Annotated in this window: 45 protein-coding genes and 1 riboswitch; of the genes, 18 read left to right on the plus strand and 27 right to left on the minus strand. The window is 46.2% G+C overall.

The window, feature by feature from the left end:
• Positions 1-664: 664 nt before the first annotated feature.
• Entirely contained in the window at positions 665-1,345 is a 681-nt protein-coding gene (locus GC102_RS25450; protein WP_171691997.1) for a hypothetical protein, read from the minus strand.
• A gap of 269 nt (positions 1,346-1,614) precedes the next feature.
• Here GC102_RS25450 and GC102_RS25455 point away from each other — a divergent pair, with 269 nt between their 5' ends.
• Positions 1,615-2,832 (plus strand): multidrug effflux MFS transporter, encoded by a 1,218-nt coding sequence (locus GC102_RS25455; protein ID WP_171691998.1) that lies wholly within the window; start codon positions 1,615-1,617, stop codon positions 2,830-2,832.
• A gap of 88 nt (positions 2,833-2,920) precedes the next feature.
• On the opposite strand, the gene GC102_RS25460 is transcribed toward GC102_RS25455, so the two are convergent.
• Positions 2,921-3,544, minus strand: a complete 624-nt coding sequence (locus GC102_RS25460) for a DedA family protein (RefSeq protein ID WP_171691999.1) — start codon at positions 3,542-3,544, stop codon at positions 2,921-2,923.
• A gap of 206 nt (positions 3,545-3,750) precedes the next feature.
• Positions 3,751-4,701 (minus strand): DNA-3-methyladenine glycosylase family protein, encoded by a 951-nt coding sequence (locus tag GC102_RS25465; RefSeq protein WP_171692000.1) that lies wholly within the window; start codon positions 4,699-4,701, stop codon positions 3,751-3,753.
• A gap of 155 nt (positions 4,702-4,856) precedes the next feature.
• On the opposite strand from GC102_RS25465, the gene GC102_RS25470 reads away from it, so the two are divergent.
• From GC102_RS25470 to GC102_RS25480, 3 genes are all read left to right on the plus strand, one after another.
• On the plus strand, positions 4,857-5,399 hold the full coding sequence (locus tag GC102_RS25470) for a bifunctional transcriptional activator/DNA repair enzyme AdaA (RefSeq protein ID WP_281367707.1): 543 nt from the start codon (positions 4,857-4,859) through the stop codon (positions 5,397-5,399).
• 23 nt (positions 5,400-5,422) lie between these two features.
• Positions 5,423-6,052, plus strand: a complete 630-nt coding sequence (locus GC102_RS25475) for a methylated-DNA--[protein]-cysteine S-methyltransferase (RefSeq protein WP_312883376.1) — start codon at positions 5,423-5,425, stop codon at positions 6,050-6,052.
• Between the two features lie 342 nt (positions 6,053-6,394).
• Positions 6,395-7,213, plus strand: a complete 819-nt coding sequence (locus GC102_RS25480) for an SPL family radical SAM protein (protein WP_171692002.1) — start codon at positions 6,395-6,397, stop codon at positions 7,211-7,213.
• Positions 7,214-7,259: 46 nt separating this feature from the next.
• On the opposite strand, the gene GC102_RS25485 is transcribed toward GC102_RS25480, so the two are convergent.
• Positions 7,260-8,201: a helix-turn-helix domain-containing protein gene (locus GC102_RS25485; RefSeq protein WP_171692003.1), complete on the minus strand. Its 942-nt coding sequence runs from the start codon at positions 8,199-8,201 to the stop codon at positions 7,260-7,262.
• Positions 8,202-8,410: 209 nt separating this feature from the next.
• Here GC102_RS25485 and GC102_RS25490 point away from each other — a divergent pair, with 209 nt between their 5' ends.
• On the plus strand, positions 8,411-9,148 hold the full coding sequence (locus GC102_RS25490) for a ThuA domain-containing protein (protein ID WP_171692004.1): 738 nt from the start codon (positions 8,411-8,413) through the stop codon (positions 9,146-9,148).
• 468 nt (positions 9,149-9,616) lie between these two features.
• Here the strand turns inward: GC102_RS25490 and GC102_RS25495 are convergent, their stop codons facing one another.
• The 5 genes from GC102_RS25495 to GC102_RS25515 form a co-directional block, all read right to left on the minus strand.
• On the minus strand, positions 9,617-9,775 hold the full coding sequence (locus tag GC102_RS25495) for a hypothetical protein (protein WP_171645050.1): 159 nt from the start codon (positions 9,773-9,775) through the stop codon (positions 9,617-9,619).
• Between the two features lie 53 nt (positions 9,776-9,828).
• Positions 9,829-10,161 (minus strand): winged helix-turn-helix transcriptional regulator, encoded by a 333-nt coding sequence (locus GC102_RS25500; RefSeq protein ID WP_171692005.1) that lies wholly within the window; start codon positions 10,159-10,161, stop codon positions 9,829-9,831.
• A gap of 306 nt (positions 10,162-10,467) precedes the next feature.
• Complete coding sequence (locus GC102_RS25505; protein WP_246321121.1) at positions 10,468-12,036, minus strand: sensor histidine kinase; 1,569 nt, start codon at positions 12,034-12,036, stop codon at positions 10,468-10,470.
• The gene (locus tag GC102_RS25510) at positions 12,033-12,728 is read right to left on the minus strand and encodes a response regulator transcription factor (RefSeq protein WP_171692006.1); all 696 of its coding nucleotides are present in this window, start codon (positions 12,726-12,728) and stop codon (positions 12,033-12,035) included. The genes GC102_RS25505 and GC102_RS25510 overlap by 4 nt, the downstream gene beginning before the upstream one ends.
• A gap of 100 nt (positions 12,729-12,828) precedes the next feature.
• Positions 12,829-13,587: a hypothetical protein gene (locus tag GC102_RS25515; protein WP_171692007.1), complete on the minus strand. Its 759-nt coding sequence runs from the start codon at positions 13,585-13,587 to the stop codon at positions 12,829-12,831.
• A 182-nt stretch (positions 13,588-13,769) separates the two neighbouring features.
• Between GC102_RS25515 and GC102_RS25520 the strand changes: the two genes are divergently transcribed.
• Positions 13,770-14,066, plus strand: a complete 297-nt coding sequence (locus GC102_RS25520; RefSeq protein ID WP_171692008.1) for a Rieske (2Fe-2S) protein — start codon at positions 13,770-13,772, stop codon at positions 14,064-14,066.
• A gap of 6 nt (positions 14,067-14,072) precedes the next feature.
• Here GC102_RS25520 and GC102_RS25525 read toward each other — a convergent pair whose 3' ends face one another.
• The 3 genes from GC102_RS25525 to GC102_RS25535 form a co-directional block, all read right to left on the minus strand.
• A complete protein-coding gene (locus GC102_RS25525; RefSeq protein ID WP_246321122.1) occupies positions 14,073-14,414 on the minus strand; it encodes a YrdB family protein in 342 nt (113 codons plus the stop codon).
• A gap of 234 nt (positions 14,415-14,648) precedes the next feature.
• Positions 14,649-15,491 carry an SDR family oxidoreductase gene (locus tag GC102_RS25530; protein WP_171692009.1) on the minus strand — a complete coding sequence of 281 codons (843 nt, stop codon included), beginning with the start codon at positions 15,489-15,491 and terminating at the stop codon, positions 14,649-14,651.
• A gap of 112 nt (positions 15,492-15,603) precedes the next feature.
• A complete protein-coding gene (locus GC102_RS25535; RefSeq protein WP_171692010.1) occupies positions 15,604-16,017 on the minus strand; it encodes a MarR family winged helix-turn-helix transcriptional regulator in 414 nt (137 codons plus the stop codon).
• 244 nt (positions 16,018-16,261) lie between these two features.
• Here GC102_RS25535 and GC102_RS25540 point away from each other — a divergent pair, with 244 nt between their 5' ends.
• On the plus strand, positions 16,262-18,478 hold the full coding sequence (locus GC102_RS25540) for an ATP-binding protein (RefSeq protein ID WP_171692011.1): 2,217 nt from the start codon (positions 16,262-16,264) through the stop codon (positions 18,476-18,478).
• Positions 18,479-18,480: 2 nt separating this feature from the next.
• Positions 18,481-19,185 (plus strand): response regulator transcription factor, encoded by a 705-nt coding sequence (locus GC102_RS25545; RefSeq protein ID WP_312883377.1) that lies wholly within the window; start codon positions 18,481-18,483, stop codon positions 19,183-19,185.
• A 437-nt stretch (positions 19,186-19,622) separates the two neighbouring features.
• Here the strand turns inward: GC102_RS25545 and GC102_RS25550 are convergent, their stop codons facing one another.
• The 5 genes from GC102_RS25550 to GC102_RS25570 form a co-directional block, all read right to left on the minus strand.
• Entirely contained in the window at positions 19,623-20,795 is a 1,173-nt protein-coding gene (locus GC102_RS25550; RefSeq protein WP_171692012.1) for a YncE family protein, read from the minus strand.
• Between the two features lie 91 nt (positions 20,796-20,886).
• Positions 20,887-22,362 (minus strand): S-layer homology domain-containing protein, encoded by a 1,476-nt coding sequence (locus tag GC102_RS25555; RefSeq protein WP_171692013.1) that lies wholly within the window; start codon positions 22,360-22,362, stop codon positions 20,887-20,889.
• A gap of 226 nt (positions 22,363-22,588) precedes the next feature.
• Entirely contained in the window at positions 22,589-23,920 is a 1,332-nt protein-coding gene (locus tag GC102_RS25560) for a DUF4179 domain-containing protein (protein ID WP_171692014.1), read from the minus strand.
• Positions 23,910-24,446: an RNA polymerase sigma factor gene (locus GC102_RS25565; protein WP_171692015.1), complete on the minus strand. Its 537-nt coding sequence runs from the start codon at positions 24,444-24,446 to the stop codon at positions 23,910-23,912. Before GC102_RS25565 ends, GC102_RS25560 begins: the two co-directional genes overlap by 11 nt.
• A 200-nt stretch (positions 24,447-24,646) precedes the next feature.
• Positions 24,647-25,258, minus strand: a complete 612-nt coding sequence (locus tag GC102_RS25570; RefSeq protein ID WP_171692016.1) for a biotin transporter BioY — start codon at positions 25,256-25,258, stop codon at positions 24,647-24,649.
• 159 nt (positions 25,259-25,417) lie between these two features.
• On the opposite strand from GC102_RS25570, the gene GC102_RS25575 reads away from it, so the two are divergent.
• From GC102_RS25575 to GC102_RS25590, 4 genes are all read left to right on the plus strand, one after another.
• On the plus strand, positions 25,418-26,215 hold the full coding sequence (locus tag GC102_RS25575; RefSeq protein ID WP_312883379.1) for an ATP-binding cassette domain-containing protein: 798 nt from the start codon (positions 25,418-25,420) through the stop codon (positions 26,213-26,215).
• Positions 26,206-27,879, plus strand: a complete 1,674-nt coding sequence (locus tag GC102_RS25580; protein WP_171692018.1) for an ATP-binding cassette domain-containing protein — start codon at positions 26,206-26,208, stop codon at positions 27,877-27,879. The genes GC102_RS25575 and GC102_RS25580 overlap by 10 nt, the downstream gene beginning before the upstream one ends.
• A 451-nt stretch (positions 27,880-28,330) precedes the next feature.
• A complete protein-coding gene (locus GC102_RS25585; protein ID WP_171692019.1) occupies positions 28,331-29,104 on the plus strand; it encodes an EcsC family protein in 774 nt (257 codons plus the stop codon).
• Positions 29,105-29,264: 160 nt separating this feature from the next.
• Positions 29,265-30,494: an NAD(P)/FAD-dependent oxidoreductase gene (locus GC102_RS25590; protein WP_171692020.1), complete on the plus strand. Its 1,230-nt coding sequence runs from the start codon at positions 29,265-29,267 to the stop codon at positions 30,492-30,494.
• Positions 30,495-30,922: 428 nt separating this feature from the next.
• On the opposite strand, the gene GC102_RS25595 is transcribed toward GC102_RS25590, so the two are convergent.
• Entirely contained in the window at positions 30,923-32,443 is a 1,521-nt protein-coding gene (locus GC102_RS25595) for an MDR family MFS transporter (RefSeq protein ID WP_171692021.1), read from the minus strand.
• A 170-nt stretch (positions 32,444-32,613) separates the two neighbouring features.
• Positions 32,614-33,642, minus strand: coding sequence for an AraC family transcriptional regulator (locus tag GC102_RS25600; RefSeq protein ID WP_246321123.1), 1,029 nt, complete (start codon positions 33,640-33,642; stop codon positions 32,614-32,616).
• 145 nt (positions 33,643-33,787) lie between these two features.
• Here GC102_RS25600 and GC102_RS25605 point away from each other — a divergent pair, with 145 nt between their 5' ends.
• On the plus strand, positions 33,788-34,369 hold the full coding sequence (locus tag GC102_RS25605; protein ID WP_171692023.1) for an NAD(P)H-dependent oxidoreductase: 582 nt from the start codon (positions 33,788-33,790) through the stop codon (positions 34,367-34,369).
• A gap of 65 nt (positions 34,370-34,434) precedes the next feature.
• Here GC102_RS25605 and GC102_RS25610 read toward each other — a convergent pair whose 3' ends face one another.
• The 3 genes from GC102_RS25610 to GC102_RS25620 are packed head-to-tail and all read right to left on the minus strand — an operon-like array spanning position 34,435 to position 37,917.
• Positions 34,435-35,511: a Ger(x)C family spore germination protein gene (locus GC102_RS25610; protein ID WP_171692024.1), complete on the minus strand. Its 1,077-nt coding sequence runs from the start codon at positions 35,509-35,511 to the stop codon at positions 34,435-34,437.
• Positions 35,508-36,587: a GerAB/ArcD/ProY family transporter gene (locus GC102_RS25615; RefSeq protein WP_171692025.1), complete on the minus strand. Its 1,080-nt coding sequence runs from the start codon at positions 36,585-36,587 to the stop codon at positions 35,508-35,510. The genes GC102_RS25610 and GC102_RS25615 overlap by 4 nt, the downstream gene beginning before the upstream one ends.
• The gene (locus GC102_RS25620; protein ID WP_171692026.1) at positions 36,580-37,917 is read right to left on the minus strand and encodes a spore germination protein; all 1,338 of its coding nucleotides are present in this window, start codon (positions 37,915-37,917) and stop codon (positions 36,580-36,582) included. Before GC102_RS25620 ends, GC102_RS25615 begins: the two co-directional genes overlap by 8 nt.
• Before the next feature lie 158 nt (positions 37,918-38,075).
• Here GC102_RS25620 and GC102_RS25625 point away from each other — a divergent pair, with 158 nt between their 5' ends.
• Positions 38,076-38,786 carry a FadR/GntR family transcriptional regulator gene (locus tag GC102_RS25625; RefSeq protein ID WP_171692027.1) on the plus strand — a complete coding sequence of 237 codons (711 nt, stop codon included), beginning with the start codon at positions 38,076-38,078 and terminating at the stop codon, positions 38,784-38,786.
• 161 nt (positions 38,787-38,947) lie between these two features.
• On the opposite strand, the gene GC102_RS25630 is transcribed toward GC102_RS25625, so the two are convergent.
• The 4 genes from GC102_RS25630 to GC102_RS25645 form a co-directional block, all read right to left on the minus strand.
• The gene (locus tag GC102_RS25630; RefSeq protein WP_171692028.1) at positions 38,948-40,120 is read right to left on the minus strand and encodes a trans-sulfuration enzyme family protein; all 1,173 of its coding nucleotides are present in this window, start codon (positions 40,118-40,120) and stop codon (positions 38,948-38,950) included.
• 47 nt (positions 40,121-40,167) lie between these two features.
• On the minus strand, positions 40,168-41,004 hold the full coding sequence (locus GC102_RS25635) for a carbohydrate ABC transporter permease (RefSeq protein WP_171692029.1): 837 nt from the start codon (positions 41,002-41,004) through the stop codon (positions 40,168-40,170).
• Entirely contained in the window at positions 41,004-41,888 is an 885-nt protein-coding gene (locus GC102_RS25640; RefSeq protein WP_171692030.1) for a carbohydrate ABC transporter permease, read from the minus strand. Before GC102_RS25640 ends, GC102_RS25635 begins: the two co-directional genes overlap by 1 nt.
• A gap of 82 nt (positions 41,889-41,970) precedes the next feature.
• Complete coding sequence (locus tag GC102_RS25645) at positions 41,971-43,299, minus strand: ABC transporter substrate-binding protein (RefSeq protein ID WP_171692031.1); 1,329 nt, start codon at positions 43,297-43,299, stop codon at positions 41,971-41,973.
• Between the two features lie 333 nt (positions 43,300-43,632).
• Positions 43,633-43,783: riboswitch (cyclic di-AMP (ydaO/yuaA leader) on the plus strand.
• 97 nt (positions 43,784-43,880) lie between these two features.
• On the opposite strand from GC102_RS25645, the gene kimA reads away from it, so the two are divergent.
• Genes kimA through GC102_RS25660 form a run of 3 tightly spaced genes read left to right on the plus strand, consistent with a single transcriptional unit; the run spans position 43,881 to position 46,974 of the window.
• A complete protein-coding gene (kimA, locus tag GC102_RS25650) occupies positions 43,881-45,716 on the plus strand; it encodes a potassium transporter KimA (protein WP_171692032.1) in 1,836 nt (611 codons plus the stop codon).
• A gap of 44 nt (positions 45,717-45,760) precedes the next feature.
• A complete protein-coding gene (locus GC102_RS25655) occupies positions 45,761-46,021 on the plus strand; it encodes a YqkE family protein (protein ID WP_057304082.1) in 261 nt (86 codons plus the stop codon).
• Positions 46,003-46,974: a polysaccharide deacetylase family protein gene (locus GC102_RS25660; RefSeq protein WP_171692033.1), complete on the plus strand. Its 972-nt coding sequence runs from the start codon at positions 46,003-46,005 to the stop codon at positions 46,972-46,974. Before GC102_RS25655 ends, GC102_RS25660 begins: the two co-directional genes overlap by 19 nt.
• 16 nt (positions 46,975-46,990) lie before the next feature.
• On the opposite strand, the gene GC102_RS25665 is transcribed toward GC102_RS25660, so the two are convergent.
• A complete protein-coding gene (locus GC102_RS25665; protein WP_171692034.1) occupies positions 46,991-47,206 on the minus strand; it encodes a hypothetical protein in 216 nt (71 codons plus the stop codon).
• Between the two features lie 146 nt (positions 47,207-47,352).
• Between GC102_RS25665 and GC102_RS25670 the strand changes: the two genes are divergently transcribed.
• Positions 47,353-48,765: a hypothetical protein gene (locus GC102_RS25670; protein ID WP_171692035.1), complete on the plus strand. Its 1,413-nt coding sequence runs from the start codon at positions 47,353-47,355 to the stop codon at positions 48,763-48,765.
• Positions 48,766-49,161: the final 396 nt, after the last annotated feature.

The following is a 49,161-nucleotide window of genomic DNA, read 5'->3' on the forward strand; positions in this document are numbered from 1 at the left end:
TAAGAGATGACGTTTTGGAAAAAGGGCCTTTAACGACTCCGGCTGGAGTTGTTGGAGGCTCTTTTTCGTCTGGGTTGGGGGGACGGGAGCACCAGTAACCAACCCCAACCCCGTAATTCAGCCACATAATGCCTCTAGTTGTCAGAGACCAGTCGAGTGTACAGCAACAGATGCAGAAAGTGCAGCAAATTATGAGTTATTTGCCGATTTGAGTAGAAAAGATGCATTTAGTACATCAAATATCAGCATTTTAACCGGAAGTGGCTTTTATTCGTTGAATTAACTGCACTTTTTGCATGTTTTCTCATGAATATGTCGATAGGGATGAAATTAGCTGCACTTTTTGCATCAAAGGTTGTTATCATTGTCGCCCAAGTCTGGATTTCCAACTCATCCCATCCCCATGCTCAGCCTTAACGCCATTGCCATCTCCATTTTTCATCTTCACCCGCACCCACAGCCACAGCCACAGCCACACATCCATCTCTCGACTACAGGTACAGAGCGAGCTGCTCCAAGTAATTTAATAAGTCTGCACACGAGCTAATATTGAGCGGGGTACCTCGTAGTTTCACCGCGCACGACTTTAAATTAGATTAATAACGAGTAGCACTTCCGCAAAAGAGAGTTTGTTTGAGAGGTTTGCCTTCCATTAAATTGCCATCTAGTCTATAAAATCCAAGACCCCACGCGCAAGCTCGTATTGGACGACTCTGCCTCCTGCAGTTCGGCTTATTGGAGTTAGCCATCCTTTGGTGCGTAAGGATTGTAGAAGCCGCACGGCTGTTCGATGGTTTATTGCGAAATGTTCTTTAACATCTACAGGGCGTATGGGTCTAGCTAGCTGGTGGAGCAGTCGGATGACTTCTTTTTCTGCTAGGATGGCTCGGTTCGTAGGGGAGGGGGCAGACTGATAGCGACTCAAGAGCATGCGGAGTAGGGTGATACATAGCTCAGGGCGATGAGCAACATCGTCGTAAGCGAACGAGACAACTCGAAAGCCAAGGGCTTGTAGGAATATTTCTCGGTTTAACTCCTCGCAATATCTTTTACGATCCATGTCCTGTACATGGGGGCCGAATCCTTTGATTTCCCAAATGAACTTCACCTCACCAGGTAAATAGGCGAAATCCCCGAAGTACGAGCGTCCTCTCCAATCTATAACTTCGTATTTAGGGTGCAAATGCTCAAAATGCCCGATTAGCGGAAACCAGACTTGTTCCAAAAAAAGAGACTCCGCATGCTGATGCCCGCGTTCAAGTCTTCCTTTCCGTTCTCCGGATCTGCGGGAGATATGGGAGTCTATAAAGGCCTGGTGCTTCTCATGAAAATGTAAACTACTCATAGGTTCAGCTCCTCTTCGTATAAATAAAAAACGCCCCTGATTCATCAAAGATGAATAGGGACGTTCTTCGTCGCTTTAGCAATCATTATAGTCGAAAGGCGAATAGTTGGCTACACCGACTCTGCATAGAGTTACGACGTGCTGGTATATCATCTTTTAGGTAAATATTTTATATCTCCCTTGCACACCTTTGTAAAAGTTACCTACTAGACAAAATCACATCTCGATGGTAGCGTAAATTTACTACGAATGAAAGTTTGTGATACGTGATGTCTAGTCCTATTGCTTCCCAAACAAGACTATCTGTAAGTCGTTCAAACCGTTTATGGATTGTGCTCGTTCTCGGCTCGCTGGCCTCTTTCGGCCCGCTCTCACTCGATATGTACTTACCCGCGCTGCCTGTGCTCGCGAATGATCTTCATACGACTACCTCGCTGGCACAAATGAGTTTAACCGCCTGCATGCTCGGCCTATCGATCGGTCAGCTCATCGCCGGTTCGGTGAGTGATGTGCGCGGAAGGCGAATGCCACTGGTGATTGGACTCGTTGTTTATGCGATTTCCTCGGTCCTATGCATGTTCTCGCCAACGATATGGGTTTTTCTGGGTCTGCGTTTCGTTCAAGGCATGGCTGGCGCAGCTGGTATCGTCATCTCCCGTGCGATTGTTCGTGATATGTATGAAGGTGTAGAGCTGACGAAATTTTTTGCCCTTCTAATGTTGGTCAATGGGGCCGCGCCTATACTTGCTCCCATCGTAGGTGGACAAATTTTGCAATTCACCTCATGGCGTGGCGTATTCCTTGTTTTGAGTCTGATCGGTGTGGTTATGCTCTTTGCTACGGTGTTAGGCTTGAAGGAGACACATCCGCCAGAGCGTCGTTCCAAAGGTGGACTCACCAACACGCTCCGAACGTTCGGAGGACTGCTCACAGACCGTATGTTCATGGGCTATGCGTTAACGCAGGGACTCGTTTTTGCCGGCATGTTCGCCTACATTTCGGGTTCCCCGTTCGTACTGCAGGATATTTTCGGTGTTTCCCCGCAAATTTTCAGTCTTTGCTTCGCGATTAATGGTATGGGTGTTATCATAGCAGGTCAAATCACTGGAAAGCTAGCAGGGAAAGTTAGCAACCATCGATTGCTAGCTGGTGGGCTTGCTATTGCCGCTTTCGGCGGTTTGTTACTGTTCATTTCTACTCTTATCGGGGCAGGGTTATATGCGATTTTGGCGGCTTTTTTCTTCATCGTTTCTAGTGTAGGACCTGTCTCAGTAGCAACTTCCTCCCTAGCTCTTCAAAATCAAGGGAAAACAGCAGGCAGCGCGGCAGCATTGTTAGGTTTGCTTTCTTTTATCATAGGAGGCCTAGTTGCTCCGTTGGTCGGTATTGGCGGCAGCCAAACCGCGGTTCCGTTAGGTATCATCATAGCCGTGATGGAAATAGGAGCGATCCTAAGTTTTATTTTACTCACCCGTAAAAAGGCATAATAAAAAATCAAATAAAGGTTGCCTTATTCGATCTTATTAAGACCGAAGGGGCAACCTTTTTCGTATACAAAGGATTTAGGTAACTACTTCATTGAGGTTTGTGCAGCCCCGTTTTCAAACGACTACGCCATTTGAAGAGGAGAAAGACAGCCACCGCAATACACAACCCAATCAAAGTGTAAATCAAAAACTTTTCAACCCACATAAAAATGATAAGCCACTGATCACCGAAAAGGTAACCGATTCCGAAAAATACAACCACCCATAAAGCGGATCCCGTGAAGGCGAATAAAGCAAAAATTCGGTATGGAACGCGGATGATGCCTACAAAATAAAAGATAAATTGTCTAATTCCCGGTATGAAATAACTGAAAAGCAGCAATTTGTTTCCGTACTTCGCGTAATATTCTCTAGATTTTTGCAGATGCGCGGGCTTCAAAAACAGAAGTTTTCCATAACGTTCAATCAGAGGCGTGCCCAGTTTATATCCGATCCAATAGGTAATCGTCATTCCTATCAAACTTCCGACCCAGGCCGCAATCATGGCTAAAAACCAATTAAGCACCCCTTTATAAGCTAAAAAACCCGTATACGTCATCGTCGTATTTCCCGGAGGAATCGGAAGCGCAATAGCGTCCAATGGCAAACCGATCAACAATACCCAATAGCCAAATTGTGCAAATAATTGTTCAATTAGTCCCATAAACTTCATGACTTACTCGCTCCTTGTAACAAAAAACCGTATATTTTTTGTGGAAATTTGCATGAATATCTCTAATTTTCGCAGCAGAAATGAACCATCTTACATAAATTATACCTGTTTCAAGTAAAGCTATGAACCGTCAGAAAGTCAAGTTTTGGTCAGGACCTTAGTCTAGTTATCTGTAGGGTAGTCTCACGTAATCGCATCATTTTCGGCTAGTATAATACACGCCATAAATAAAATGTCGCATAAGCTTCCCACCCATTCCATCCTTCAGCAAGCTGTCGAATATGAGGAATAGTCGGTTTCTGCTCTAAGCCAAGCACATGCTTAAGAGCATTGTGCAAACCAACATCGGCAAGAGGGAAAGCAGCGGGGTTCCGTAAGCAGCGCATCAGCACATAATTGGCCGTCCACGGGCCGATGCCGCGAATACTTAACAGCTCTTTCTCCATTTCGGCAAAATCGTTCCGCCTCAGCAGCTCCTCTTTAACAAGCAACCCCTCAGTCATCAACTTGGCAACGCCGATTAAGTATTCTGCTTTTTTGCCCGTGAACTGTAAGGCGGTCAAAGCATCAGGCGTAAGCTCAGCGATTCGCTCTGGTGTAGGAAATGCCCAGTACGTCTGTCCTTCCCAGTCTAGCTGCGTGCCGAAAGCTTCAACAAGACGTCTTTTGAGTGTATAGGCAAAAGTCAGGTTGATTTGCTGTCCGATAATGCCCCAGCTCATCGCCTCGAATAGATCTGGAATCCCCATCAGACGCAGCCCATAAAAGTCCTGAGTGACTTGCTTCAGCAGATGATCACCCTTGGCCAATTCGTAGAAAGGCGTAAGGTCGGTGCCAAGGTCAAACCACTCCCACACATAGCGAGCCACGTCTTCACGAGTGGAGGAGGTGAGGGTACCGTAGGTAATATGGAATAGTTGAATACGCAGCCGAAAATTATCCTCACTGTTGACAGCGATTAGGACATGGTTATCCCCAATCGGAAGCAGCTTGTAAATAGCCAAGTTATCCACATGGAATAAGCATTCATTGGTTGATCGGGATAGATAACCGAGATTTTGCTCATATCGAAAAGGATCAGGAAGCGGCAGTGTAAGGGAGCTCGTCTGCTCGCACCATTTTAGGATAGAAGGGTTGAAGGGTTGAAGATGTGGCATGTTAAGTTCTCCTCGTATCTGATAAAGTTTCTTCCTCTATTATCGCTGAAGGCGGCTTTCGTAATCTTGCTTTCTCATCCGCCATCCCTTACAAGAGCAGCATGGTTTGGGTATACTGAGCTAGTAGGGAAATGGAGCTGAGAGGAGCGGTAGTCATGCAAGAACGGTTTTGGAAAGCGATTGTTGCGAATGATGCGGCTTATGATGGTACGTTTTATTATGCGGTGACGACAACTGGGATCTTCTGCAGGCCATCTTGCAAATCAAGGGTGCCTAAAAGGGAGAATGTCCGGATTTTTGGGAACCGACAAGCAGCTTTCTCGGAAAATTATCGTCCCTGCAAAAGGTGCAGGCCAGACGGCGTGAGGCTGCCTGATGAAGAATGGGTGTCGCTCATGACAGCTCACATCGATGAACATTATGCCGAGCCGCTGACGCTGACGATCCTGGCAGATCACTTTTATGCGAGTGTCTATCATCTGCAAAGGACTTTCAAACGCCTGCAGGGAATCACACCTCTAACGTATCTTCAACAAGTACGCATCGAAGCGGCCAAACGGCTGCTTCTAGAGACGAATGCTCCTGTGAATGCGATTGGTGTTCAAGTGGGGATCCCGAATGCGGCACATTTTGCCACGATGTTTCAGAAAAAGACCGGTTTTTCGCCAACGGAATTCCGTCAAATAAAATCAATCTAAACATAACCGAGGAGGGATCGAAGATGCAAACTATGCGGGTGAAAACCGGGGAGCAAACCATGCAAGAGAAGTCAGAGATGCAAACCAAACGAGCGAAGTCTGAAATGCAAAACGAATCGATCAAGTCGATCTACTGGGGAGTCGTTCGTTTGTTGGAGAATGACTTTTTGATGGCGGCAACGGATGAGGGGCTTTGCTATTTACAATTTCATGAGGCAGATCCTGCGGGTGGTGTAGATGAGGGGGCGTGGTTGGAATTAGCGAAATGGGCTCGTTCGCAGCTGCCTGAGCCTAACTGGGTAGAGGATGCTGAGAAGCTGCAGCCCTATATTCTTCAATTAGAGGAGTATTTGAAAGGATTACGTACGACATTTACATTGCCGTTGGATCTGCGTGGTACTGCTTTTCAGCAGTCGGTGTGGCGTGTGCTTCATGAGATTCCACATGGAGAAACGTTTAGTTATTCACAGGTAGCACAAGAACTGGATAAAATAAGTGCAGTTAGGGCCGTGGGCACTGCCATTGGGGCTAATCCCGTGCTCATCGTGGTGCCGTGTCATCGTGTTGTGGGGAAGGATGGGTCGCTAACTGGTTACCGCGGTGGACTTCGGAACAAGGAGAAGCTGCTGTTGTTGGAGCGAGCAGGATTATGATTGGATATGGGTGCACTTAACTCTAATCCATTGGAGTTTTTACAGTGCTTTTAAATTTAAGCCTATGGATAACCGATTCTATTGGAGTTTATCCAATTAAAACTCCAAGAAGCGACAATTTTCATAGAAAATAAAAAATTCCATTGGATTATTCCAATGAAAGTACAAAAGCTAAACTCAAAATTGAGATTACATTGGATTCTCACCAACGCCGATACATTCATGATGCCTCCTCACTACGGGTAGGCCATGACACCAAAATTTTTGTAATAGATGAAATTAGATGATATTTAACTAGGTTATCGAGGAGATGATCTCGAAAGGGAAAGTGGAGGCGAGTCTATGAAGGTTGACGTAAACCGGAAGACGGCGAAGCAGCTGCTCACGAAAGCGAGCGGCTTTCTTAAGGGGTATACGCACACGCTAAACCCCTACACCGGCTGCTCCTTCGCCTGTTCCTACTGCTATGTGAGGCAGATGCCTGTCGCATTATTCCGCAGCGACGCATGGGGCGATTGGGTCGATGTAAAAGAAAATGCGGCCGCTCTTCTAGAGAAGGAGCTGGCTAAAGCGAAGAGCAAAGGGCCGGTTACGATCTTCATGTCATCGGCCACGGATCCCTACCAGCCGATCGAACATAAGGAGCGAGTCACCCGTTCGCTCCTTGAGGTGATGTCCGCGAATCCGCCGGACTTCTTGTTCGTTCAGACCCGCAGCCCGCTCGTGACACGGGATGCGGATCTATTAAAGCTGCTCGGCGAACGCGTAAGAGTCAGCATGACGGTCGAGACCGACCGCGAGGATATACGCCGAGCGTTCACGCCGTCCGCGCCGCCGATTCCGGCGCGGCTAAATGCCCTCCGCGAGCTCGCAGCTCGCGGCATTCCGGTGCAGGCCACGATAGCGCCAGCGCTGCCGAGCTCGGAGCATTTCGCCGAGCTGCTTGCGGGCATCGTGGATCGGGTGTGCATCGACGATTACTTCATGGGCGATGGCAGTGGGGGCAAGCGCACGGAACGCATCGGCGTGCGCGCAATCTATGACGCGCTGGAGCTGCCAGACTGGTACAGTCGGGATGCGTACGAGCGCGTGCGCGAACAGCTCCTGCGGCATTTCCCGCAGGAGCGTGTGTTTGTCAGCCAACAAGGCTTCCTGCCTTGATGGATATAACAAAGCCTCCTACGGGATTTCCGTGGAGGCTATTATGCTAGTCCGCTTGCGCAAGCAGAGGCGTCAACCCTGATTGACTGCGCATGCGTTGTTTGAATTCCTTGGGCGAGCATTGGTTATGACGCTTAAACAGCTTGTAGAACTGCGCCATATTCAGTATGCCTACTTCAAAGCTTACTTCCATAATGCTGAGGTCGCCTGTGAGAAGGAGACGCTCGGCTTTTTTGATCCGCTTGTAATTAACGTAATCGACGAAGGATATCCCCATGACCTTTTTGAAATACTTAATAAAGTAATGATAGCTCAAATTGAGCACACTGCACATGTCTTCGACCGAAATCCGTTCGCTCAGATGCTCGTCGATATAGTCTAGTGCCGGACGCACGCGAGAAATGCCAGAGTCCTCGGCAAGAGCCGAGAAATCTCGGTTGTCATTGCGCAGCATCAAGAGTAAGAGATTTTTGATCGCTGAACTGATCGCCAACTCGTACCCAATCTTGCGGGATTGCGATTCTTCGTAAATCTGCATGATGAGGTTGTAAGCAGCTTGTTTGACGGCTGCATTGCCTTGAAACAGCTCATTAAATTGCTCAAGTGGATGAGTTAGCTCCGAGAAACAATGCAGGTAGGGCATGGTGCTAAGGTCAAAATGCTGCTTTAGATCAATCTGAAAAACGATCTGTCGCAAGGCATCCGCAGAATGCTTATACGTACGATGCGGCTGGGAAGAGCCCAAGACCATGACATCTCCAGGGGCCATCACCGTAAATTCGTGCTTCGTTTGGATGCCGAGTTGACCTTCTATGACCACAAGAAATTCAACTTGCATATGTGAATGCCAACGCCAAGGAGTTGGAGGCCCGAACTGCGGGGTATCAGAACTCATTTCCCATATTTTCAAGAAGAGCAAGGGGTTCTGGTAAATGACTTCTTCATTAACAATCTCGGTGAAGGTGCTAGAGCTATGTATAGGGTCCATGGATATGTATACCTCACTACTGTGAAAGACATTTTTGAATACGTAAAAAGTGGCGGAACGTAAGGTTTATCAGTAATGAGTATATCATTGTTTGAAGAGGAAGGACACTATTGAATAAGAATTAGGCAGGATCTTGCCTTTATTTTCGGCGAGGGAGTGACTATACTCAAAAGTATGAATGAATACGCTACCCTGGAGGGAATAAGAAGATGAGTCAGAAGCTTAGAGTAACGGTTTGGAACGAGTTCCGTCATGAAAAAGAAAACGAAGTCGTACGCGCAGCGTATCCAGACGGTATCCATACGGCGATTGGTGAAGGTTTGAGCGGAGCCGTTGATGTCACGTATGCGACATTAGATGATGCTGAACACGGCTTGACCGAAGAAGTTTTGAATAACACAGATGTCCTCATCTGGTGGGGACATAAGGCACATGACGAAGTGCAGGACGAGATCGTAGACCGCGTTCAAAAGCGTGTATGGCAAGGCATGGGGCTTATCGTGCTGCACTCCGGACACTTCTCCAAAGTGTTCAAAAAGCTAATGGGCACTTCTTGTGACCTCAAATGGCGTGAAGCTGATGAGAAGGAACGTCTTTGGGTTGTTGCTCCGGGTCATCCTATCGTTGAAGGAATCGGTGAGTACATCGATCTTGAAGCAGAGGAAATGTACGGTGAGCACTTTGATATCCCTCAACCGGACGAGCTGATCATGGTTTCTTGGTTCGAAGGCGGCGAAGTTTTCCGCAGCGGTTGCACGTTCAACCGCGGCAACGGGAAAATTTTCTACTTCCGTCCTGGACACGAGACATACCGTACGTACTACAATGAGCAAATCCGCCGCGTAATCAGCAATGCGGTTCACTGGGCGGCTCCATCCACACGTGAGTATCCGAAATATGGTAACCACAAGCCGCTTGAAGAGATCAAAGCAAAAGTCAAAGCTTAATAGTAATGCGATAGGAATGCTCCCGGTTATCGGGGGCATTTTTTTGTTTTGCGGTGGTTGCTTATCCATGAGGACATCTGCCATCAGGGTGAGTTTTTGGCAGAGTTGTTCTTAACGGAACGACAAGCCGCTAAAGTGGATGAAATGCGCTAAAAATTGAATTAGCGGAACGAGGGAGCTTTATTTGATAAAATTTGTGGTATTCGAAGCTAAAAACAACGAAATAACGGCTTTACGTTCCTCATGTGCTTGAATTTGGAGCTGTTTCATATAAATAGAGGCTCTACGTTCCCCTCACTTGTATGAACTAGTGCTTATTTTACATAAATAGCGGATCTAGGTTCGTTTTAAGGAGTCTACCTTAGGTAGAAGGTTGCAAATATCCGTAAAGTGGCTGCCCCCACATCTAAAAACAAGAAGACCATCCCGTTGTTCTATTATCCCCTGGGTGGTCTTCTTTTGCATCGCTTATTTCTTTATAAGATTCAACTTAAGAGCCTGCTCCTCAGTTAATATAAACTCCTCTTGAGGCCATATTTCCTCATCTTTATCTCTCCCGAAGAGACGAAGTATCTCTGCCCAGACCCCTTTTTCCATAGCTTCCGAAGCTGAAATCATGATCTTCAAAGCAAACACCCCCTGGGATTAGTTACTTGTATCAGCTTAGCTCAGTGATCAGACTAATGAGTTAGAATGGGAGCCATATCTTTTTCTTTCATATGCTGCTCCCCCCAGTTGCACATGGCATCCAGAATGGGTTTGAATGACCAACCATAATCGGTCAAGGAGTAGACCACTTTCGGTGGCACTTGATCATAACTTGTTCTTTTCACCATTCCGTCTTGTTCCAACTCGCGTAATTGTTGGGTAAGCATCTTCTGGGTAATTTCGGGCATTAACCTTTTTAACTCACTTGTTCGTTTGTCCCCTTTGTCCAAATGACACAGGATGACGACCTTCCATTTACCACCGATCACATCAAGTGTGGCTTCAACTGGAATATTATAGGCCATAGTAGTAAACCTCCTTTGAAAAATAAGGGTACTTTATAGTACCTATATACCTTAAATGTATCTATACTACTTCAAAGTGCGTACTTATCAAAAAGTTCTTATACAAATATAATAGCACTCAGAGCCGAAATGTTAAAGTGTAGAGCCATTCACTTCAATTATAAACTAGGAGGATATCATGAGCCAATCATTCGCGCAGTCTGCGTCAAATCATGAATCGTTCCATTTCATTAAGCTTCCGTGGGACAATAGAAGAAAGCACAAGCGATCAGGAATCGGTTCCCTGTTGCTTGTGCTTTTTTGTCTTTATGAAACTTTTGGGACGCTAGTTTTGTCCGCATGCTTTCCTGGCTCGATATAAAAGGATACGCCATCTCTCTGGTTCGCCGCGCGAACCGTCATGCCGTGATGGTCCATAATTTGTTTCACGATGGCGAGGCCAAGTCCGAATTGGCCATCTCCGCCAGAGCGGAAAGGTTCGAAAAGGCTATCCGTGATGGTTTGATCAAGAAGCGGGCCATCATTACTTATACAAAACTCGGATAATGAAGGTTGCTCTTTACTCGCACTCGCGTTGTCGAGTGACTGTGATTTGACCGTGATGCGAATGCAGCTTTTGGCATAGCGGAGCTGGTTGTCGAGCATATTTTCCAAGGCGATTTTCCACTGTTCCTGATCACCGATTAGTGTGGTACGAGGAGCGAGATCCATCTCCCACTTGATTTCAGGCCGACGATAACGCAGCCGCTCAACCACATCCTCAAGGACAGATTTGATCTCAAAAGGCTGAAAGGGCTTCTCTCGGGCCGTCAAATAGTTAAGCTTATTCAGCAGCAGCAGGTCGCGAATCCGTTTCTCCAGCCGCTCGCCCTCTTTCATAATAACGCCAACGCTATCATTGAGGGTTCCCTTCGGATAGACTCCATCTTGAATAGATTGCGCATAGCTGCGAATCACCATCACAGGCGTCTTCAGCTCGTGAGACGTATGCTGCAGGAAGAACTGCTGCGCCCGATCCTGGCGCACTAACCGCTGCCGCATGGATTCAATCGCTTTGGCTAGCCGGCCAATCTCATCCTTGCGGCTTGTTGTGATGGGCTCGTGCCAGTCACGTTCGGCCATCCGCCCGACATGGCGCTCCATCTGAACGAGTGGACGTGTGAAGTAGCGAGCTATTCCCAGACAGGGGAGCCAGCTAATGACGATAAGACCTACCATCAGCAGCATGAGCCGGCCAAACATCGTCATCACAAGATCGTTGCGATAATTTCCCCAAGCATATGAGACGATGAAGTTGGGCTTCGTTAGATCACCTTCTTTGCGAATCACATAGAAGATACTTTTGTTCTCAATATTCCGCGTATATTTCTCTACGGGCAGCTGTTGTGCGAAGGCATCATCCTCCATAGCCTGCATGAAGGGCTCGCTAATGGTAGCGCTCGAAGCAAATGTTTGATTGCTGGCAGCAGTACCGCTTATCATGAAATGCTGAATCGCTGGTCCGCTCAATGTAGTTTGAAGAGGAGCAGTTGCCCGTATAGCCATAGTTGAATTAGGGAGGATGCTGTTTGCTTCATTGAGGTCCATTTTAGGTACGACCAAAATGCGCTTATCCATAGGTACGCCCTGTACAAAACTAGGAACCGGAAGTTGAATGATTGGTTCCGCGGGGATTGCAAATGTCGCCGCTTTGGTGCTTTCCACACGAAGACCGCTCTGTGTATCGAGTAAAATATCATACAGCTGCTCAGTGAAAAATCCCTTCAATGTCCAAGGAAGCAGGATAGCGAGCAGTGTGAAAATCAAAAGTGTTAAGGAGGCGAACGCTCCCCATAGCTTGACCGCAAGAGGCCAATTTCCCAGACGCATTCTCATGCTTTCACCATCCTATATCCGTAACCATACACGGTTTCAAGTCGCAATTCCGGCAGCTTACGGCGTAATCTTCGCACCAAATCGTCGACGACACGATCCGTACCGAAGTAATCGATGCCCCAGACAGCGGTAAGCACCTGCTGACGTTCGAGCACCTGTCCTTGGTGATTCACCAGGTAAAGCAGCAGCTCGAATTCCTTCGACGTAAGATCCGGGTTCGTTCCATCGGCGTCGGTCACGATGCGGCCTTGCTCATCGATCAGATAGGGTCCAACTGTCAGTTTCACACGGCGTTCTTGGGCGGCTGTGAGGGATCCGCCAAGTCGTTCCCCATAGACGCGTTCAAGCAATTTACGTGTGCGTATCACAAGTTCCCGCGGTAAAAAGGGCTTGGCCAGATAGTCATCACTGCCTAGCTCCAGTCCAATAATTCGATCAATATCTGCATCTCGTGCGGAGATAAAGATAACAGGCTGCATCGGTTGATCCGCCTTGATTTCCCTCATCAGTTGATAACCATCCACGCCGGGCAGCATAATATCGAGGACCCACAAGTCCGGCCGCTCCGAGATTGCTGCTCGGGCTGAGGTTCCGTCGGGGAACGAGCGCACTTGCCACCCCTCTTTCTCTAAATATGCGGCTAGGACGCCTCTTAAATCCTCTTCATCTTCTACCAGATAAATGTGATACATGTGAATAATCTCCTACTTTCCTGACTACATAGGGAAAAAGTGGAGCCGATCAGCTCGAAAATTGCGATCGGTTCCACTAGATTCAATTAGCTAAACAATCTTATTTCTCAGTTGGTGTTTGAATGTCTGTTTTCAATTTCTTCGTCAACTCGCGAAGCTCTTCAGTTTGCTTCACATAATCCTTCAACAATTCAGGCAAAAGGTTTTTAATCGCCGCGGTATCATCAGCTTCAACCGCTTCCGTTAATTTCTGCTGGCGTTTGAAAGATTCGGGTAGCTCCGCTTTCATTATATCACCAGCTACTGCCCCCTCAAATGGGAGTGCTTGGGTAACCAGTTGTTTGATCATGATATCTTTTGTAGGCGGCGTTATTTCACCATTTGAATTGATGGTAACAGCAGGAAGGGCAGGGACGGCAGAAACGGAATCTGAGAGTCCTTCCATTTGAAGTGTACCGTCTTCAGTCAGGGCTTTTTCATCCGTTTTACCAGTCGCAGCATCTTTCGTAATGATCACTTTTTTGGCAAAAGTAGGCTTTGGAAATTCATTTTCTACCTGTTTGCGATCTTCCAGCGCCTTTTTCCAGTCGGATAAAGTTTCTGGTGCATAGGTACTGGCAAGCAGCTTCCAGTAGTTTCGCTCATGCGATGGCTGCATCAGTAGACCTGAGCTAGCACTAGTCGCACGGAACATCATGACTGGTTTGCTGCCTTCAGGTTGTGAGATTTGAATGCCTTGGATCAATTTCGTATCTTTGTTCGTGTCTGCTGCGGATGCAGTTACGGCTCCGAATGCGATAGTTGCGATTACGGCTAGCAAGCTAGTTTGAGCTGCGCGTTTTTTCCATTGTGTTTTCATTTTAGAAAACTCCTCTCGGTATATGTAACTTGTAGGGGATGTTAGGCATTTCCCTTACACCCTTACTGTACCGAAAGATTATGGACATCCTATCGTAACATTGTGGGAAATTATGTGTAGAAGCTTGTGGATTGCGATAAACTGTTAAGACGGAATATCAACATTTTGCTAGGAGGATTAGGATGAAAGAAATTGAACTGGGTCCGGAAGACCGATTCACAGATTTACCCGCAGAAGTTGAGGTTGAAAGCCAAAAGTACTGGATTTTGAAAAACGACGAAATGGGTAGCTACCGTTTAGTGTCGCGCAAGTGTCCGCATGCTGGGGGTTTGGTAGAAGAGGAAAGTGGGGAGCTGGTATGTCCCTTGCATGGTTGGGAATTCGATTCTCATACAGGCGTTTGTCTGAACGTGCCATCGAAAAGTCTAACCGCGTATACCGTTATTGTAAAAGATGGGTTGCTCGTCGCCCAAATGTGACCGCCTTTATTGTTCCCAGAGGAACTTCAGAATGCGATGAAGAATGTAAAAAAGAGCGAAACAAATAGCAAGAGAATGTTTGCCGGTTACATAAAGGGCTATAATGGCAACTGCGAAAATAACGAGTTCGATGATAAATTGAAGAGGCTGAGAGACGGTTATTGAAGCTTTCGGTGAAACGAACATACCCCATAGGATGGCTGCAAGCAGCGGAGTGCCAATGCCCAGAACGCCTTTGAGCAGCCCTCCTTTGCCAACGTGAAATCCCCAATAACTAAGGGAAGCAAGGATGCAAAGTTCTAACAAAAAACGTAAGCCTAAATTGGCGGCTTTCATCATGATCATCATGATAACAACACTCCCCTTCATGGGTAAACTAATTATAATAATATATTAACTAATGATATTAGTTTATGCAATCTTTTTTTGGATTCAAGGATAAACGACTCCGTCGTCCTTCTGGGACGAGCGCGTTTGACAAGGTAGATGCGAAGCAAAAGTATAAAACTTATACTTTCTTATCTACTGAAAAATACCACTGCAGAACGTTTTTACGTTCCGAAGTGGTATTTGATTTGATTTTTACCTATTCAAATGCAGTTTACGTGTGTTGAGCATGCCGTCCAGACCCGTGGGATCTTGACTCACTTTATATTGGACGAAAGCTTCCGCAGCTTCCGATGTTCGAATGCGTAATGGCTTCGGATCCAGCTCCGTGACTAATTTAACCATCACCTCTGCAACTGATTCTGACGTTTGAGGCACCGAATTCCGCTTGGCGAAGGTGTCCAAATACTGCGTGATAATCGGCTTATATTCATCTTCTAGAATGCCGCCGGTTTTTTGAACGTGACCGAGGACGGTGCTGTTAAAATTGGTTGCAATCGCGCCGGGCTCAAGCAGCGTAACATCAATATTAAATGTGGGCTTGTAGTAGGTTGCTAAACTTTCTAACAAACCCTCAACGGCGAATTTAGCCGCGCAATAAATCTCATTAAAGGGTTGCCCGACCAAGCCGCCAACACTTGTTGTTGCAATCAGATGTCCAGCATCTGACTTGCGAAGCAGCGGAAGCCCTGCACGAATCGTATGCATAACTCCGTAGACATTCGTATCAAAAACGTTATGAATCTCCTCCATAGTCGCTTGCCCCAAGGCTCTCAAAAATCCAAAGCCCGCATTACAGAACAAAACGTCAAGGTGACCGTGGTTCTTTTCAATAACGCCAAACGCATTTTCCATAGATTCAGGGCTGGTGACTTCCATTTCGATAAAATGAAGATTAGCCTGCTGGCTGTATTTCTCTTGATCACGTTCTACGTTGCGTGTTCCTGCGTAAACCGTCCAACCAATCTCAGAAAATTGCAGCGCAGTCGCTAATCCTATACCGGATGAGGCTCCGGTGATCGCTATAATTTTATTCATTCAAAACACTCCTCGTGTGCTTATTTATTAAACTGTTTACGAACTAAACAATATATCGATTAAACGAATTAGTCAAGACTGAAAATGAAAAATCCCAACAGGAATGTTGGGATTATAAAGGCAATTTTTCTAAAAGCTGTTTGAGTGCAGCCAATTCTTCCTTGGAATAGGGGGTAAATAGCTGTTCGATTTTTTTATTGTACGCAGCTAAGATGTTAATTATCAGTTCATTTCCTTTATCCGTCATTTGAACGAGCTGACTTCTGCGACTAGTAGGATGCGGCTTGCGGATGACCAAACCCTGCAGTTCCAATTTATCTAACAGCTGTGTGATAGCTCCTCTGGTTAGCCCGAATTCATTGGAGATATCCACAGCGATGCATTCAGGGTGTTTGCGCAGAAACTCCAAGACATACATCATAATCGGTGTAATCTGAAAGTGAGGCAGCACCTGCATCAAATAGGAGGAGATGACATTTTTAATTTCGCGAAATTTGGTCGTAATCAACTCTTGGTCATTTTCCATAAGAAGCCGCCCTTTTTTGTTTAGTTTCTATACATTTCTATCCATTATAACAAAAAAGTGACCCACAGCAACGGGCCGCGGGTCTAAGTTATATATTTTAAAGGGGGGTCGAACTTTATTATAGGCTTACTTCATTAAAATCAGATGAATTTCAGATTTCATTTTCATTACATTTTTGCAAATGGTAAAATAGAGCTAACGAACACATCTAAGAATAGTGTTGCTAGAGCGGAGGAACCCTGTTTTGAAACATTATTCTATGCGATCGCATTTGACCCTAACTTTCGCTATTATGGCGATGATTCCGATTCTAATTCTAGGCAGTTTTCAAGTTTCTCAAATTACCAATATTACGCAGGAATCCAATCAGAATCAACGGCAGACCACCTACCGACTGGGGGATGCCGTCCAAGATTACATGTACTATCATCGAAATGCGGTTGAAACTTTAGCTGCCACAATTACGGCATCTGACGCCACCTTCCGTACGCGCGAAAGCTTAACGTTAAAGCTGCAATCGCTGCAAGAAAATTTGGCGGGCTTTACCGGTATCTACGTTGTAGATCAAAATGGGATCATCAAAGCGACTCACACTGCAGCGAATGCTTCACTCATTGGCGTCGATGTCAAGGAGCGAGATTACACCAAACGTGTGCAAACCGCACAAAAGACAATCATATCCTCGTTATTCCGAGGACCAGAAAGTTTGAATCAGTCGGCAGTCGCGATTGCTGTACCGATTTATAAGGGAAATAGGCAAGCTGATGGCTTTGTGCTCGCCGTGCTCGAATTGGCTCCCATTAAGGAGCTTGTTACCAAATATGATTATGGCAAAGAAGCGTATCCAGTTGTTCTGGATCATGCGGGTAAACCCATCTATCATCCTAACGCAGCACTTACAGAATCCATGACGGATTTATCTAAGGAGCCTGTTGCCGAAGATGCCCGAGTCCAGAGACAGGGGGAAGGAACTTACCAATTAAGCACCTCTACTCATAAAGAACTGATTACCTACAAAGCCATCCCCGAAATCGATTGGATCGTGTGGGTAAGTAAGTCCAAAGCCGCAGTCAATGCTGCTTTTATCGAATCTCTCCGTATCACGATATTGCTGTTGGTGTTCACACTCATTTTGACCGTACTACTGGGCAGTTTTCTGGCGAAACGGCTGAATGGAACCATTCATGCCTTAGTTGGCTACACGCAGCGTCTTGCAGGAGGCACCTTCGCCAAGCCGGACAGCAAAGTCGTTCCTCAGGGTTCACCTCTGGAACTGCAATTGCTGGCTGATCATTTCTTCCGGATGGCTGAGCAAATTAAGGAAAATCAAGGAGCGCTGCTGCAGCTCAACAGCGAGCTTGAGAATCGTGTCGAGGAACGAACCCAGCGGCTGCAGGACGAGCATGCGACCTTAAATGCCGTTCTGGAAAGCATGTCCGATGCGGTTGTCCTGATCGACGTGAAGCATAATGTTGTGTATGCCAATCATCGGATGGCCGAAATCTTCGCAATTCCGATGTCGGAGTTGGGGGCAATGAATGAGTCTGCGCTGTTTGAAAGGATTGCTCTTTTGCTGCCCGAACGTCAAGACGAACTCCAGATGCTTACTGCTGAGCCGAGGGTGCAGGGTGCTTTTACGGTGAAATCCGAGCAGGGCAAAGAGCGCTTTATGATGGTTTCCGCGTTTCAAGTGGCTAGAGAAGGGCGAGTTTTTGGCCGCGGCTATGTGTGGCGTGATATGACCAAGGAGCATGAAATCGATGCGCTTAAGAATGATCTGATTTCCCTTGCATCCCATGAATTTAAAACACCAATCACGAGTATTCGCGGCGGTGTTGAGACGCTTCTTCGCGTGGATGCCCAGTGGGAAGAAAGCTTTAAACAGGAGCTGCTGGAGGGAATTCATGAAGACATCGGGCGCATTCAGGATCTGATTGATGAGTGGTTGGATATCTCGAAGATCGAATCGGGTGCCATGCGGATCAATCCGCAGCCACTCCGATTGGAAGCAGTCGTGGAAAGCGCCAAAAGAAGGCTCCCGCAGCAAGCGAACTATGAGCATACCCAATTCGAGGTGCATCTGGCCGATGATATGCCTTTGGTCTACGCGGACAAGTTGCGCATGGAGCAAGTCCTCGTGAACTTGTTCACGAACGCAGTTCGCTATAACGAGCAGCATCCGATAATTCGAATTACCGCTGAAGCGGATGAGCGTTATGTTCATCTGGAAGTTCAAGATAATGGCATTGGGATATCTGCAGAGCATGTGGATAAAATATTTGACCGCTTCTACCGAGTTGATGTGTCATCAAGCCGTCAAACGGGCGGGACCGGACTCGGTCTTGCGATCTGCAAGGGGATCATGCAAGAGCACGGCGGAGAGATCCGCGTATTGAGCAAGCCTGGTGAGGGAAGTATATTTATCCTCTCCATACCGAGGTTCCAAGGGAAGGAGAGCTGAAAGTGAACAAGAAGAAGATTATGATCGTCGATGATGAGCCCAAAATCGTACGATTCGTTGCAGCGAACCTCAAATCGTTGGATTTCGAAACATTGGCCTGCCAAAGCGGCGCTGAGGCGCTTGAGAAGGTTGAGGGATTTGATCCGGATTTGATTTTACTTGATCTGATGATGCCGGGCATGGACGGATTCGACGTTCTCAAAAGGCTGCGCTCCTACTCCAGCGTGCCAGTCATCATGCTGACTGCGCGGAGCAATGGGGCGGATAAAGTGCAAGGACTTAACCTAGGGGCAGACGATTATTTGACGAAGCCGTTCTCATTAGATGAGCTATTCGCTCGAGTGAATGCCGTTCTTCGCCGTATGGATGGCCGTATTGCAACGCCAGTCACAACGAGTGAAATCACGCTCGGACCCGTGACGGCTAATCTTGCTCAGCGTAGAATATGGCTGGGAGATACTGAAGTTAAGTTTACGGAGACCGAGTATAACTTGTTTGCCTTGCTCTTGCAGCATGCGGGCAAAGTAATGACCCATGAACAGCTGCTGAGTGAAATCTGGGGAAGTGAGTACCGCGATGAAGTAGAGTATTTGCGGGTCACGATAGCCAGAATTCGCCAAAAGATCAAGAGCCTAGCAGAGGGGCCGGAGACTGTGGAGATTATTGTAACCTACCCTGGGGTGGGTTATATGGCGAAGCATGAATGAATGAGTGAAAGCAAGATCCCATAGAAAAGGCCCCTTGCCTGTATATCGGGTAAGGGGTTTTTGGTTTTGCATCACATGCAAAATAAGCTGAGAGAGCCGAAATGGACTTCTCATCGCCGGAAATGTAGCAAAGTGTTGCCGAGAAGTCCGAAAAGGACTTCTTGGAGCCAGAAGGATGCTTGTTAACCGACAAATATATGCTGAGAGAGCTGAAATGGACTTCTCGCTGTCGGAAAAGTTACACGTCAGTGGCTGAAACGATGTTTTGTATCGCTAAAGTAGGTATTTTGCGTTAAGAGGACACTTTAGTGATGTAAAACATCATAAAATAATGTCTGAAGGCCATCATTTTGATGGTAAAGCCGCTGAGACGATGATTTTCATCATTAAAGTTTATTTCTAGCTGGCATGGAACTTTTTAACGATGAAAAACAGCCTTACCGGCTAAGCAGCTGTACATCCAGAGGGTAATCTGGAATCTCGAAGTCGCGGACTGCTCCAGACTCCAAGTCAACTACGGTCATGCCGTTCCAACCGGTATCGGCATAAGTAACGCCGCCTGTGAGATAGGCGTAACGACCGTCTGCGCTGGTGGCGACCATTTGGTGCATACGTGCCAGAGGAATGATTTTCTCGGCAAGTGTTGCTATGTCGAGCACTGTTAAGTTAGGCTTACCGGTTGCGCTGCCGGCAGAGCCGATGCCGACGATGAGCAGCTGCTTGCCGTCAGGTGTGAGGGCAACGCCCTCTTGATGCGTGTTGCCGGTTAGCGGCTTCGTCTCATACTTGCCGCTGACAGGGTCAAGAACGACGAGGCCGCGGCCTTGGTAAGGCAAAAGTAGACGGCCATCGGAACGAACCGCCGCATAATGGGGCTTCTCGAAGCCGCCACGACCATACGGAGCTACCTCAAGGGTGCGAGCTTTGTTATTGGCAAGATCGATAGCCGTCACGGAGTAAGAATCGTGGTCAATGCTGTAAACTTCACGGCCATCGAGGCTGGTAACGACATCGAACGGTCGGATTCCTACGGAGATACTGCCTGTCATGGAGAGGTTTTCGGTGTCCATGATTTCTAATTGGCTTTTGCTTCTGCCGGGTAAGTAAACACCTACGTAGACGTATCGGCCGTCAGGCGACACAGCGATACCCATGCCGCCGGGACGATATTCGCCAAATTGAGGCTTACCTACATCTGCTTGGTAAGGTACAAGGGCTACGCGTCTACGTAACTGAGTATCCACCACAGCGATACCTTCCGCTGTTGACACATAGGCGCGATGATTAGGCCCTTCCGCAATAGCGAAAGGAGATTGACCGACGATGAGTTTCTCGAAGCTGCCGGAAGCCGGGTTTAAGAAAGATAGATAGTCACTCTTCGAATGTGTAACCATCAAAGTGGTTTCGGATGCATCGGGCGGAGTGGTATTTGTTGGTTTTGGACTAACGACAGGTGTTGTTGAAGGTACTGACGGTGTAGGAACAGGTGCTGAAGTTGCTGTGATGTTGGAACCAACTGCCGCGTCGGTACGCGACCCGCAGCCTATTAATAGAAGAAGCAGCGTGAGTGGAGTCAGTATTGTCAGAAATGAAAGGTTTTTACGTAACATGGGAATCACCTCGGATTGTGGGATAGGGATAAATAATAGAACGAGAGCACCTCATTCAAGGTACCCTCGGATTTCTATCTTAATGTGAAGATTATTTTGTTAAAGTCAAAGTGACGCCTGTTGAATTAGACCATTTACCTACTGGAGCAACGGTATAAGAAGTGCCTGGAACGAGTTGAGCGTTGTTAAGAAGAGCGAAAGTACCTACAGCGCCTTTACGTGAAGTCAGCGTGTATTCAGCAGTTAACACGGTACCGTCAGTTGCGGTAAGTGTAACACGGCGGGAGACGAAAATTTCATCCTTAGGATCTTGCGAAAGAGTCACAGCAATGGTTTTCGCATCAACCGCGGCAGCAGATTGGATCGTCAATGGTGCGATTTCTTTGGCTGTAAAAGTTGGATTCGCGAGAGTAGCCCAGTCAGCCGAAACGGTATATTTGACACCAGCATGGAACGTTTCGCCGTTAGGTAGAATAAACTTAGGTGCTTGTCGGCCATCGGTTGCTTGTGTGAATGGCAAGTAGTTCGCTGTCATAGTTGCGCCACCCTCAGGGGTAATTTGCACTTGACGGCTGCGCATCGACGAAAGAATTTGATACGTTTTGCCATTGTATGTGTTATTCTCATCAACGATGAATGAGCCCGGGCGGCCTTTGCTGTAAGCAGCAATCACATAACCGTAATCCGCAACACCATCAGCCAAATGGGATTCAACTTCAAACAAGTCACTCGCTATTTGCGCTGTGGATTTCAGTGCAATTTTTTCCGTGCTGGCTGTGAAAGTTCCAGCAGGCTTACCTTTATAAGTCAGCGTGTAAGTTGTCCCGGCTTTTTGGGTAGGAACTGGAACGATGTAGGTGGATTTGGAACCTGTTTTTAACCGTGGAACATTATTGATCGCTAGGCCGTTGTCAAAAACAAAGTTTTTGGACGCCTGATCCAGTTCCAATTCTGCCGCCGGAATCGGCGCTGAGAAAGTAACTTGCAATGTTATGGCATTCAAAGCTTGGAGCTTAGTCACTTGAATAGGCGCTAATTGCTGCGCTTCAAAGATAAGAAGAGCGGCTTGACCTCGCGTCACTTGACTGCCTGTGATAGATGCAAAGCTTGGCAGCTTTTCAACTGCTGCTTTATCAACTTTTAACACGTTCGCAATCACGTCTGCAAGTTGATCGGAAGAGATGGATTGACCTCCCCGGAATTGTCCTGCAACCTCTTTCATCACACCCAAAGATTCAAGGGCACTCGCATAGGAATAGAACCAATCACCCTTTGTTACATCGCTAAAATGGTTGGATGCGGCTGGGTCCATTTTCACATGTAGCGCTAATGCGACTATTTTGGCAATCTCTGCGCGAGTCGCAATCTGATTTGGTTTGAAGGTGTTGTTCTCATAACCGGATACAACTTGCTGCTGTGCTAATTGTTCAATCGCTGTTTGAACTTGAGCTGTGTTGGCAGAATCCGTGAAAGGACTAGCTGCTAGTGCATTGAACGGAAGAATTGCTGATAAACCTACGGTTGCTGTGATTGTTAATGCGGCTAATGTCTTTTTGCTGTTTTTCATATATAACACTCCTATTCGATGATGTTTGGATTGCGCGGTTGTTTGCATCGTGCTGCTGTCTACAAGAATTAGCTTACACGTCAGGGCATTACAATCGAATAAAAATTCCGTGCTGCACATTACAAAATCGTAAAAATTTGATATAAGTTATCATAAAAAAACCCCGCAATTCATTAAAGCAAGAATTACGAGGGTTAATTCCACATAAAAGTAAACTATTATATGTTTAAGGGGATATAGGAATGGTCATTTCTAGTTCTTTTACATAGTCTGGTTTAGGCAGTTCTTTTGTGACAAAAGTCAATTTCTGATCACCGCGGAAGACAGGGAATTCACGGATAAACTTGTATAATACTGGATCGATGAGTTCGGTTCGTTTGTCTAGCAGCAAATATTTTTTTCCGGATTCATCCTCGATCCACAAAGGGTTTGATTGCATATGTGGCTCATTTCCTTCTGTTTGATAATGAACTAACGTTTTATCTTTTAGAAATTCCACCTGAGTGATTTTCAACAAACCGATTTCCCCCTGGGAAAGGACTAGGGGGTGCTCGGGAGTGGGTGACCCATCCATAAGCACACGTGTTTCTTTGGGAAGCACAGACGACTGGCCGCCATCAATCACCGGACGGATAGTTACAGTTTTCGGTATGTCTTTAACCGGTCCGAATTGATGCTTAAATGTGGATATTTCGAAATCACCCTCGGTACGTCCGCCTCCTCCTCCACCATGAGGTTCGAGATGCACGCCTTTGTCATCTATCATATGAAAATTAATAAATGTATTTACTTTTGATGGCCGCTTGATCTCCACATCCATTTCGGTGGAACTAGGAGTAAAGACAATTTTTTTTATGATCAGGCTCAGATTGCCATAAGTTTTAGTGACCATCGGCATCACGACTTTGTTATCGGAGGTGATCTTTTCAACAGGGAAGCTGAACTCCCATTTTCCAAGTGTAGACCCTATACGGAACACTGTCATTTTAAGCTGAAAGTGTTTTGGCAGCTCCACTTCAGGGTTTAACTCTACTACTCCTGCATAAGTGTGTTCATCAAGTCTGCTGCCTGAGCCACTACCTGGGAAATGTACATGCTTTCCATTAATTTCATACTCCACATCTCCAAGCTCCTGTATACCATTCAAAGATGTCTGCAAATAGCCTACTGTCAGTCTGACCCCATCATACATCGCCTCAGATACTTCAACAGTAATGCCTTGATCCGTAACGCGCTGGTTGATCGTCGTGGTCATGCCCTTTTCGTCAGCGGTTTTCAAACCGAAATCTCCGGCAAATTTAAAAACAGATTCGAACCCAGGTATCTGCTTTAAAGCAGAAGCCATCGCAGGATATACAAAACCCGATCCTAGCAAGATCAGTCCCAAAATAGCAGCTGCCAAAGAAGCTAGAGCAAGTTTGCGCGTCCTATTAATATGACGTTTTTTAGGCAAAGCGGCTAAAGTAGAGTCGATCCGGCTACGAACCAAATCCGGAAGTACCGTGGGTTTATCCCCGATCAATTCTATAAGTTCTTCATCCAACTTATCAGGATTCATTGCTGATCATCCTTTCATTAGGTTCTCTTAGGCAATCGGCTAGAAAATGCCGGGCACGATGAAGTCGTGACTTAATCGTTCCCTCAGGTGTATCGAGGAGCTCAGAAATCTGTTTAAGCGAAATACCTTCAAAATAGTGAAGTGTAATTAGTAATCTTAATGATTCTTCCAAATGGTTTATCGCTTCTTTTAAATCAATATTTTCGTAAGTGTCGAATGAGGATACTTGTTCCTTTCGCAAGTTTTCACTGGATACCGTCCTTTTCTCTTTCCGCAATATTTGGTTGCATTCGTTTATGAGGATGCGGAATATCCATGTTTTGAAAAAAGCGGGTTCTTTCAGTGAAGAAAGATTACGATAGGCTTTCCAAATCGTTTCCTGTATCGCATCAGCGCAATCCTCATCCCGTTTAACAATGGATCTTGCCACCCCGTAAAGATTTAACTCTATGGCTTTGATGAGTCGTGTAAAAGCTTCCTTGTCTCCATTTCGGGCAAGTTTAATATCACGTTCTAGTATCTGCACATTAGCTAGCCTCCTTGTTTTAAATGATAAAGATTAGATGCCGCACCCTACTTTTAGGTTCGCGGGTGCAAAAAAATATTTAAACCTCTGTTTATTGGGAAGTTACGTCTCCACGGGAAAACGGCCTTACAGCCGCCAAAGATTTGAGGTGTACGCTCAGATCTTCTGCGGCTGTAAGGCCGTTGTTCGTCTTCAGAGTCTTAAATGCTAAGATCTGAAGTACTATTACTTTTTACCACGCTATGTGAAGAGGAACCCGTAAGTCTTTGTGGCGGAAATACTTGGCGAACAGGAGCAATGATGAGTGCTGCAACCACGGCTTTGATAGCATCTCCTAGTAAAAATGGATAGCACGCTGCTGTCATGGCTTTGGCGAATGTATAAGTTGGTACTTTGTACATTAACCAAGGAACTCCGGCCAGATATAGAATGAGAGAGCCGAATACTTCAAGGACAAAGAATGCGGCGATGTATCCCATGATGCCATTCATCCGTATACGAGGTAAAATAAGACCGATAAGCATGGCCGAAATAGGCCAAATCATAATGAAGCCGCCAGTAGGTCCGAGGACGACACCTAAACCACCATTTCCGTGAAGCAGGGGAAAGCCGATGGCTGTAAGGACGACAACGAGTGCCATACTAAGGAATCCATAGCGTGCTCCCAGAAGTCCGCCAGCCAGCATAACCGCGAGTGTTTGCAATGTAATAGGCACGGGTGTCAAAGGAAGAGAAATTTTCGCAAAGCTGAATAAAACGAGAATAGCGGCAAATAGTGCACTAAAAACAACGCCGCGTAGAGTGAGTTTCATATTGTTCATCGCTCCTGTTTCTGTTATTGTTGATGTATTGTCAACCAACTCGAACGACAATGGTTGACAATCAGATGATAGCACATCTTTTGTGAAAGTGAAAGGAACATTTTACATATGGCAAACAGTGAGATTTTAGCTTCTTTGGAGAAAGCCTCCGTGATTTATCGAACAGAATCGGGAGAAGGAAGGCAAGTGTGGTCTGATGTCTCCATGGATATTCATCAGGGAGAGTGGATTGTAGTTATAGGCCCCAATGGCAGCGGCAAAAGTACACTAGCCAGCGTATTACTGGGCTTAAGTCCTCTCTCTGGTGGGCAGTTCGTGCATAAACAAGACCAGCATTGGCTAACTCGAGGTGTGCTGCAAATACCGGATGCGCAGTTTGTTGGAGATACGGTTCAGGAAGAGCTGGATTACCTGCCGAATGGGCAGAATTTAAGTACAGAAGCACGTAAAGAATGGTACATTGAGACCTTATCTGCCGTTGGACTGACGATCCCGATCGAGCGTACGCTTAACACGTTATCCGGTGGGCAAAAGCAGTTAGTGAATCTTGCAGCAGCGCTTGCTGCTCAACCAAAGATTCTTGTATTAGATGAGCCGACCGCGATGCTGGACCCTGCGGCAAGGAAGGAAGTACGCCAAGCGGTACGTGAAGCGAATAAGCGTGGGACGACGATTGTGTGGATTACCCATCGTTTGGAAGAGTTGGCGGATGCCACCCGTGTCGTTGGTTTTGGAGAGGGACGGATAAGCTTTGATGGGGAGCCGAGAGTGTTTTTTTATGGGGAAGGGGGAGAATTATCGGTCATGACACCATGTATGGAATTAGGGTTTGATCCGCCTTTTGTGGTCAAGACAGCCATTGGTCTACTGCAGCAAGGTTGTCAGCTTGACCTCCTCCCGCTAGATATGGAAGAGCTGGCTAAGGCGGTGGCAACCTTATGTCCATAGCTCTGCAGGACATTCGGGTAGATGCTCCGGATGACCCTAACAATCAACTGCTGAAGGATATCAACTTCAACTTGGCAGATGGATCGCTGACCTTGTTGATTGGTCACACGGGTTCTGGGAAATCAACACTGCTGCAGGTCATGGCCGGAATTCTGGAACCAACCTTAGGAATGATTACCCTTGATGAGCAGCCATTGTGGCACAAACGGAAAGTAAACCAAGCCCATCTCCTGCGTCTAGGTCTGATATTTCAATTCCCCGAGCAGCAGCTGTTCGCACGCAGTGTACGCCAGGAATTCGCGTACTCTTTGCGTCCTTACCGGCTCGGGGTGGACGAACGCGAGCGGCGTATTCGCGCCGCTTGCGCTGACCTCGATCCACGTGGCGTCATCGCCATGGATCGCTCGCCTTTCTTGCTGAGCGGCGGCGAGCAGCGCCGGCTCGCGCTGGCCACAACCTTCGCCACTGCGCCGGACTGGCTCCTCATGGATGAGCCAACTGCCGGCTTAGAGGCGGCAGCCGTCCGCGAATTGCTGCGCATCATTCGCGTGCGCGAGCGTGGCGGCTTCGTCATCGCCACGCACGACCTGGACACGTTCTTTCCGCTAGCGGACCGTGTCCTCGTTCTAGACCGCGGCGCGCTCGTCTTCGACGGCTCGCCGGAAGAGCTTTGCCGCGCGCCGGAGGTGCTGACGCGCGCGGGGGTCGGCCTCCCGAGCTGCGTGGAGGCCGCGCTAGAGCTGGCGCGCTATGGCATCGCCATCGCGCCAGACCGGCTCACGCCGGCGCTTGCCGCGCCGGCGATCGCAGAGGCGCTGCGCGAATGCGCCAGCGCCAGCCCTAGGCCGGCGCCGCAAGCGGCAGCGCCGAGCCCGCAGGCCACGCGCGAAGCTGGCGTGGCCTCGAAGCCGCCGCAGGCCGCGATGCTGCGGCTCGACCCGCGCGCAAAGTGGCTGCTCTACCTGCTGCTCGTCATCGGGACGATGCAGCAGCAGCAGTGGAGCGGCCTCGCGGCAGCCATGCTGCTCCTCAGCCTCGCGTTTCTCGGCCTCCCGCGCTCCGTCCTTCGCGGCAGCATGAAGATCGCCCTGCCATTCCTGATCTTCATGTTCATTTCGATCCTTCTGGCAGGGCTGGACTGGTCAACCGCTGAAGGGCAGTTTCCGCTTGGTTTCTCGGCGGAGCGTGGCTGGAGCACGGCACTCACGTTGACACGTTTGTTTCTCGTCCTCATGGCAGGCTATTGGCTAGCCGTTACGACGCCTTATGGTCAGCTCGTGCAAGGTCTCAATTGGGCCTTGAAATATTTCCGCAAAGTTAAGCTGCCGGTTGAATCGTTTTCTTTGGCCGTTTCCTTGATTTTCCGCTTCATTCCGCTCATCCTGCGGGAGTGGCAGCGGTTCTCAGCCATCGTAAGGGCGAGAGGCAAAGCATCAATCCGCCCGGGTGCAGTTCGTTCACGAGATATCCCGGCGCTGGTCGTCCCCTTGCTGCTCGCTATGTTCCATAAGGCAGAGCAAATGACCATTGCGATGGAACTGAAAAAAATCGACGGCAAGCAGCTGCTACTGAAGAAAAACACTTTACAGTGGCGAGGTATGGACACCATTCTCGTTATCACTGGCATTCTTTGTTTTTCATTACTAATGTACATGCAATCATAATTTTCGGGGGCTGTCCCAAATGTAGATAGATCTACTTGAGGACAGCCCCTATACGCATATTGACCTTCAGGGACATTCGAATCGGTTCAGAACGAAATTTATACTTCCATTGGATTTTTCCAATGGAATTGACTTTTAGGCCGTAAAATCCCCACTTCTATTGGAATAATCCAATGGAAGTAGCAAGCAGACTACGAAATTCACAAGTTGGAGCTGAATTTTCCAAATAGGACTTTTGGGGCAGTCCCTTGCTCTTTTTAGCTCTTCACTTTGCTCTTTCATTGTGCACTTCCTCATGCTCTTCATTTTGCTCTTCTTTATGCTCTTCTCATGCTCTTCTTCATGCCGCTTCCCGCCACTCCCCGTTTTCTTCTCCGCTCACCACGTCATGTTGAGACCAATCGCCCCGTATACTATACTTAAATGAAGAACAGGGATGGCGGTGGCGAGAATGGAAACAGCGTACACAATTTATGAGCAGCAGATGTTGAAAAAGCTGAAACGCTGGGAAATTCGGCAGCAGAGGACTCCCAACCTGATGGAGAGAGCCTCCAAATCTGTTCAAACCAGCATCAATAATTTGATTCCCGATAAGGTTCATAAAACTATAACCGCGACCGTCAAAGGGATCGTACAAACGACCCTATTCGGTATGAATTACATCCCCAAAAACGACCCGTTATACGGCGTCTCCTTAGCAGATAGCGATGCCAAAGCTGAGGAACTATTATCCCTATATAAAAAGATTGCCGCAGCAGAAGGAGCTGGTACGGGAGCGGGTGGGATCTTACTAGGACTAGCGGATTTCCCGATTCTGATCGGCATTAAATTGAAATTCCTATTTGAGCTGGCACATGCCTACGGCTACTCGACCAAAGATTACCGGGAGCGGTTATTCATTCTCTATGTGTTTCAGTTGGCCTTTTCCAGTCCGAATAAGAAGCCGGATCTTCTTCATACCATTAAGAATTGGCATACCATTTCTCATTCTTTTCCACCGGCTGAGGACTACATGAATCAAGTGGATTGGCAGCAGCTGCAGCAGGAATACCGAGATACGATTGATTTTCGTAAAATGCTTCAGCTCGTCCCCGGCATCGGGGCGGTGGTGGGCGCATGGGCGAACTTTGGTTTGCTGGAGGAGCTCGGCGTGGCAGGAATGAACTGTTTTCGATTACGCCGATTACATGATAAAGCGGAGAGCGACGCCTTCGAATCCAAATAAAACGCTTGTTGTTCAAAAAATGGTCAAATTTATAGTGATTTTCGATGAGAAATAGCATATTATAAAAGAAAGAGTCGCCAAACGGCTCTTCTTATAAAAGTATGTGATATTTTTCACAGATATATGTGATTTATTTCACAAATCGGAGGAGAGGATTTCAATGAGCAAACCGAAAGTAGTTATTCTTGGCGCAGGTTACGGTGGTCTTGTCACAGCTATTAGGCTTCAGAAGCAGATGAAAGCAAGTGAGATGGATGTAACTTTGGTGAACAAACATGACTATCACTACATCACGACGCATCTGCATATGCCGGCTGCCGGTACCGATCATCACGATAATGCCCGTGTGGCGATAGCGGATTTGATTGATGAGCGTAAGATTCATTTTGTGAAATCAACCGTAAGTCAGATTTTGCCAGAGGAAAAGAAGGTTGTGCTCGGCGATAGGGACCTCTCCTACGATTATCTGGTTATTGGGCTTGGGAGTGAGACTGAGACATTCGGCATTCCTGGGATGAATGAATATGCGATGTCGATTAAGAGCATAAACAGCGTGCGCTTTATTCGCCAGCATATTGAATATATGTTTGCCAAGTCAAAAATGGAGCCAAAGAGGAAAGAGTACCTCACCTTTGTGGTTGGGGGCGCTGGTTTCACTGGAACAGAGTTTGTGGGGGAATTGGCAGATCGGATCCCTGTGCTCAGCAGGACCTATGACGTCGACCCGTCCACTGTGAAAATCATAAATATCGAAGCCTCCCCATCGGCGCTGCCTCCTGGTCTACCTGAAGATCTTGTCGAATATGGCATGGAAGTCATGCGCCGCAAAGGTGTTGAGTATAAACTATCCACACCCATTAAGGAGTGCACGCCGGATGGCGTTATTTTGGGCAATGGCGAGTTCATTCGTGCAGGCACCGTTGTTTGGTCGGGAGGCATTCGCGGGAACTCCTTGTTAGAGCAAGCGGGATTCGATGTACAGCGGGGAAGGGTCAAAGTGGACGAGTGCTTGCGCTCCTACCAGTATCCTGATGTATTTATTACAGGTGATTGCTCTATTGTGATGAGCCCTGAGGGGACGCCTTATCCAGCGAATGCCCAGATTGCCGTTCAGCAAGGCTACAACGTAGCGAGAAATCTCCTATATGCCGTTCGCGGCCGCGACCTTAAGCCCTTCGCATACGATTTCAAAGGAACCGTGGCATCCTTAGGCAGGGGAGAGGCAGTGGGTCTACTCAAAGTGAAGAAAGTCAAAGGCAAATTCGCCGCTCTCTTGAAAAAAGTCATCGATGCTCGCTATTTATACCTCATTGGCGGCATCCCGCTCATATGGAAAAAAATGATTTTCAAACAAAAAACAACAGCCCGCAACTATCATGTGCCGAATTGAATAAGATGAAGAGCAAAAGCTGGATAGAGAAGATCAGAAACTAATCTGACTTCCTATCCAGTTTATTTTTGACGCCAGATTTTTTTGGGGTTAGGGGTAAGTCCAAACGGAGAATTAGAAAGACATGTTGTACAGCGTGCAACAATTTCCTCGATTTCTGCTGGGAAAGCTAAAGATGTTGTATGTCGTACAACAATTTATCCATTTTATGGGCTCTAGAGCTGCTTTAAGCTGTAATTGTTGTATTTTCTGCAACAATCGCGTGGAAAACGCCGATTAGCTTGCCAATTGTTGTACAACGTACAACATTACAAGGTTTACTCGGTTGAGCAAGCAAATCCGTTTACCCTACACAACCTGGGCGTTACATGCTTTGCATCAACCTTGCAAACACATTCTCCAAGGTCGGCGTAAACCATTTATTATTGTCATGTATTTGTAGTCAGAACTTCTTTTGTACTCAAAGCCTCTTCCGCATTCGTCAGCACTTCTTTTCTCATGAACCAGCAAGCTATAAAAGCTACAAAAGCGAAAATGATGCCTATTGCGAAAATGTGTTGGAACGCCTCTGCAAATACCATTTTGATTTGCAGCAGTAAGTCTGCTGAGAGCCCTTGCGGGATGCCACCATTCAGGATCGTCTCTGCAGTTCCTTCTGGGAATTGGTCCGATAATCCGGATAAACTGCTGGCGATATTTCTGGAAAGCAAGCTTCCGAAGATACTGAATCCTAGCGTGGTACCAATGGCCTGGAACAACTGCACCGTTGCCACTCCGACTCCGCTGTGTTCCTTCGCAACAGACTCCTGCACGATCAAATTGTCTGAACCGAATAGAACGCCGATCCCAAGCCCCAAAATGAAGAACGCTACGATAATGTAGATCACTGTTGTATCAACATGTATGCGCGATAACAGTACATAGCTTACGATCGGGAAGATAAACGATACGATGAAGAGTTTCTTGTAGGCGATCTTCGTTATGAGATTACCGCAAATGACACTTGCCGGAATGGCGCCTGCCATGAAGGCCAGTGACAAGTAACCGGATGCGGTGGGCGACATACCCATGACATTCTGTGCAAAAAATGGGAATCCCGACATGCCTCCCATGACGCCTAGCATGGTTAGGAACACGATACAGGACAGTACGACGACGGACCGATTTCTGAAGAGAACAAGCGGAATGATCGGCTCCTTGGCCTTCGATTCGATTCGGATAAAGAGCAGGGTAAGAGCTGCGAATAACGTCAATAAGCCGATAATAATTGGGGAAGACCACGTATAGCCTTTGATGTCGATCAAGACCGGAGCTAGAAGAAGTGAGAGCATAGCAAGAACGAGTGTAAAGGCTCCTGCCCAGTCAATGGATTTTTTCTCGGTGCTGGCCGCTTCTCGCAAGCCCTTGGAAACGATAAAGGCAGCGATAAGTCCTACAGGAATGTTGATCAGAAAGATCCAATGCCAGCTCACATAGCTTACGAAATACCCGCCAATCGTAGGGCCGATCAGCTGTGGCAGAATCAATAACGGGCCGACAAGGCTCTGGACTTTGGCTCGCTGCTCTAGCGGAAATGTATCGCCAATGATGATCATGGCCAAAGGCATGAGTCCACCGGCTCCGATTCCTTGAACGCCTCTGCCGATTAGCAGTGTGGTCATCGAATCAGCGAGTCCGCTGATGATGGATCCGACCATAAATAGGGCGACACAGCTTAAATAAATCTTCTTGCGACCATAAATATCGGCAAGCTTGCCGAAGATCGGCATGAACATCGTAATCGAGAGCATGTAAATTCCTGCTACCCAGCCGTAAAGTGTCATGCCGTGCAGATCACGAATAATGGTCGGCAGAGCCGTCGACACGACCGTTTGATCCAACTCTGAGAAAACCAGGCCTAGCAGCAGACCGATTAGAACTAAAGTCTTGTTGTTTCCTTGCTTTTTCATGGTTACACCTCATCTTTAACTAAATTCCTCAACGCTTCTAAGCATAGATCTTCAAGGTGTTTCACTCATCCGGCGCAAGCTTTAAAAAGTTCTCGGTCTAGCGATGTAGTTTTTAGAAAATGGATTAACGTAAAAAAAGCCCTTTCGGGCTTTCTTGGTTTTGGATGCTATCATAGTTGGAGATGTTTCAATAAATCCATCCGATACTGCCTTGGTGTTACCCCTGTCCACTTCTTAAAAGCACTTTGAAAGGCACTTGGCTCAGAAAAGTGAAGAAGGTAAGCGACCTCTCCTATTTTATATTCCGGTTTAGCCAAATAACCAACAGCAAGCTCTCTTCGAGCCCGATTCATGATATCTTGATAGGTTGTATTTTCCTGTTTTAACCTTGCCTGAATGCTTCTAACACTCATTTTAAAAGCCATTGATGTCTCTTTTAAACTTGGAAAAGGCATCGGCATATCCTTCATGATCCAATTGTATAATTGGTCGGAAAATGTTCGACCTTGCATGAGTCTGTGTCTGGTTTCCTCCGCGATGGCCTCGAAGGTCCCCAATAGCTTGGAGTCCGCTAATAAAATGGGGTATTCCAGAATGTCCTTGCTTATACGAATTGTATTCGAATCCTTACCAAACTGCGGTGTGACCCCTAGTACCGATGTATACGCGTCAATCTCCGTGGAGAGAGCATGAGTGAAATGCACCTCTTTTAAAGAAATATTTCTGCAGCTTAGCCTTATCATCAAATGATACAAAGAACTAGCCATATCTTCTATGCAGTGTCTGGCCGGTTCCTTGTGTGGACGATTGTAGGACAACCCGATGATAACGTCATTCTCTTCTATTTGCCAATTGATGTTGTATCCATCACATACGATCATATTATATTTTTGAAAAGCTGCTAGGCCTTGACCGATGGTTTTTGAGTGAAGCATCACATATCCTAGAATCCCCAAATCAGAAACCTCTATGTTCTGTCCCTGATGTAATCCGAACATGTCATCAGATGTAATGGCAGCGGCTAATTCCGTCATACGTTCGAAATCCTCCTCCGACAACCTAGCCTCGGTGTCTTGAAGAATGGACTCATCCATATTTGCTCTTGTGAAAAATTCTTCTTTGTTATGTCCCTTGAACACAATCGCTTTGATAATCGGATAAACAAGGGAGACAGATAACCCTGTGTAGTTTGGTGACAACTCACGAGACCTCCTTTCTGCACATAAGAATAAGATTTTGGCATGTTTGATCATACTTTTCTAGTTCCAAATGGCTTATTCTTACTTTATCTTAACACGCAAAGTGATGAAAGATGAATAAACAGAGTCACGAGGAGGCAGGAACATGCAACCAAACATAGCCATTATTAACGGACATCCCTTTGCTAAGAGCTATTGCACAGCGTTATCGGAAGCCTACAAGAAAGGGGCAATCGCTAGCGGCTCGGAGGTACGCAGCATTCATATAGGCTCTTTGTCTTTTGAACCGAATTTGAAATATGGCTACCATCAACGGCTGGAGTTAGAAGAGGATTTGCTTGCGGCTCAAGAGACGATCCGTTGGGCGGATCACCTGGTGTTCGTATATCCGATCTGGTGGGGGACAGTCCCAGCGGTCCTAAAGGGGTTCATTGATCGTGTATTTCTACCAGGTTTCGCCTATCGGAATCGTCCAAATTCCATGTTCTGGGACAAATTATTAAGTGGGAAATCTGCCCGTCTCATAGTAACCATGGACACACCTTCCTGGTACTATCGATGGGTGTACAAACAAGCAGGGCATCATGTCATGAAACGTGGGACCTTGCAATTTTGTGGAGTCAATCCCGTCAAGATTACAGAAATAAGTCCAGTTAAGTCTTCAACGGATAAGCAGCGTGAAAAGTGGCTGGCAGATGTTGAAAAGTTAGGTTTGAAGCGTTCATAGAAATGGAAATAGACTGAAAAAATACAGCTTGGAAGCTGTGTTTTCAGTCGTTTCTGTCCTTATGCTCACGAATCAATCGTATTAAATTTCAAATTCCCACTATTTCTAATATTCACTTTCACATTTAATGTCACTTTCAGCTGTGGATACCAGGTTTTTCTCCATTCCTTTAATTGAACATGGGAAAGATCATTACGGAAATATTGTCCGTAACCAAACAAATCCGATTGATTTTCCTGCAGTTTTGAAATCATAGCTTTAGCCCGCTTACTCAACAAGTTTTGGAGCTCATCCTTAATCTGTTCTTTACTGGGGTTGCCCTTCGTCTCCAGAAGCATGCCAACGACCTTCATATCCGTTTCCACTTGCGGTGTATGGCCATCCCAATGATGACGGTGCTTATAATCCACGTCGACTAGGAGAACGCTGGCATGCTCCATTACTTCTACATTAGCCCCCTGAAAATCACCTTTCATAATGTTGTATATGAGCGTATCATCTGAAGAAATCGTTCCAACCATAACTCCCCGACTCATGATGGCTGAACCATCTAACTTAAACATCGTACGCACGCCAGGTTTAATTATTGGAAGAGCAAAATCTTCCGTATGCGAAAAAACCCCTCGATATGCTTCCCATAAATACACAATAGAAGTGTTGGGGGTCCAGCCAGCCAGCTTGTTGAAAAAATCATAGCTCGCAGTGCCACCATCCGCTCCGCCTTGCTCTTTTTTGTTTAACATTTCGATTAAATCACCTCTAAACACAGAAACCAGGGCTTTAGGTGCAATGTCATGAGACCTAATGGCATATTCAAGCACTTCTTTTATACCAAGCTTAGCGGTTCTTTCATCAATCATCAGAAGTTTGAGATGTAGTAAATCAATACTGCTTTCTACATTTCCACGCATCCGATCCAAGGCTTCACTGATCGTTGAGGCTTCCCCAGTTATGATTCGTGGTGTCATATTAGTTGAATCAAGTTGAGGCACTCGAAGCCCAACTCTATACGTTTTTGCATCTGTTTGACTTATAGCCATCGCTACAGGCAGTATCCTTTTATTGATATCCTTATTGTCCCAACAGCCCGATAACAGGAATATAGTTAGGAGTACTAAGACTGAACGAAATATGTATGTCATCCTTGGTTAATTCGCCTCCTTTGCAGTGCGCCAATAATCCCAATTACGATTGGAAAGACACAGATACTATAAGCTCGGAGCCCAGTATCCAGCCCAATTAGGTGTTCTGTTTCAGACCAACCTGGAACCAGTGAACTAAGAAAGTAGGCAATGATTGAAATAATTACACTTAACCACTTATTGGATAAGGGAACTACGATGCCCCGAAACATCTCAGCTATGAGCCAAATTAAAACTGCACTATAGAGAACTAAAAAAGCAATCATAGAAGTTGTGTAAAACAGCGTCATTCTCTCGAATATGGACCAGCTCATATCGATCGTATCCATCCCTGTGTGAAGAGGGAATTGGAGTTGAATGACAGTTTCTTGTCCGAAAATGAGAAGGGGTATATAAACGGATGCCAAATATAAAGGAGACAAGCCAGCAATCAAAAGGATGAATACCTTGCGGCTGCGCGCAACATTTCGAAAAAAAGGGTGAATCATACCCAAAAATAAAAACCCGGAAAAAGCGAAAAAACTTGAATAATAAGCAGGATGCTTCAAAAAATCAAAGTTAGTGTTCCAAATTGGGGATGCATTACGGATATCGAAATTTATCACGGAGCTGCTGAGTGCTGCAAAAATCCAAGGTATGAACAAAACCGAGATAATGACACTTGTTCTGAGCACTGTCTTGATACCACACCAGGCTGCAAACAAGCCCAAGAAGATAAAACAGAGTAAAGCCCATATCGGCGTTTTTGGTAAAAATACGATGGTCATCATTTCCGAATATACCCTGGAAATTAAGACTAGAGTCGCAAGAAAATATAACATGATTGGAATTAGAAGGATTCTTGACAGCCAGGGTCCCAATACTTGTTTGCAAATCTGAACAATCGTCATGTTAGGGAAAGATGACAGGCCTCTAAGATAGATCCACATCATGGTTACTTCGTATAGGCAGCCAATCAGTATAGCTTCCCAATGACCTTTGCTTGTCGATTCAAATATTTTCTCCGGATATACGAAGAATATCAGCCCGAAATGTACAGTGATGAAGGTTAGATAGACTGATATTTTATTAACCATCCTGGGGACCTTCCTTTACATTTACATTGACGTAGGCGACTTCAAATGTCGCGATAGAGGCCATATAGATGGACAGCCAAATGATTCCACCAATCGTACCAAGAACACCAAAAATAGCACTAAGCACGATCAAAACATATTTTGATATTCGAATAAACAGGGCATTTTGTACCCCGTTCAATGTGAAATTCGCCAAAGCGGAAGCTGCCAAAACAATAATGAATAGATTACTTACCAATTTTGCGCTTACAACGGCTTGCCCGAGAATAATTCCACCTACTGTTGTTATCGAGGGACCTATACTTTTGGGAAGGCGAATACTCGCTTCAATGAGCATCTCTAGAACAATTAACATAAAAATGACTTCCAAAAAGGCCGGATAGGGTACCCCTTCACGGCTCTGGGCAACTGACAAGGCTAGCTGGATTCGGAGTACCTCTGGATTCACAGAGACTAAAGATACATATAGAGCAGGTAAGACTAAAGCGATAAACATGCCGATAAACCGAAGCATCCGAATGGTAATCATTGTAATCTTGGGGAAGTTGCGATCGGAGTTCAAGCACCAGAGATCTGTAATAATAACTGGCATAACAAAAGCGTACGGAAGTCCTTCGATAAACAGGATAACACGGCCATTTTTCAAATGGTCTGCTGCTTCTGCCGGCCGCTCAGAAGTTAGACAAGGGGAAATAAGGCTGAAATTCCCTTCTCCCAACACCTTGATGATTTCTTGCAAATGTTTAAATTCCTTTGCTTTATTTGCCTCTAGCTTCTTCATTAAGGATGAAAGCAGCTTGCGATTAACAGAGTCCGATAAATAAGTTAAGGTGGTTCTTTTTGGTTGTTTTGTCCCCATAATTAAGGTATTCATGGTTAGTGTAGGGGATCTTAGCTCGTCGCGGATCAGCGCCATATTGGTGTCCAAATCCTCATTAAACGCCCCAAAGGAAGACTCAATCACATTTTCATTTTGTGGAACATTTATCATTCTCTTAATCGTTGATGATACGGGCTTGATAATAAAATTTCTTATAGGGTTATCGAGTAAATAAATAATTAAATAACCTTCCATTAAGCTGCTCATCTGCAAGTCGTAAGTTGCGTTTAATTTGCCATTCAATAGGCTTATTTGTTGAAGCCAATCACTGATTGGACTGGACTCCATCCAAGATAATAATTGATTCGTTTGTGCTAGGCTAACAAAGGGACGAAAATAACAAAATACAACTTCCTGACCCAAAAGTTGCTTTCGTTCCATCACAAAATCACTATTTGATTCAAATTGAAGTTTAAGTCTGGCCATATCCGTTGTTTCTGTCAGATTCATGTTATATCACCTGAGAGTAGGTTTCCTTGGAAAACGGAAATTTATTCCTTGTACTAAGACTGGATGGATATGCTTTGGTATTTCTTGAAATAACCCTTCATCCTACATGTATGCTATAATATAGTCATATAGTAGTGCGTGAATGAGGAGGCCCTTCGGTGCGTAAAATCAAAAAACTACAGCTGCACGAAATCGTTGCACAAGAAATTATTGATTATATTCGGAAATCTGGTTTGCAAAAAGGGGACAAGCTGCCCCACATCGAAGAAATTGTTCAATTGTTAGGCGTAAGCCGCACCTCGATTCGAGAGGCGCTGCGCTCGCTGGAAGCGATGGATTTTGTCAAAATCCAAAATGGTAAAGGCATTTATGTCGAAGATCCCTCTTCCTACCGATTTTCGATGAAAATTGATATAGAAGATGAAAAAACATTTATGATCCAAGCCTGTCAAGTTCGCAGGGCATTAGAAGGACTTGCTGTAGAACTTGCTACCGAGCATGCATCAGAAGAGCAAATCAGGCTCATGCATCAATTCTTGGATGAAATACGCAATCACGAGGAAGTCATTGAAATTACGACTGTCGCAGATAGGAACTTCCACAAGACCATTTATGAAGCATCCGGAAACTTGGTTCTGCAAGGCATTATTTTATCGTTATCTTCTTTCTTTGAGAAGTTCTGGGCGCAGGCTCCACTTGGACAAGAGCGGCTTTTCGAAGATACCTTCCCTTTCCATCCTACCATTGCCCAAGCCATCGCCGACCGCGACAAAGTAAAAGCGATATCAACCTTTCATCAATTGATGGATGCTATCGAACTGGCTATCCTCAAGGTTCCTGTTCAAGGAGAGCGCAAATTATCTCTTTGATCAAATAAATATATACAAAAAAGGGGCCTCCCTCAGTCATCTTTCATGACCATGGGACGGCTCCTTACTATTTTCTAGTAGATGATAAGGTATAAGTTTTATACTTTTGCTTTGCATCTACCTTGACAAACGCGCTCGTCCCAGAAGGACGACGGAGTCGTTTATCCTTGTATGGCGCTCTGATGTTCAGCTCCAATGGAAGCAAACGCCTGCTTCAAATCATTGATGAGATCGTCCGGTTCCTCAAGGCCTACATACAATCGAACGATTACCCGATTATCGGGCTGATTGGGTATGTACACCAAGCTCTCGAAGCCACCCCAGCTTATACCCTTACGGAAGTACTGCAGCTGATTCGCCCAGTGCCGCATGCGTTCCATCGGTATATGGGTTTCGAAGGAAAAGAGACTTCCACTACCCGACATTTGCGAACAATAAAGCTCATGCTGGGGATGGCTTTTCAAACCGGGATGGTTCATTTTTATGATAAAAGATTGGTTTTCCAAGTAATGGGCAACCTTAAATCCATTCTCTTGCAGTTTATGCATCCTGAGTGGCAATGTACGCAAACCTCTCATAAACAAGGAGGCGCTTTGCGGATGAAGAATGCCGCCGAACAGCTGGAATTCCTCTCGGAACAGTTGATCCATATGTTGTTTTGCGCCAATCACGACCCCTCCGATCAAGTCGCTATGACCGGAAATATACTTAGTCATCGAGTGTACGACCATATCAATGCCATTAGACAGCGGGCTTTGGAAGCATGGGCTAGCCCATGAACCGTCAATAATGGTTTTTGCTCCCATTTTTTTTGCAAGCGCTGCGATTTGCTCTAAATCCTGAAGTTCAAATAAGATGCTCGTCGGACTCTCCAAATAAATTAAGCGGGTGTTCGGACGTACGACCTCTTGAACTTGCATCACATCCTTACCATCAACAAAGGTAGTCTCAATTTGAAATTTCACCAGATATTCTTTCATAAGTCTTCTGGCTGGACCGTAGCAGCCATCCACGCACACGATATGGTCGCCCGCTTGTACCGTTGACAGGATTGCAGCCGAAATCGCTGCCATGCCTGAGGCAAAGCATCTCGCTTCCTCTCCGCCTTCCAGCGCCGCCAAACGCTCTTCTAATGCACGAACTGTCGGATTGTTGCCACGGGTGTAAATGATACTACTCACTTCAAAGGCAAGCGCCTTCTCCAATTCTTCATGCGTTTCAAACGTGAACAAGCTGTTCTGATAAATCGGATGCGTGACCGCACCGTAATGTCGCTCATCATGCACGTCATGCGTGACGATGGTCTCCTTGCTATATGTCTGAATCTCTGGCATGCTTTCCTCCACCTTCTCCTAAATGCTTCTATGATTCTATGTACGAATTAGCCTTTTTCAGCTCCTTGTGTTAATCCTTCAACAATGAATCGCTGACAAAACGCGAAAATAATAATCGTAGGAATAACCGATAGCACCGCTCCTGCAGACATGGGGCCCCAATCAATATTAAACTTCGTAATGAAGCCGTTCATAGCAACCGGAATCGTCTTAGCCGATTCCTTATCGATAAACATGATCGACATGAAGAGTTCATTCCAATTTTGTACAAAAGCAAAAATAAAAGTCGCTGAAACACCCGGCAGCATGACTGGCATAATAATACGGAACAACGCTGACAGCCGCGAGCATCCATCAATCACAGCCGCTTCTTCCAAGCTGGCAGGAATGCGCTGGAAAAAGCCGCGGAGCATAATCGTACAGAATGGTATGAGTCCGGCTGTGTACAAAATAATGAGTGAATACAACTGATTCAGCAGGCCGAATTTCGACATCATGAGATACAACGGGGCAAATCCGACAAAAGCCGGTATCATCTGTGTCATGAAAAAGGCGAACATAATTTGCGGGCCGCCCTTAAATTTATGACGAGCCAATACATAAGCACTGAGCGTCGTAATGAGAAGCACCGTGAATGCAGAAGCGAGAGAAACGATTAAACTATTAAAGATATAAATATGAAAATTGGAAATTTTGAAGATATTAATATAGTTTTCGAAGGATATCGTTGACGGCCAATATTGCAGGGGCAGCTTAAAAATCTCTTTGGACGGCTTGAGTGAAGTGATGAAAATCCAGTAGAGCGGAAATAACATGACGATCAGCACAATGCCCAGAAATAACACTTTTCCAGGGAGACGTAACCATTTCATGATGGGATTCATCAGAAATCAGCTCCTTTCTCGGACTTGGTCGCCATCAAGTAAAACACGGTATACATGGCTAATAGAATAACCATAATGACCCCTGCCGCAGCGGCTTGACCGTAGTCGCCTCCGAACATAATCTTATCCATCATGAACGTGGCCAAAATATGTGACGAGCCCGCAGGTCCTCCATTAGTCATCGCATAAATAATATCCGGGAAATTGAAAATCCAGATCACCCGCAGCAAAGTAGTAGCAATGATCGTCGGCATAATGTACGGGATCGTCACGTACCAGAGCTTCTGTGTTCCGTTCGCCCCATCGATACCAGCGGATTCATAGAGATCAGCAGGGATCGACTGAAGCGCAGCAAGCAGCATGATAGCAAAGAACGCTACGCCGTACCAAACGTTAGCTGCAATCACCGAAGGCAACGCCCACTTAGGATCCGATAAAAAACCAATCCTTTCGGTAATGAGGCCCATCTTTAAAAGCAGATCGTTAATAACGCCGATTTGGCCGTTTAACAGCCATCTCCAGATGATGCCGATCAGGAATCCTGACATGGCCCATGAGTAGAAGATCAGTCCTTGGTAGACACCTCTGCCTTTGAACGGTTTCTTCAAGACCAATGCCAAAATGAACCCTATAGTAAACTGTAAAAAAAGAGAGATAAACACCCAAAAGAAGCTGTTGGACAGAGCTTTCAGAAATGCAGGCTGGCCAAATATGAGTGTGAAATTGTCAAACCCAATAAAATGAATATCCGTTAAATCGAATAGTGTATATTTCTGGAACGCCATCCCAACACCCCGAAAGAAAGGGTAAAACGTAAATACAGAAACGACCAGTAGGGAAGGCAGCAAGCAGTAAAATATGAACTTGTTCACATTGTCTTTCATCTATGTCCTCCTCTCGTAAGTATCCGAATAAAGGAGGGGTCCCTTTGATCCAGACCCCTCCAAAGCACCTTTGTCATCCGGTTTATTTTTTCTGAGTTGCTTTTTCATTTTTCCAGTAAGCGTCCCACTGCTCTAGAACTTTATCCAGCTGCATGCTGCCTAAGATCATCGTCTGATTATTTTCAACTTGAAGCTTTTTAAATTGGCCATTACCTTGATAGTTTGTCGCATCTCTCATCATGAAGTAATCTTTGGAATTATTGTTCATATTGATAAAGGCTTGGTAGGCCCCAACTTTAAAGAATTCATCATCTTGCGCTGAAGTGTGAATCGGAATGAGTCCAATGCCCTTGGCAAACTTCAAGTTCTGCTCGGGGCTCGATAAGAATTCAATCAACTTCCAAGCTTCTTCTTTGTGCTTGGTGTATGACGTCATTCCCCATCCTGCTGCGCCGACAAATCTTGGAGCTTTACCACTTGGTCCCAGTGGAATTGGCGCTGTTGCCCAGGTTCCTTCTGCCATTTTCTCTTTCGTTACGGAGATAACTTCTGGATCGTTAATCAACATCGCGGTTACACCCGACACGAAGCTTTCCACTGTTTCCGCAAAAGCCCAGTTCGTTGAATCCTTTGGCGAAGCTTCTTGATAAATTTTCGTGAATAGTTCCATGGCTTGTTTCGCTTCCGGCGAGGAGAAGATCGTTTGACCGTCCTTTAAGAACATGGAGTCGTTCGGATTAATTTTATCACCGACAAATGCTTGCATAATCATGAGGGAGAAGTTATCGCCTCCTGCTCCGCCCCGATACGCATATCCGTAACGATTCTTGGCTGGGTCAGTGAGAGCCTTGCCCTTTTCATATACCTCTTGCCACGTTTTCGGCGGGGTTAATCCTTTTTCTTTGAACCAGTCTTGACGATAGTACAATACTTTCTGGTACAGCCCGTAGGGTATGTAATATGGCTTGTCGTCAATGTATTCAGCTGCCATTTTGGCACTATCGTTCAACGTCTTGTAATTCTCCCACTTCGTTGTAAACGGTTTCAGATCTTCAATAAATTTATTCGTTACAAATTGTTTTGCGGTATTATCGCGAACCTCGAGAACATCCAAACTTTCTTTCGCACCTAGCATAGCAGCGATCTTCGTATCCGCATTCTGAAGCGGCGGCGAGATTAACTCTACTTTAATGGTTGGATTTTGCTTCTCAAATTCGCCGAGCATGTTTTTAAGAAGTGTTGTTCTTTCAGGGCTGGTCAAACTCTCTATCATTTTTAGTGTAACGGTCTCTTTCTTGTCTCCGCCCGCGTTGCCCTTCTTCTCATCCGATGAGCAGCCTGCGAGTATCCCTCCTGCTAACATGACAATGGTTAACCCTGTGATAGACATCTTCTTTCCAATAACAGTCATACATGTGACCTCCCTTTAAATTTTTTTAGTTCGATATAACTGTATGTCTATATAGCTATATAGCTGTATAGCTATCATACAGCTAAATCTTAAAGTAGTTGTATTTTTCTGTCAAGCGTAAAAAAAGACGAATCCACCGGTGATGCTCGACCCGGGCGATTCGCCAAATGTTTAAAAAACCATGATGGAATCAGAGAATGGAAGTAAATCAACGAATCGTATGATTGTAAGCGAATTATTGAGTGAATGTAGAGGTTGGAGTTATATTTTTAAGTTTTTTCAATCCTTTACTATGCCGCAAGAAGAGAGTAGTATTCAACTCGTACGTTACAGTTGAATATTTCGCTTAATTTTCTTATTAGAAAAGCGGGGGAACCAAAAGTTTCATGGGGTGAGTAAAGGTGCTTAAGTGTGGCACCATTTAGGGCAGATTCTCGCGGCCCGAACCCGACAGCTAACCTCGTAAGCGACCGTGGGAAGGAGAACATGTGTATAAACACAAGGTCTATCCTTGTGTTTTTTTGCGTCCTAAAACGCAAGTTTACGTCAGATATTAGGTTTAATTGGAGGAACTATCACGAATGACAAGCGACTCATTAAAAAAAATTATGTTTGGAAAACCGCTTAAATCCAGCGAAATGGAATCCGAAAAATTGCCGGTTTGGAAGGGACTTCCAATCCTTTCCTCGGACGCCTTATCATCGGTTTCCTATGGGACTGAGCAGATTCTTTTGGAACTCGCGACTGTTGGGATTGCCGCTTTTGCGTTCTCTTTGCCCATTGCGATATCTATTATTGCTCTGATTATGCTGCTAGTTTTGAGCTATAGACAAGTGATTGAGGCCTACCCGCAAGGCGGCGGAGCTTATATGGTTTCCAAAGAAAACCTAGGTATGGTGTGGGGAAGGCTGACTGGGGTTTCGCTGCTTATAGACTATACACTTACCGTTGCCGTTTCGATCTCTGCCGGCGTGCAGGCAATTACGTCAGCTTTTCCATCGGCGGTACCGTATATTGTTCCGATTACTTTGGTTCTCGTGTGGATCATGGTTTGGCTAAATTTACGAGGAACTTCGGAATCAGGTACGATTTTCGCGATTCCAACGTACTTTTTTATTCTTTGTATTTTACTGCTAGTGGGCAAAGGCACATACGATATGCTGACGGGATCCATTAATACGCATCCCATAGCGTTTGCTCCGAGCTCAATGACGAGTTCATTAACGTTATTCGTCCTTTTAAAAGCATTTTCCTCCGGGTGTTCAGCGGTGACAGGGATCGAGGCCATCTCCGATGCCGTGCCGCATTTCCGCTCACCATCTGTGAAAAACGCGAAGCGTACGTTAGTATCCTTAGGGACACTTTTGGCTATCGTGTTTGGAGGAGTAACGCTGTTGGCTTTGGGTTATGGTATTGTACCTGATCATAATGGTCATACATCTGTATTATCGATGGTGACAGAGCAGGCATTTGGTCGTGGGGTGATGTACTACGCTACTCAAATTGGTACTATGCTCATTCTGGTTTTGGCTGCTAATACTAGCTTCAACGGCTTTCCAATCTTAGCATCCATTATGGCACAGGATAAAAACTTTCCGCGTATGTTCTCCTTCCGAGGAGACCGACTTTCGTTTCATTATGGTATTATCACACTTGGTGTGCTGGCCAGTATTCTTCTGATTGGTTTCAAAGGTAAGACCGATGCACTCATTCCTCTATATGCGATAGGCGTGTTTTTATCTTTTACACTTGCGCAAGGCGGCTTGGTTCGTAAATGGTTGAGAGAGCGAGTGAAAGGTTGGATCGGAAAGCTGGTCATCAATGGCTTAGGCGGAATCGTTTCTCTTGCTGTTTTACTCATATTTTCCATCACTAAATTTACCGAAGGTGCGTGGATTGTTATTATTATAACCCCACTGCTGCTTTGGTTAATTACGAAAATTAGTCATCACTACGATGATGTAGCGAATCAATTGCGTATTGATATAACGATTGATCGGGTTTGCACGAAGGAACCTTTAATTATTGTCCCTGTGGCGGGCATTCATCGGGTCGTGGCACAGTCCTTGAACTATGCGAAATCGTTGTCGCCAAACGTGATTGCTTTCTACGTATCGTTCTCCGATGAAGATGAAGAATTGATGCAGGAGAAGTGGGAGAAGTGGGATCCGGGCGTTCGATTGGTTATTTTTAAATCACGTTATCGGACGATACTGAAGCCGTTGGCTGAATTTATTGAGCGAATTGACACGCATGTTTCGGAAAAGCAAAACATTATGGTCATTTTACCGCAATTTATGCCGAAAAAATGGTGGCATCGACTGCTTCATAACCAGTCAGCTGCACGAATTCGTACGAAGCTGCAAGCGGATAAAGATATCGTCGTGGCTACGGTACCGTATCATTTGCATGAGTAGAAGTGTACAATAATAGGGAGAAACTGAACTGAGGTGAACCCGTTATGGCTAAGAAAAAATGGTCGTCTACTCCTGCTGTTACCAGCGTGCAAGATAAACCTGCAACACTTAAGGATTTACTGCGCCCGGAAATACTTGAGGGGCTCAAAGCGCAGGCTGATGCCATGAAAGCAGAGGAACAAGCGAAGAAAGATGCAGAGAGAGCGAAGGCGGAAGCTGCTCGCAAAGCAGAAGAAAAACGGCTCGAGAATGATTTTGGACATCTGCTTTCTAAGAGCAGTCTGGATTGGCGAAAGCACAAATGAGGGAGCGCACAGTGTGCCTCCTTTTCTTTCTTTTCGTAATGGCAACGCTATCATCCTGTGAGGTGGGCAATAGAGAGGCAGCTCATGGGACTGCTGAAGGAAGTGGTGCACCGGCAGTGACAACGACACCAACATCGACTTCAACACCGACAGCATTAGTGCAAAGAGAGACTCCGACGCCATCGGCGGCATCGACACCTGCAACAACAGCCATGGATACATCGGCGATTCCATCTTCGCCTCCAAGTGACCTCAGTTCATTGATCGAGCGTTACGGGAACGCTAAACCTAAGAAATGGGGCGAAAATGTCCCAGGTGTTCGGACACATCTTTCTACGAAGGAACAAGTGATTGCGCTGACTTTTGACGCGTGCGGTGGGAAGGAGGGCAGTGGGTACGATGAGAAGCTGATCGACTATTTGATCAAGGAAAACATCCCGGCTACCTTATTTATCAATGCGAGATGGATAACAGCCAATAAGGACATATTTACCAAATTAGCCGCAAACCCACTGTTTGAGATTGAAAATCATGGGACCGAGCATCGGCCCTTGTCTGTAAATGGCAAGTTGGCGTATGGCATCGCGGGAACCAAGAATGTGAGCGATGTTATTCATGAAGTGAAAGACAATGCTGACCAGATTGAGAAGCTGACAGGGCGGCGTCCTTTATTTTTTCGTTCGGGCACAGCCTATTATGATGATATTTCAGCAGGAGTCGTTCATGATTTGGGCTTTCAGTTGGCTGGTTACAATGTACTCGGCGATGCTGGGGCGACCTATAACACGGAGCAGGTATATAAAGCGCTGCTAAAAGCCCGAAGCGGTTCTATTGTACTAGCTCATATGAATCACCCGGAGAAAGATACGGCAGAAGGTATCATGAGAGCTATTCCCGAGCTTCAAAAAGCGGGCTACCGCTTCGTTCTACTAACTTCCTATACATTAAACTAAGCGATAGCTGCAGCAGCTATCGTTTTTTCATTTCAAAAAATTCACAAGCCTCTCGATCATAATACGTTAAATCACTAACACGAGTTTGTACCACAACTGTTTTTTCACTGAAACGCAATACAACCGCATTCGAATCCACAATGTGATCATCTTTGAAAACACGGACGACAGCCTGTCTTTCAACAGCATCTTGAAAATCCATATCCGTTACTAAGCGTTGATTTCTAGCCATCCTCGGCATTCCCCTAACTTGGTTAAAATAGTTCTTCTATTGTACCACAAGGTGTCGCTCAACCCGAATTCACTCGAACTCCTCCGCCCAGCCTAGCATACAATGTAGCACCAAATGCTGTATGGCAGAGAGGATGCGTGATCCCGATGGACATTCAATTATTACCGATTCATTGGGTCTATTTAGTATTTATCGGTTTTATTCTTACCCTTTTAATAAAGCGTAGAGACACAATGATGATTTGTGTGGTTGGTATTTTCGCGCTTGGCTTGCTGGCAACGGAAACGTTGAGCGGCTCCGTTTCTGGTGTTTTCAACAGCTTCATTTATGCAACCAAAGAGCTGATGGGAACCATTATGATTATCTCCATTATTGTTGCGATGAGCCGTGTACTTATTCGAACAGGGATTAATGAAACGATGGTCGCTCCGTTAACCCGCTTTATGCGAACGCCTGCTTTAGCTTTCTGGGGTATCGGTATCATTATGATGGTGACGTCATGGTTTTTCTGGCCGTCTCCCAGTGTTGCGCTCATTGGTGCTGTTCTGCTGCCTGTGGCCGTCCGTGTTGGTCTGCCAGCGCTAGGTGCAGCTATGGCGATGAACTTATTCGGACATGGGATTGCGCTTTCGGGGGATTACATTATACAGGGAGCTCCTAAATTAACAGCAGATGCAGCTGGATTGCCGGTGACTGCCGTCATGGAGGCAAGCATTCCGCTGGTTATTGTGATGGGGCTTGTCACGACGATCACCGCTTTTTGGATGATGAGGCGGGACATGAAGAACGGAAAGTGGCGGAATGGCCTCGTGGCGAGTGGACCAGGAGATAGTGGCTCACTCATTTCAGCTGTCGGGCAGGCCAAAGTTAATTTAACGCCGAATCTGAAGAAAACTCTGGCGATTATGATTCCTTTGCTCTTCGCCTTAGATGTAATTGCGATGTTCGTTCTTAATCTGCAAGGGGGAGATGCGACAGCACTCGTTGGGGGCACCGCCGTATTCATACTCATTGCGGTGACGCTGCTCGCGCATCGGAATCAAGGATTAGAACAAACGACCTCCTACCTCATCGAAGGTTTTGTATTCGGTTTCAAAGTATTCGGCCCCGTGATCCCGATCGCCGCCTTCTTCTATCTAGGCGACTCCGCCTTCACGGAGCTGTTCGGCAAAATACTTCCGCAAGGCTCGCACGGGATCGTGAACGATCTGGGGGTGGCACTCGCGGGGCAAGTGCCGCTGAACGGCGCGGTCGGTGCCGTGACGCTCACCGTCGTCGGCGCCATTACAGGCCTCGACGGCTCCGGCTTCTCCGGCATCTCTCTCGCGGGCTCGATTGCGCAGCTATTCGCAACTGCCATTGGCTCCGGCGCGGCTGTGCTCACAGCGCTCGGGCAAGTGTCCGCCATCTGGGTCGGCGGCGGCACGTTGATTCCGTGGGCGCTGATTCCAGCAGCGGCCATCTGCGGCGTGAGTCCATTCGAGCTGGCGCGACGGAATCTGCTGCCTGTGCTCATCGGCCTCGCGGTGACGACGGTCGTGGCGATGTTTTTGGTGTAGGTGTAAGATTTGACTCGTTACCCTCGTGGAGCATCATGAGGGTGGCGGGTTTATTTGTTTTGGAGGAGCCAAACCCATCAAACCTGTCAACCCGCGGACCCGCACCCCGCACCCCGCACCCCCGCACCCCCGCACCCTGCACCCTGCACCCCGCACCCCCGCCGGTACCAATAAAACCAATCCGGCACCGGCATCGTTGAACGAAACGGTAAGTTTGCAAACAACAAGATGCAAAAAGTGCAGCAAATCTCAATGAATTTTCCAATTTGAGTAATGATGCATTTTGTGCATCAAATATTGGCAATGTAAGCCGAAAAGGTCATTTCGCTCTGAATTAGCTGCACTTTTGCATAATTTCACTCAAAAAAACTACGACGGACCAATTAACGCACACAG

Origin of the sequence: Paenibacillus germinis (genome assembly GCF_013141785.1) — a bacterium.
In the GTDB taxonomy this organism is placed as follows: domain Bacteria; phylum Bacillota; class Bacilli; order Paenibacillales; family NBRC-103111; genus Paenibacillus_E; species Paenibacillus_E phytorum.

Excerpts from the sequence above, each read along its gene's own strand:
- GC102_RS25450 (WP_171691997.1), bottom strand. The coding sequence starts at position 1,345 with ATGAGTAGTTTACATTTTCATGAGAAGCACCAGGCCTTTATAGACTCC.
- GC102_RS25455 (WP_171691998.1), top strand. The coding sequence starts at position 1,615 with ATGTCTAGTCCTATTGCTTCCCAAACAAGACTATCTGTAAGTCGTTCA.
- GC102_RS25460 (WP_171691999.1), bottom strand. The coding sequence starts at position 3,544 with ATGAAGTTTATGGGACTAATTGAACAATTATTTGCACAATTTGGCTAT.
- GC102_RS25465 (WP_171692000.1), bottom strand. The coding sequence starts at position 4,701 with ATGCCACATCTTCAACCCTTCAACCCTTCTATCCTAAAATGGTGCGAG.
- GC102_RS25470 (WP_281367707.1), top strand. The coding sequence starts at position 4,857 with ATGCAAGAACGGTTTTGGAAAGCGATTGTTGCGAATGATGCGGCTTAT.
- GC102_RS25475 (WP_312883376.1), top strand. The coding sequence starts at position 5,423 with ATGCAAACTATGCGGGTGAAAACCGGGGAGCAAACCATGCAAGAGAAG.
- GC102_RS25480 (WP_171692002.1), top strand. The coding sequence starts at position 6,395 with ATGAAGGTTGACGTAAACCGGAAGACGGCGAAGCAGCTGCTCACGAAA.
- GC102_RS25485 (WP_171692003.1), bottom strand. The coding sequence starts at position 8,201 with ATGGACCCTATACATAGCTCTAGCACCTTCACCGAGATTGTTAATGAA.
- GC102_RS25490 (WP_171692004.1), top strand. The coding sequence starts at position 8,411 with ATGAGTCAGAAGCTTAGAGTAACGGTTTGGAACGAGTTCCGTCATGAA.
- GC102_RS25500 (WP_171692005.1), bottom strand. The coding sequence starts at position 10,161 with ATGGCCTATAATATTCCAGTTGAAGCCACACTTGATGTGATCGGTGGT.
- GC102_RS25505 (WP_246321121.1), bottom strand. The coding sequence starts at position 12,036 with ATGAGAATGCGTCTGGGAAATTGGCCTCTTGCGGTCAAGCTATGGGGA.
- GC102_RS25510 (WP_171692006.1), bottom strand. The coding sequence starts at position 12,728 with ATGTATCACATTTATCTGGTAGAAGATGAAGAGGATTTAAGAGGCGTC.
- GC102_RS25515 (WP_171692007.1), bottom strand. The coding sequence starts at position 13,587 with ATGAAAACACAATGGAAAAAACGCGCAGCTCAAACTAGCTTGCTAGCC.
- GC102_RS25520 (WP_171692008.1), top strand. The coding sequence starts at position 13,770 with ATGAAAGAAATTGAACTGGGTCCGGAAGACCGATTCACAGATTTACCC.
- GC102_RS25525 (WP_246321122.1), bottom strand. The coding sequence starts at position 14,414 with ATGATGATCATGATGAAAGCCGCCAATTTAGGCTTACGTTTTTTGTTA.
- GC102_RS25530 (WP_171692009.1), bottom strand. The coding sequence starts at position 15,491 with ATGAATAAAATTATAGCGATCACCGGAGCCTCATCCGGTATAGGATTA.
- GC102_RS25535 (WP_171692010.1), bottom strand. The coding sequence starts at position 16,017 with ATGGAAAATGACCAAGAGTTGATTACGACCAAATTTCGCGAAATTAAA.
- GC102_RS25550 (WP_171692012.1), bottom strand. The coding sequence starts at position 20,795 with ATGTTACGTAAAAACCTTTCATTTCTGACAATACTGACTCCACTCACG.
- GC102_RS25555 (WP_171692013.1), bottom strand. The coding sequence starts at position 22,362 with ATGAAAAACAGCAAAAAGACATTAGCCGCATTAACAATCACAGCAACC.
- GC102_RS25560 (WP_171692014.1), bottom strand. The coding sequence starts at position 23,920 with ATGAATCCTGATAAGTTGGATGAAGAACTTATAGAATTGATCGGGGAT.
- GC102_RS25570 (WP_171692016.1), bottom strand. The coding sequence starts at position 25,258 with ATGAAACTCACTCTACGCGGCGTTGTTTTTAGTGCACTATTTGCCGCT.
- GC102_RS25580 (WP_171692018.1), top strand. The coding sequence starts at position 26,206 with ATGTCCATAGCTCTGCAGGACATTCGGGTAGATGCTCCGGATGACCCT.
- GC102_RS25585 (WP_171692019.1), top strand. The coding sequence starts at position 28,331 with ATGGAAACAGCGTACACAATTTATGAGCAGCAGATGTTGAAAAAGCTG.
- GC102_RS25590 (WP_171692020.1), top strand. The coding sequence starts at position 29,265 with ATGAGCAAACCGAAAGTAGTTATTCTTGGCGCAGGTTACGGTGGTCTT.
- GC102_RS25595 (WP_171692021.1), bottom strand. The coding sequence starts at position 32,443 with ATGAAAAAGCAAGGAAACAACAAGACTTTAGTTCTAATCGGTCTGCTG.
- GC102_RS25605 (WP_171692023.1), top strand. The coding sequence starts at position 33,788 with ATGCAACCAAACATAGCCATTATTAACGGACATCCCTTTGCTAAGAGC.
- GC102_RS25610 (WP_171692024.1), bottom strand. The coding sequence starts at position 35,511 with ATGACATACATATTTCGTTCAGTCTTAGTACTCCTAACTATATTCCTG.
- GC102_RS25615 (WP_171692025.1), bottom strand. The coding sequence starts at position 36,587 with ATGGTTAATAAAATATCAGTCTATCTAACCTTCATCACTGTACATTTC.
- GC102_RS25620 (WP_171692026.1), bottom strand. The coding sequence starts at position 37,917 with ATGAATCTGACAGAAACAACGGATATGGCCAGACTTAAACTTCAATTT.
- GC102_RS25630 (WP_171692028.1), bottom strand. The coding sequence starts at position 40,120 with ATGCCAGAGATTCAGACATATAGCAAGGAGACCATCGTCACGCATGAC.
- GC102_RS25635 (WP_171692029.1), bottom strand. The coding sequence starts at position 41,004 with ATGAATCCCATCATGAAATGGTTACGTCTCCCTGGAAAAGTGTTATTT.
- GC102_RS25640 (WP_171692030.1), bottom strand. The coding sequence starts at position 41,888 with ATGAAAGACAATGTGAACAAGTTCATATTTTACTGCTTGCTGCCTTCC.
- GC102_RS25645 (WP_171692031.1), bottom strand. The coding sequence starts at position 43,299 with ATGACTGTTATTGGAAAGAAGATGTCTATCACAGGGTTAACCATTGTC.
- kimA (WP_171692032.1), top strand. The coding sequence starts at position 43,881 with ATGACAAGCGACTCATTAAAAAAAATTATGTTTGGAAAACCGCTTAAA.
- GC102_RS25655 (WP_057304082.1), top strand. The coding sequence starts at position 45,761 with ATGGCTAAGAAAAAATGGTCGTCTACTCCTGCTGTTACCAGCGTGCAA.
- GC102_RS25665 (WP_171692034.1), bottom strand. The coding sequence starts at position 47,206 with ATGGCTAGAAATCAACGCTTAGTAACGGATATGGATTTTCAAGATGCT.
- GC102_RS25670 (WP_171692035.1), top strand. The coding sequence starts at position 47,353 with ATGGACATTCAATTATTACCGATTCATTGGGTCTATTTAGTATTTATC.